We start from the raw sequence: 57,671 nt of genomic DNA on the forward strand, positions 1-57,671 counted from the left end.
GGCATTGTTGAGTTCTTCCGAGAACCAGTACTGGTAGACATGGCTCGGAGAGTCGACTCGAGCGCCGGGGTAGCGATTCCAGTACCAGGTGCCGCCCACACTGGTGCCCGCATCGATGGCAATGACCTTGAGCCCGGCTTCGCGCAGTTTGTACAGTTGGTACAGGCCACCAATCCCGGCACCGATGATCACGGTGTCATAAATTTGTACGTCTTGAGCGGCCACAGAAGAAGCGCTATGCGCATTGGTGGTATCCATACATCCTCCAGCTATTGTTTTTATAATCGGCGAAATGTCGATGACAACCGGCTCAGGGAAAGTGACTGATGACCGGTTGATCGAAGCCTACAAAGGGCCAGAGGTGAGGTATTGAAGCGAAGGGTGGGGTTTTTTGAATATTCAGGTGATTCGATCTGCAGCCACAGGCTTTAAAGCGCTTCGTTGCAACTGTCCGGGTGTGACACCGAGTTTGGCCTTGAGCAGTCGTGACATGTGGGCCTGGTCCGAGAAACCGCATTGCAGGGCGATTTCCTTTAATGGCAAGGCTACGCTGCCCAGCAGTGCCTGCGCTCGCTTGACTCGTTCGTTTAAAACGTACAAGTGAGGAGGGCAGCCTGTGGCCTCCTTGAACGCACGCGAAAATGCCCATACGCCCATGTTGACCTGGTCGGCAAGGTTCGCGATGGAAAGGGGACTCTCCAGATGTGCCTCGATGTAGGCGTGAAGTTTACGCATTCGCGCACCGTCAAGCTTGAGCGAGGAACGGTCCGCCTGGTACTCAAGGCTTGAATAGTGCCTGAGCAAGTGCACGGACATCTGAGTCGCGAGGGCCTCGGCATACATGGCCCCCCCTGCTGCCGGATTTTGCGCCTCGGTCGTTATTGCCAAGGCAATCGAGGTGAGGACAGGATCACGGATCGCCAACAAATCGTGTAATCGGACTTCACTGACGTTACGCCCCGTCACCTCCCGCGAGACGTTCAACAACAGTTCCCGGCTCAAGTAAATATGGGACACGTCCAGGCTTTCCTGCCATCGCCAATGGGCAGGCTGAGCGATCGACAAGAGCGAGATATCGCCCGGGGAGAAGGTGTTTCGCTGCCATTCTCCAGCACATCGACGCTGCAGGGCTGCGGGTGTGTTCGAGCGTTGCAGCATGATGGCGTAATGATCGATCGCCGGTGCCGCCACCTCCCAGGCCTCCAGTTGATAGGACCGCTGGATGACCCCATGCCACCCCTGAGCGTCGCTGCTGCCCAGCATCGTGCCCTGAACCCACTCGGGCACCTGATATGGCGTGATCAACGTCGTCATGTCGAAACCCTCCTGCTCAATTTTCCGGGCTGCCGAGCTCTTGGAGTAAAGCTGCACAACGATCAGAAATTTGAAGGGCTGAATATGGCATCACCTCCCAACGGTAAACAGGTGCGATTCGGTCAATCAAACAGTCGGGGTCTCATTGCCCGCTCTACGGTTATACAGGCTGAAACCTAATGCCCGGGTCTTGGTCTTGATCAGCACTTTGGATGGGCGGTTCCGGGTTGCCTGTTGGTCACCACCTTGTCCCTTGCGCACCTGTTAATCAGAAGCCAGCTACTCGCACACTTAGTGGACGACAATGGTCACCCTAGAAGCGTTGGGCTAACAGGATCAAGACCATTGAGTGAAAAGCTGTTCTAACTTATGGAGTGGGACTCGATGATAAAAGTCAGTGTGCTGTACCCGTACCAGGAAAATGCCCGTTTTGACCATGACTACTATCGCGATATACACCTGCCACTGGTGAAGTCGCTCATGGGGGAGGGTTTGAGAAAGTACACGATAGACAAGGGCGTTTCAGGAGGGCTGCCAGGCTCCGAGCCAATCTATATTGGTATGTGCCACCTTTTCTGCGAATCATTTGAAACCTTTCAACAATGCTTCGCGCCGCACGCAGAAAAGATATACCAGGACATCGTAAATTATACTGATATCGCGCCGGTGATACAGTTCAGCGAGGTTGTAGAGGTCAACTGATCCAGGAAACCGGGTCAGGTTTTTCCCAGGTCACCGCGACCCGTAGCCAGCCATGATCCAGAGAGTTGATCAATACAAGCTACCTGGCTGGTTTCTCTGGAAGCGCCACACCGATCATCACAAACAGTGCCCGGGCAATCCAGTCGCTTTTTTTCGCTAGGCGTGACGTGTGCCGTTCTGAATTACGCTGCCGCCCGCCATGACGAGGCGGCATTGACCGTTATCCAGCTACAGCCATACCTCACCTTCCAGATGATTCTGCAATCGATGGTGGCGTTGGTGTGTATGCCCGGTTTTTCCGGTTCAAAGCTGACTGGGATCGCGCTGGACATTGCCATCTTCACTTGGGGTTGTCGCCGAGTTACCGATTTTAGCCGATTGTATTCGATAGTCATTCCGATATTAGAATCAAATACTGTATAAAGAATGTTGTTGGATGAACAGCCTGCTCGCGCACGCCCCATAAAAACAAAAACGGTAACCGCCATGTCATTTCTCAAAGGCCTCTCCATCGGCGCCAAGCTCCTCGTGCTGCCCGCAATATTTGTGCTCGCGCTCATGATCGTCTCGGGTCTGGCCTATCACGGGCTCGCCAGGCAACAAGCGGTGATCGAGGAAATCGACCAATTGCGTTTCCAGCAGTATCGCCAGGTACTGGAAACCGCGGCTGCCTCGCAGGCGGCGATGGTCGGGGCTTATGCCATAGGGGTGCGCATCCTTGAATCCAATGGCCAGGCTTCTGCCGAGGAGCTGGAGTCCTATCTGGAAGACATGCAGGCCAGTGTCGACGACATGCGAGTGGGGCTGGACAAGGTGGCCCGCGAGACGCGTCTGGGTGAGGAGGAGAAAGAACTCTACAGCGCCGTGCAGGAGCAGGCCGCCGTGGTCGGCGAAGGCCTTGCCGATTTAAAGCGCACGGCCTTGAGCGATCAGATACAGGCGGCTTCGCTGCTGGGAAGGGTGCGTGCCGACAACAATGGTTTGCAAGGTCAATTCAACCGCCTGCTGGGGTTGCAGGCGCAGCTGACCTCCGGCGCCTTTGCCAAAGCCGGCGCCATGCAACGCCAGGTGTCCCGGATGCTGGTCGCGGTATTACTCGGCGCCAGCGTGCTGGCCGTCATTGTCAGTCTTTTGTTGCGTGCCCAGATCATCCGGCCCATCCGGGAAATCGAGCAGGCGTCGATCGAGTTGCGCGATGGCGACCTGACCCGACGTGTGCGGGTCATGGGGCGAGACGAGGTTGCCCACACGGCGCAGGCATTCAACGAACTCATTGATAGCTTCCAGCAGGCCATGCGCCAGGTTGCCGGTGTCGCGGCATCGGTCGGTGCCTCGGCAGAGGAACTGGTGGGCGCCTCGGCGCGTGTGGCGCAAAGCTCCACCGCGCAGGCCGGTGCGGTGGGCGCGGTGTCGATGACCATCGAGCAGATGAGCGACGGCATTGCGGCAATCTCCAGTCATGCTCAAAGCCTGCGCAGCTGCGCCGAAGCCAGTTTGCGCGGTGCGCAGGATGGACACTTGGCCTTGTCGCGATTGCTCGAGAAAATCGACAGCGTGCGCCATGCCTTCTCCGCCATCCGCGGCTCGGTGGGCGATTTTGTCGAAAGCACGACAGCGATCACCGCCAGCATTGGTCAGGTCAAGGACCTCTCCGCGCAGACCGGCATGCTGGCGCTCAATGCAGCCATCGAGGCGGCGCGTGCCGGAGAGAGCGGGCGGGGCTTCAGCGTGGTAGCGGACGAAGTGCGTAACCTGGCACAACGCTCTGCGCTGGCAGCCAACTCGATCAACCAGTTGACGTTGAAGCTGGAGAACCAGTCCGGGATCGTCGACCAGGCATTGAGCGCGGGCACTGTGGCACTGGAAGACAGTGGCCGGCTGCTGAGTGAGTTGGAAAGCACCCTGCAACAGGCAACGGAACTGGTGGGTGACTCTACGCGCGGGGTGGACCGGATTGCCGATGCGGTGAGCGTGCAGAGCGAGGGTGGGCGGGGCATCGTGGCCAACGTCGAGCACATCGCACGCATGGCCGGCGAGGGTGATGCGATCACCCATCAGGTATCCGGAGCCGTGGTGTCTTTGCGCGAACTGTCCGATGAGCTGAATGTGGCGGTGGGACGCTTTCGTTACGAGGCCTGATTCGCCTGAGACTTCGCCGTCCTGAATATCAGCAGCAGCGGTATGACGCCAATGGATAACCACATCAGCAGCTTGAAGTCATCCAGGTAAGCCACCCAGCTGGCTTGCACAGTGATCAAGCCATCCAGTGCCGCACGCCCGCTGGCGGTCAATGGATTGAGCTGATGGTTGACAGGCCAGGCATCGAACAGGCGGTTGAAAGGCGTCACGTATGCACCGATTTCGGCATGGTTGATCTGGGTGTTTTGCGCCAGCAGCACCGTAACGATCGAGATGCCAACGCTCGAACCGACGTTGCGTGACAGGTTGTACAGGCCGGTGGCTTCGCCTCGCAAATGCGGGGGCAGGGTGGTAAAGGCGATGGTGGTCAGCGGGACGAACAACAGGCCCAGGCTCGCGCCCTGGATAAAGCCGACGTAGACGATGGTGTCGATGGACACGGCGGGCGTCCAGCCGGTCATCATGTTCATCGACCAGGCGGACAAAACCAGGCCGCAAAACAGTATCCAGCGGATATCGACCTTGCCGATGATCCTCCCCGCAAGGAACATGCTGAGCATCGTCCCCAGGCCGCGTGGCCCCATGACCATGCCAGCGGTCAGCACCGGGTAGCCCATCAGGGTTTGCAGGTAGGGTGTCATCAGTGCCAGCGAGGCCAGGTAGGTGATGCCTATGATGAAGATAAACACCACCGCCACCGAGTAGTTGCGATCCTTGAACAGCTTCAGGCTTATAAAGGGCTTGTCGTGGGTGAAGGTGTGGACAATGAAGATGTACGAAGCGACGGCGGCCACCAGCGCTTCCAGGATGATTTCCCCGGAGTCGAACCAGCCCAGTTGTTCGCCGCGGTCGAGGAACAGTTGAATCGACATGATCGCCACGCTGAGCGAGCCAAAGCCCAGCCAGTCCAGGCGTGCGGTCTTGTCGGCCGGGGTTTCCCGGATGAAGCGGGTCATGCCGATGAAGGCCAGCAACCCGATAGGCAGGTTGATGAAGAACACCCAGCGCCAGCTGAGGTGTTCCGTCAGCCAGCCGCCGAGCATCGGACCCAATACCGGACCGACCATGACCGATACCCCGAACAGGGCGACTGCCGACCCTCGGTCTTTCTGCGGGTAAATATCCAGCAGGATGCCTTGCGATAATGGCACCAATGCCGCCCCGGCCACCCCTTGCAGCAGGCGGAACAGGATGATTTCTTCCAGGGAGCGGGCGATGCCACAGAGCACCGAGGCCAATACAAAGCCGAAGATCGACCACAGCAACACGCGCTTGCGACCGAAGCGCCGGGCAAGAAATGCCGAGGGCGGCGTCATGATGGCAGTGGCGACGATGTACGAGGTCAGCACCCAGTTAATCTGATCGGCGCTGGCCGATACGCTGCCCTGCATATAGGGCAGGGCGACGTTGGCGATGGTGGTGTCCAGCGCCTGCATGACCACCGCCAGCACCACGCACAGTGTGATCAGTACCCGCAGCGGCGAGGGCGGTAGCGGTCCGGACACTTCATTCATGATGGCGTGCGAGCAGGTTTGCCAGTGGCTTGGGCAGGCCTCGTGCGGTGCCGGTGTCGATATCTACCACGGCGCTCATGCCATGGCGCAGCGCCGGTTTGCCGACAGCATCGTCGATATGGATGCGTACCGGAATGCGCTGCACGACCTTCACCCAGTTGCCCGTGGTGTTCTGGGCCGGCAGCAGGGAGAAGCTCGAACTGGACGCCGGGCTGATGCTTTCCACGGTGCCATGCCAGGTGACACCCGGATAAGTGTCTACCTCGATGGTGACGCCCTGGCCGATCCGGGCGTTGGTCAGCTCGGTTTCTTTCGGCGACGCCGCGACCCACAGTTGCTCGCTGGAGACCAGGCTGAAGCCCGATTGGGGTGGTTGCAGATACGCGCCCACTTGCAGCGAGTCAACGTTGGTGACGACGCCGTCGAACGGCGCGATAACCACTGAATTTCGCAGGTTGCGTTCGGCTTCATTCAGTGCCGCCAGCGCTTGCAAATAGGAAGGATGCTGCTGAAGAGGTCTGTCGAGGCGTCCACCCAGTTGGGCCAGCGCGGCGGCGGCCTGGGCCTTGGCGACCGACACTTGCTGACGGGTATTGTCGAGGTCCTGGTGGGCGTCGTCGTAGATAGTCCTGGAGACGGCGGCAACGCTGACCAGCTTTTCCAGCCGTTGCAGATTGGTCTGGTAAAACGGCAATCTGGCTTCAGCCTGGGCGATCTCGGCCAGCGATTGGTTGTAGCTGGCCTTGAGGTAGAGGATCTGGTTGCGCGCTTTTTCCAGCTGCGCCCTGGCGCTGGCCACGGTGATTTCGAAGGGCTCGGGTTTGAGGCGGAACAACACCTGGCCTTTGCTCACGGTCTGGTTGTCACTGACTTCAATGGCCGCGACGATCCCGGCGACATCGGTGGAAACCCCCACCCGCTCGGCCTGGATGTAAGCGTTGTCGGTACTCACGACCTGGCCACCCAACACATACCAGGCGGCGCAGGCCACGACACTGATCGGCGCCAGCAAAAACAGGCCGATGCGCCAGCGTTGGCGCGCCGTGCCAAGCGGTTCTTGAGCATCGCCATCAAGGGCGGAAGCCTCGGGCGCCTGCATCCGGGTTTTTTCCACGGGCTCGAGCGGTCGGGCTTCGGCGTGCACGGCAGGGCGCTGCAATGTCGGCTCAGCCATGTTTCACCTCGCGCGCAACGTCTTGGAGGACAAAGCCGAGGGTGGATTGGGTCATCGTCAGCGCACCTTGGAGTTAATGAGCAAGCTAATGGTAATCAGGCTTATGGATTGCTCGCTAGTTATTTTCATTAAAACATGATCACTTAAAGAAAAAATGTCCATTTTTAGGTGGTTTATAAGGCTGGAATATGCTTCTGGATCCGAGGTTTTTCGGCGTTGTGGCTGATTATTGCCGATTTGGCTGGCTATGGATAATTTAGACATAAAACTAAAAACTGTTGAAACATTGTTGCTCTATCTTCCACTAAGCACTACCGTTAGCGCTGACTGCGTTCAACGCAATTGCCCAAGACCAATAACAAAGAGGCTGCCCGATGATGACCCCAGGCTGGTGGGCCATGGCGCTTTGCGAGGCCGTGAATGATCAAGTGCCATTGGCCGTGGCCTTTGCCGGCGAGGAACTGGTCCTGTTCCGAAACGCAGCCGGCCAGGCCTTTGCCCTGGAAGACCGTTGCCCACATCGGCGGGTGCCGCTGGCTTTGGGGCGAGTCGTCGAGTCCGGTCTGCAGTGCGGTTATCACGGCTGGACCTTTGATGGCGCCAGTGGTGGCTGTACGCAGATCCCCAACCTGCATACCGATGAGCGTGTGCCTGCACGTTATGCCGCGCGTGCCTTTGCGGTCAGCGAGGCGAATGGTTTTGTCCATGTGTGGTTGGGTGAAGGGGCACCGCAAGGGCAATTGCCCAGCAGCGACTACCAACCGGGCGGACGCGAATTTACCGGTTCAACCATCGTCAATATGAGTCATGACCAATACCTGGATGCGATGCTCGACGGCCCGGAATGCTTGCTCGGGTTTGCCCATGTGCGCCTCACCGATTTTTTCCTTGGTGATCTGCGCAGCGAGCAGGGGCGGGTGGTTCTGGAGCGAGGTGCGGTATGGACCACACAAATCCTGCCTTCGCAGTTTGTGGTGGATTACCCCTTGATTGTGCGCACCGCCGTCCCCTTGAACGGCGGTACCGTTCGGGTGGATCTGCTGAGCGAAGATGAATTGCCGCTGGTGACGCTGATGATCGCGACCGGTGCCAACCGTCGTGGCACAACCAGTTTGTGCTGGCGTGGTTTCGTGCATGAGCAGGTACACCTCAGGGCACCCCTGCGGTGGCGTCTGGCCCGTCTGCGCAAACTGGCGCCGTTCCAGGTGAAAAGCCTGATCGACGGCGCAGCCGTCGCGGCCTTGTTGCAAACCTCATCCCGCGAACTGCGTGAGTTGCGCCAACCGCGCCTGATTCCCGTCAGCGCCGTCGTCTGAGCACAGGAGTTCCCACCATGCATGCCGTGCCTTCCTCCACCGATACGATCCCTGGCAAAGTGCGGGGTGACTGGACGCCGATCAACTACGACCTGCGTGACACCTGGTTCCCGGTGTCCCACAGCCGCGACCTGAGTGCGCGGCCCATTCGCCGGATCATTCATGCCCAGCCCTATTACCTGTGGCGCGACAACGGGCGTGCGGTGGCGGCCGAGTTTAACCCTCGTTTCCCCCATAAAGAGCTGACACTCACAGCGTTTACCGGTGGGCGGGGCTTTTATCCGCTGGTCGAGCGCTACGGCTACATCTGGGTCTGGTACGGCAACCCGGACGCTGCCGACATGCAGTTGCTCCCGCATATTCCGTTTCTACCTGAGGACGGCAGTCTTCCCGGTTACACCCAGCGTACCGTGCGGTTTGACGCGACCTCGGCGCTGTCGGTGGAAAACCTGATTGACCTGACCCATGCCGATTTCCTGCATGCCAATACCATTGGCGACGGTATAAGCGAGTCGGACGTGGTGGAGGTGCAATGGACCTCCGAAACCGTGACCCGCACCCGTACCGTGGCGCAAAAGTCAGTGGCGCCCATCATGCGCTGGGTCGGCGGCGTGCGCGCCAGGTACCAGGATTTTCGCGCCGTGCTGCACATTCATCTGCGCAGCAACGTATGCATCTCCTATCCGCGCTTTCGCCCCGGTTACGACGTGCCCAACCTTCAACCCTTCCTGCCGGTGGGCAAGCATCGCTCGCGGTGTGACGTGACCTTCAACACCACTGCTGCACCCGCACCTTTTCGTTATGTGATGCCGCGCATCAACTACATCATCCAGCCCCAGGACAACTCGGTGGTGCGCCCGCAAAACCAACGTTATTTCGAGGTCGACCCACGTCGCGACCTGCACTCGCGCTTTGATACGCCGGGTACCCGTTATCGCTACCAGATGGAGCAGTTGGTCGAACGCCAGCGCGCCGGCCAATTCGCCTACGGCAGCGATGCTGAGCCCGGGCGCGACATCACGGCCTTGCTCGGCATGAACGACTGACGCCAATGCACGAGGAGTGCTGCAATGGATTTGGGTATCGGCGGGCGTATTGCGGTGGTGTGCGCATCTTCTCGAGGACTTGGCAAAGCCTGTGCGCTGGCATTGGCGCAGGAGGGCTGCGAAGTGCTGATCAATGGCCGCGACGCCGAGAGCCTGGCACACACTGCGCAGGACATCTTGCGCAGCACTGGTCGGCTGCCGCGCACCGTGGTGGCCGACCTGTCCACTGCAGCCGGGCGACAGACGCTGCTGGCCGCGAGTCCGGTGGTGGATATTCTGGTGACCAACAACGGCGGGCCAGAGCCGGGTCGTCTTGAAGACTGGGACCACACAGCCTGGCTGGCGGCCATTGAGGCCAATATGCTTTCAGGCATTCTGCTGATTCAGGCGCTGGTCGGCGGGATGCGCGAGCGGGGGTTTGGCCGCATCGTCAATATCACTTCGGCGATGGTCAAGTCACCACGCCTGCCACTGGGATTGTCCACGGCGGCGCGTGCAGGGCTCACGGCTTTCTGCAAAGCCCTGTCCGTCGAGGTCGCCCGGGATAACGTGACCATCAATAACCTGCTGCCCGAGCGTATTGAAACTGACCGCCTGCGTTTCATGACCGAGCAGTTGGCCAAGCATCGCCATCTCAGTGTGGAGCAGGCGCGGTTGGAAATGCTCAAGCCGATAGCAGCGCGCCGATTTGGTCAGCCGAGTGAATTTGCAGCGGCCTGCGCATTTCTTTGTTCGGCCCAGGCCGGCTACATCACCGGGCAAAACCTGCAGATCGACGGCGGCAGTTACTCCGGGTTGATCTAGCAGAGCCGATGATTTTTCCAGTCGGCCGGCGGCTCTTCGCTGGCGTCAAAGTCGAGTTCGACTTCAACGCCGTTGGGGTCCTGCATGAACAGCTGCCAGGTGCGTTCAGAGCCTGGAGCGCGAATGATCCTGAAGCTCACGCCATGCTCGCCCAGGTGCTTGCACATCGTCTGCAAGCCGCTTGCATGAAAAGCCATATGGTCGAGAACGCCCCGTCGCGGCTGCGGCATTTTCGTTACACCCACCACATGCAGCACTGGCTGGTTTCCGGCGTAAAGCCAGAACCCGGGAACCGGGAAGGGCGGACGTGGCCCCTCGAGCAAACCCAGTACCTCGACATAAAAATCCCGTGTTGCCTGCAGGTGGTCAGAGACGATAGTGAAGTGGTCCATGCGCAGGATCATAGCGAGGCCCTTGATCGGCTTATTGGGTGTGTTTGAACGTATTATTAATTAGTGTTCATATTAAGACTTATTATTCTATATTCGGAATACTAATCTATCTATGGAATTTTGTTGTGATGGCTTAGGGTGACGCCATGGATTCGTTCTGCAGCTTTGCTGCAGAACGCTTTGAGCAGAACTCGCCACTGAAAGGTGCTATATGAGCCAGGCAATCCTTGAAGGTATTCGCGTCATCAGCCTGTGTTCAGGCATTGCCGGTTCAGCCGCCGGCCTGCAACTGTGTGAAGCGGGTGCCGAAGTGGTTATGGTTGAATCACCTGGCAACCCGGCCAGAGATCACCAGGCGCTCTTTGCGGTGCTCAATCGCGGCAAGCGCAGTGTCACCCTTGAACTGCAAAACCCTGCCGACCACCAGCAGTTGCGGTTACTGCTGGCCAGCGCCGATGTGCTGCTGCACGACTTCACCCCGGCAGTGGCGCAGACCCATGGCCTGGCAGACGCACTGCTCGCCGCAGACTTCCCGCGATTGGTTGTCTCTGCGATCAGCGGCTGGCCCCAACGGCATGCGCTGGCGAATGCCATTCCACGGGAGACACTGATCCTGGCGCGCCTGGGCCTGCTGGATGAGCAGCCCGCGCATCGCCCCGGCCCGGTGTTTGTGCGCATGCCGTTCGCCAACTGGCTGGCCTGCTGGCTGTGCGTGGTCGGGGTGATGGCGCGGTTGCTGGCGCGCGACCGTGACGGCTGTGGCGGCATCGCTCATACGAGCCTGGCCCAGGCGGCCCTGGTGCCAATGACCATGCATTGGAACCGGGCGCAAACGCCGACCGCGGCCTTTGCCAAGGGCCTGGATAAACACATTCCGATTCCATTGCACCAGTGCGCCGATGGTCGCTGGCTGCATGTGCACTACTCGCCAGACCAATCTCCGTGGATGGCCGAAGCGCTCAGCGAACTGGGCGAAACCGAAGTGGCTCGCCTGAATTCGCTTTGGCCACCCAGCCATGTGGCGCCCAACTTCGGCGCCAACAAGGCCATTATCGCCACACGACCGGCCCAGGACTGGGTCGAACATTTCTGGCAGCACGACGTGGCCGCGCAAATTGCCGGCGCCTTTGGCGATATCTACTTCGACGAGCAGGCGCGCCTCAATGGCTATGTGGTTGAAGTTGACGATGTACAACTGGGCAAGACCCTGCAACCGGGCCCGGCCTGGCAGGTGCAGCCACCGGCGCGAGTCGGCGCCAGTGCACCACTGGCGGGTGAGTGGAACGCAGAACTGCCAGACGCTGATGCATTGCTCGCAGTGCAAGGCCGCGAGCCGGGTCCCGCGCCATTGCCACCGCTGCATGGCTTGAAAGTCCTGGATCTGGGCGCCTACCTGGCCGGGCCGTTTGCCTGCATGCTGCTGGCGGACCTCGGCGCCGAAGTCATTAAGATCGAAGCACCCAAGGGCGATGCCATGCGCCGCCTGGAGCGGATTTTCAGTGGTACCCAGCGGGGCAAGCTGGGGGTTGCGCTGCAATTGGGTGATCCGCAAACCGAGCCCGTCGTCGAGGCGCTGGCACGTTGGGCCGATGTGGTGCACCACAACATGCGGCTGCCGGCCGCACGCAAACTCAAGGTTGACTACGAGCACCTCAAGGCGCTTAACCCGCAGTTGGTCTATTGCCATGTCAGCGCCTACGGGGCGACCGGTCCGCGTGCGGATTGGCCAGGCTTCGACCAACTGATGCAGGCCTCCTGCGGCTGGGAGGTCGAGCAGGGCGGGGAAGGGCAAGCGCCGATGTGGCTGCGCTTTGGCGTGGGGGATTTTTTTGCCGGATTATCCTCGCTGTATGCCTTGCTCCTGGGGTTGTACGAGCGCAACCGTAGCGGCGCCGGGCAAATGGTCAGCTCTTCATTGTTGGGCGCCACGTTGCTGTCGATGAGCGAAGCGGTGGTGCTGGAGGACGGCAGTCTCACGCCTGTCGCCCATATGGATGCGCAACAGACGGGGTTGAATGACGCACACCGCCTCTATCAGTGCAGCGATGCCTGGCTGGTGGTGGCAGCGCTGCAGCCTGATGAAATTCAGCGTTTCACCGCACTGGTGGGCAGTCGGCCCGAGGATTATTTCGCAGATCTGACCCGGCAAGCGGCACTCGCAGCACTGGCTGGCGTGCAGGTTCCTGCGCAGGCCGTGCTGGAGGCGCAGATGGATGTGTTTCTCGACAGCCCCGAACACGCTGCCGCGGGCCTGCACGCCCATTATTCCCATGCGGTGTACGGCGACCTGCAACAGATTGGCGCGTTCTGGGATTTCGGCAATTTGCCGTTGTCGCTGAATCGCCCACCACCGGCCCTGGGCCAACACACCCGGCAAGTCCTGGAACGACTCGGCTTTACCAACAGCGAACTGCAGCACTTGGCCTCGGCGGGTTTGGCTGCGCTGTAACGGCGGGCCTGTTGCTCGGCGGCATTCATCGACAAGCACAAGGAACACCTATGTACGAGTTGGACTTCAGCGGCAAAACCGTGCTGGTGATCGGCGGTTCCAGTGGCATCGGCAATGGCATTGCGCAGAACTTCCGCCAGCGCGGTGCCGAGGTGCACGTCTGGGGCACACGAGCCTCGGCAGCGGCTTATCAGGATTCACCTGACTCTGATCTCGAAGGCCTGCACTACACCCAGGTCGATGTCGCGGACGCGGCGTTGATTGAAGCCGCCAGCGTACCCTTCACCCGCCTGGATGTGCTGGTGCAGGCACAAGGCACGGTGCTCTACGACCGTCAGGAATTTCTCACCGAAGGCTTCAAGCGCGTACTCGACGTCAACCTCACCAGCCTGATGGTGTGCGCGCAGAAGTTTCACCCGCTGTTGATGCAGGCCAAGGGTTCGATGATCACCGTCAGTTCCGCTGCCGCCTTCCACTCCACGCGTGGCAATCCGGCCTACAACGCCTCGAAAACCGGTGCTTTTGGACTGACTCGCACCCTGGCCGAAGCCTGGGCGCGTGACGGCATCCGGGTCAACGGCATTGCCCCCGGGTTGGTGGAAACCAAGCTGACACGGGTGACCACCAGCAACCCCAAGCGCCTCGAAGGCGCGTTGCGGGCCATTCCTCAAGGGCGCCTGGGCACGCCCCAGGACATGGCCAACGTGGCCCTGTTTCTTGCCTCGCCGCTGGCCAGCTATGTGCTTGGCCAAACCCTGTTGGTCGACGGCGGCATGCTGCTGGCCTGATCGCTATTTGCTAGGAGACACACCATGGCCTGGGACTTTCAAACCGACCCCGAGATACAGGCGGAACTGGATTGGATCGAGCAGTTTGTACGTGAGGAAGTCGAGCCCCTCGATCATGTGCTGGGCAGCCCGTGGAATATCCACGATCCGTTGTTCAAGCTACTGGTCAAACCGCTGCAAGCGCAGGTGAAGGCACGCAAGTTGTGGGCGTGTCACCTGGGCCCGGAGCTTGGGGGAGCCGGGTATGGCCAGGTGCGCCTGGCATTGATCAATGAGATTCTCGGCCGTTCGCTGTTTGGCCCGATTGTGTTTGGTTGCCAGGCCCCCGATTCAGGCAACGGGGAAATCCTCGCCCATTACGGCACCCCGGCGCAGAAGCAGCGCTACCTGCAACCGTTGCTCGATGGCGATATCGTGTCCTGCTTCGCCATGACCGAGCCGCAAGGTGGCGCGGATCCCGCCGTGTTCACTACCGAAGCGGTGCGCGATGGCGATGACTGGCTGCTGAGCGGCGAAAAATGGTTCGCCTCCAATGCCCGATACGCAGCGTTCTATATCGTGATGGCGGTCACCGATAAAAGCGTATCGGTGTATGAAGGCATGTCGATGTTCATCGTCGCCGCTGACGCGCCCGGGGTGAGCATTATCCGTAACGTCGGTATCGCCGATGACCCCGCCGCCACCCATGCTTACCTGTCATTCGACAAGGTGCGAGTGCCTGCGGGCGACATGCTCGGTGCGCCCGGCCAGGCATTTGTCGTGGCTCAGGTGAGGCTCGGTGGTGGTCGCGTGCACCACGCCATGCGGGTGATCGGTCAGGCGCAAAAAGCCCTTGATGCACTCTGTGAGCGGTCCCTGTCGCGCAGTACCCAGGGCAGCCGCCTGGCGGACAAGCAAATGATCCAGGAAAAAATTGCCGATTCGTGGATCGAACTGGAGCAGTTTCGCTTGCTGGTGATGCGTACGGCGTGGCGCATCGATCAGTACCAGGACTACAAGCGGGTGCGCAAGGACATCGCCGCGGTGAAGGCTGTCATGCCCAAGGTGTTGCATGACATCGCCGCACGAGCCCTGCATGTTCATGGCTCGTTAGGCGTCAGCGAAGAAATGCCCTTTACCGGCTACATCGTACGCTCCTTCCAGATGGGACTGGCCGATGGGCCTACCGAGGTGCACAAAGTCACGGTGGCCAAACAGCTGCTGCGCGACTATCAGCCCTGCGACGAGTTGTTCCCCGATTACCATCGGCCCACCGCCGCGGCCCGCGCCCGGGAAAAATACGCCGAGGTGCTGGCCGGGCTCGGCGAGCGCCACCCATGAACGACTGGGAGGGTCTGGTCGACCTCAAGCGCCTGGCCGACTGGATGGATAGTCAGAACCTGCAGCGCGGCCCTATCGAGGTCCCGATACGCTTGACCGGAGGCACGCAGAATCTGTTGCTGCGCTTTCGGCGCGGTACGCGTGAGTTCGTGCTGCGTCGGCCTTCCCGGGAATTGCGCGAAGTCGGCGGCAAGACTATTGCCCGTGAAGCACGTTTGCTCAAGGCATTGTCGGGGTCGCAAGTGCCCCATGCCGGTTTGATTGCCAACTGTGCTGACCCAGGCGTTCTGGGCGCCAGTTTCTACTTGATGGAGCCGGTACAGGGTTTCAATCCCAATTGCGCGGCCGGTTTGCCGGCGCCTCATGCTCAACGGCCTGATATGCGCCGGCGCATGGGGCTAGCCATGGTCGATGCACTATTGCGCCTGGGGGAAATTGATTACCAGGCGGTAGGTCTGGCGGATTTTGGCCGGCCTGAGGGTTTTCACCAGCGTCAGGTCTCACGCTGGCTGGCGCAGCTGGACAGTGTCAAAGACTATCCCGGTTGGCCCGGGGCCAAGGGGCTGCCAGGGCTCGATCGCTTGGCCAAGTGGTTGAGCGAGCATTGTCCGCAGCAGTTCCAGGCCGGTGTCCAGCACGGTGACTTTCACCTGTCCAATGTCATGTTCCGGCACGACTGTGGGGAGCTGGCCGCGGTAGTCGATTGGGAGCTGGCAACTATCGGTGATCCGTTGCTCGATCTCGCCTGGTTGGTGGTGACCTGGCCCGGTGTCGATGGTCGTGGCGCCGGCACCATCGAAGTGCATCCCTGGGACGGCTTCTGCAGCAGCGATGAGTTGGTCGCCCATTACCGTGCCGGCAGCTCACGTTCTTTGGCTGACTTCACCTGGTACCTGGTGTTAGCGGGTTTCAAGCTCGGCATCTTTCTCGAGGTCAGTCATGCACGCGCCTGTGCAGGTAAAGCCTGCAGGGTTACCGGTGAAAAACACCACGCCTCGGCGCTGCGCCTGTTCGCTACGGCGCTGCAACGCATCGAGCAACTATCCTGATAAATCCACACAAGAGGAACAGCCCATGCAACTGGCCGGTAAGCGGATCATCGTCACGGGAGGCGCCCGCGGTATTGGCGCGGCAGTGGTCAAGGCGTTTGTAGAGGAGGGTGCCCATGTCATCAGTCTCGACCTGGGCGCGGTCGCCTCGATAACGGGTGACGGTGGTGGTTGGGCGCACTCGCGAGTCTGCGACATCGCTGACAGCCATTCGGTGGACGCGGCCTTTGCCTGGGCCAGCGAACAGCTCAACGGATTGGACGTGCTGGTACACGCGGCGGGCATTGCGCCCAATGCCAGCGCCGAGAGCATCACGTTGGACGAGTGGGAAAGGGTTTTTGCGGTCAATACCCGTGGCACTTTCCTGACCAACCGAGCGGCCTATGAACGGCTCAAGGGCAGCGGTGGGCGGATCATCAATTTCGCCTCTGCCGCAGGCGTGCTCGGTCAGCCCGGCAAGGCCCATTACGCCGCGAGCAAGGGCGCCGTGCTGGCCTGGACGCGCACGGTAGCGCGGGAATGGGGCCCATTGGGCATTACCGTCAACGCGATCGCGCCGGCGATGTGGACGCCGATGTACGACGCCACCCGCGGGAGTATGAGTGCCGAGCAATTGCAGCAACACGATGCGTACATGGCCGGCCAAGTGCCAATCGGCGGAAAGCTGGGCGAACCGGCCCGGGACCTGGCCCCTGTGCTGGTGTTTCTTGCCGGCGATGGTTCGCGGTTTGTCACCGGTCAGACGCTGGTGATTGACGGCGGGATGATGATGCTCAGTTGAGTGGCAGGGGGTGTGCCTGGGCAACCCGGGCACAGGTGCCTAGCGACCGCGGATCAACTGCAAAAACTCCTGGCGGGTATTGTACGACTCGCGGAACGCGCCGAGCATTACCGAGGTGCTCATCACCGAGTTCTGCTTCTCCACACCGCGCATCATCATGCACATGTGTTTTGCCTCGATCACCACCGCCACCCCGGCGGCATCGGTCACTTGGGCAATGGCGTCGGCAATCTGGCGAGTCAGGTTTTCCTGGATCTGCAAACGGCGGGCGAACATATCGACAATCCGCGCGATTTTCGACAGCCCCAGCACTTTGCCCGTCGGTATATAGGCGACATGGGCCTTGCCAATGAACGGCAGCAAATGGTGTTCGCACAGGGAGTAGAGTTCGATGTCCCGGACGATGACCATCTCATCGTTGTCCGATTCGAACAATGCGCCATTGACGATCTGTTCGAGGCTTTGCTGGTAGCCATGGCAGAGGTACTGCATGGCTTTTGCCGCGCGCTTTGGCGTGTCCAGCAGACCTTCGCGCTCTGGATCTTCACCTACGCCGTGGAGGATCTCACGGTAATTTCTGGCCAGTTCTTCGTTCATGGTTTGACCTTGCTGAATTAACCAACATCCCGGGCTGTACAAGGTGTAGCCCGGGCAAGGCTTACAGTTGAGTGACGGCGATTTTGCCGTTGCCCTGGCTGGCGTCATGGAATTGTCCGCTCGATCCATTACGCCACTGCACCAGCAACTGCGCCTGACGCTGTTGCGCGTGGTCGAGGAACCGCTCCTTCACCGGACCATAGCCACGAACGCTTTCAGGCAGCTCTACCAATTCTTGGGCCAGGGCCTGTTTTTCGGCAGTCAAACCCGTCAGCACCAGGTCGAGGATGCGTTCGTAGTTGGCCAACCAGTTGCGTTCCACCTTGCGTTCATGGGTACGACCGAACGGATCAAGCCAGGTATTACGCAGGAACTTGAGCTTGGCCAGCAGCTTGAAGCCTTGCAGCATCCACGGACCGAAACTGCGTTTTTTCGGTTCGCGGCCGGAGCCGTTATCGTTCAGCAGCGGCGGGGCCAGGTGGAAGCGCAAGCGATAATCGCCTTCGAAGCCGGCCTGGATTTTTTCCAGGAATTGGCCATCGGTAAACAGGCGCGCCACTTCGTATTCATCCTTGATCGCCAGCACTTTGAAGTAGTAACGGGCAACACTCGCCGACAGCTTGCCGGGTTGTCCAAACAGTGCGGTTTCCGCCTTGATGAATTGCTCGACACGATGCCGATAGCGTTGGGCATAGGCGTAGTTCTGGTACGCAGTGAGAAACTCCATGCGCCGTGCCAGCGTTTCTTCCAGGCTTTGCGACAGTAAGCGGTCCGGGCTTTGCACCTTGCCGGCTTGCAGTTTGCGTAAAACCCGTGGCAAGTCATGGGCGCTGCACCGGCCCCAGTCAAAGGCCGAGAGGTTGAAGGGCACCGCCGTCCCATTCAGTTCGATGGCCTGTAGTAGCGCCGCTTTACCCACCGGCAACCAGCCTTTCTGGTAGGCATAGCCGAGCATGAAGGTGTTGGTGGCAATCGAATCACCCAACAACGCCGTGGCAATTTTGCTGGCGTCGATAAAGTCCGCCTGGTCGGAGCCCACTGCTTCGACAATTTGTGCCGACATGCTCTGGGTCTGGAACTTCGGGTCCGGGTGCTTGAGCAAATCACCACTTTCCGCTTGCTGGGCGAAGGTGCGCACAAAAGCGCTGGTAATGCTTTCCTCGCTGTTGACCACGGCATGGGTGACGCCGTGACGCAGCTTGGACAGGGTTTCGGTGTTGGCGCTGACCACCAGGTCGCAACCGAGCAGCAGGGCGGCTTCACCTTCGGCAATCCGGGGTGCGAACAGCTGTTCCTGGTGCGCGGCGATGCGGATGTGCGACCACACCGCGCCACCTTTTTGCGCCATGCCGGCCATGTCCAGATTGAGCGTGCCTTTACCTTCGATGAACGCCGCCATCCCCAGCAGTGCGCCGATGGTCACCACGCCCGTACCGCCCACGCCAGTGATCAGGATGCTGTAAGGCTCATCCAGCGCGACGGTCGCGGGCGTCGGCAGGTCCCACACGTCATCCTTCGCGGCCCCCAGGGCCTTGGGTTTGCGCAAGGTGCCACCTTCGACCGTGACAAAACTCGGGCAAAAACCGTTGAGGCACGTGAAGTCTTTGTTGCAAGAGGACTGGTCGATTTCCCGCTTGCGGCCGTACTCGGTGTCCACCGCCACCACCGACATGCAGTTGGACTTGCTGCTGCAATCGCCACAGCCTTCACACACCGCTTCGTTGATCACCACCCGACGTGCCGGGTCCGGGAACTTGCCGCGTTTACGCCGCCGGCGTTTTTCCGCGGCACAGGTCTGGTCGTAGATGATTGCCGACACGCCCTGGAACTGGCGCAGCTGGTCCTGCACTTCGTCCATCTTGTCGCGCCGCAGCACCGGCACGCCGTCTGCCAGATCACGGATGTGCTGGTATTTCTCGACATCGTCGCTGACGACCACAATCCGCTGCACACCTTCGGCCGCGAGTTGCCGGCTGATCTGCGCGACGCTTAGGCTGCCGTCCACGGGTTGTCCGCCGGTCATGGCGACGGCATCGTTGTAGAGAATCTTGTAGGTAATCTGCACCTTCGCCGCGATGGCAGCCCGAATCGCGAGGATACCCGAGTGGAAATAGGTGCCGTCGCCCAGGTTGGCGAAGACGTGTTGGGTCTTGGTGAAAGGCGCCTGGCCGATCCACGCCACGCCTTCGCCGCCCATCTGGCTGAAGGTCTGGGTCTGCGGATAGATCCAGGCCGCCATGTAGTGGCAGCCGATGCCGGCCAGCGCCCGGCTGCCCTGCGGGACCTTGGTCGAGGTGTTGTGCGGGCAGCCGGAGCAGTAGTGGGGTACGCGTTCCATCAGGTTGCTGAATTGGCCTTTGCTGGCCAATTGCGCGTCCAGCACCGCCAGGCGCACTTGCAGCGGGCCATTTTGATGCACATGCAAAATACGCTTGGCCAACGCGCGGGCAATCATCGCCGGCGTCAGGTCGTTGATGGCGGGCAGCAACCAACCGGTGTGCGGCAGGCTCCATTCACCCTTGTCGTCAAACTTGCCGACGATGCGCGGGCGTACGTCTTCGCGCCAGTTGTAGAGTTCTTCCTTGAGCTGGTACTCGATCATGTGGCGTTTTTCTTCGACCACCACGATTTCTTCCAGGCCCTCGGCAAACTGGCGCACGCCTTCGGCTTCCAGCGGCCAGACCATACCGACCTTGTACACGCGCAGGCCGATCTGCTGTGCGAGAGTTTCATCGATACCAAGGATTTTCAGCGCCTGGCACACGTCGAGGTACGACTTTCCGGAAGTGATGATGCCGATGCGCGCTTTTGGTGAGTCCATCACGATACGGTCGAGACGGTTGACCCGGGCGTAGGCGAGGGCGGCATACAGTTTGTGTTCCAGCAGGCGTTGTTCTTGCGCCAGGGGTGGGTCAGGCCAGCGGATATTCAAGCCGCCTTCGGGCAACGGGATATCAGGAATAATGGGTTGTACTCGGTGAATGTCGATGTCGACCACGGCCGCGCTTTCCACGGTATCGGCCACCGCCTTGAGCGCAACCCAGCAACCGGAGTAGCGCGACATGGCCCAGCCGTGCATGCCGTAGTCGAGGTATTCCTGTACGCCCGATGGCGCCAGTACCGGCATCATCACCGCTTTGAAAATGTGCTCGGTCTGATGCGGCAGCGAGGAGGAACGGGCGCCATGGTCATCACCGGCAATCGCCAGTACACCGCCGAACTGTGAGGTGCCAGCAGCGTTGGCGTGACGGAACACGTCGCCACAACGGTCGACGCCCGGCCCCTTGCCGTACCACATGCCGAACACGCCGTCGTAGGTCGCGCCTTCAAAGAGATTGACCTGCTGCGTACCCCAGATCGAGGTGGCGGCAAGATCTTCGTTCATGCCCGGATGGAACACCGTGTGGTGCTCCTTGAGATAGTCGCGGGCCTTCCACAGGGCCTGGTCGAAACCACCCAGCGGCGAGCCGCGGTAGCCGGAAATGAACCCGGCGGTATTCAAACCATTGGCCAGGTCGCGCTGGCGCTGCATTAGCGGCAGACGCACCAGCGCCTGAATCCCGGTGAGTAAAACTTTTCCGCTGTGCTGGATGTATTTGTCATCCAGGGACGGGGACGCACTCATGCTCATCCTCCAGGCTTTATTGTCATGGCGGCGCCACGAGAGCGGCGTTGCCTAGTTATTGGCCGAGTCTAGGGAGGGGGGGGTGGATCGTAAAATCACAAAAACAGCGGGGTGGTATTGGATATGTGAATACCGCAATGCGAGGTGTTTTTAACGGCTATGGGTATCGCTCACGCAGCGGCCAATAGCGTTGGAGCATTTGACCAATATCAAATGCATTTCAGCAATGCTCCCAATCGTTGTGCCTGAACCTCCCTGTCCCGTTTACTTCAGCCATACCGAATGCCCTAAGGCCAGCGCTCATCGGCACGGTTGAAAAGGCGCGATTGATACGGCCCGGCGCTTCGGCTGCCAATAACAAAAAGAATGGGAAGGGAGTGCTGATGATCGACGCAAAACCAAAGCCGTTAAGCCTGGCCATCTGGCTCAGTGTGATCGGGTGTGCCTTGTCCGTTGGCAACAGTCAGGCTGCCGAGTTCGATACCGGTAATCCGGACCTGACCGCGCGTTGGGACAACACCGTTCGCTACAACCTCGGCCTGCGGGCCGAAGGCCGCGACAATGCCTTGGCCAACAACGCCACCTACGACGAGTCCGATGCCAAGTTTCGAGACAAGGGCGATTTAGTGACCAACCGTGTCGACCTGATGAGCGAAGTAGAGGTGGCCTACAAGAAATACAACGGCTTTCGCATCAGTGGCGCTGCCTGGTACGACCAGGCGTACGAAGACACAGATGTCGAGACCAGCCCTGGCAATGTCTTCTACCCCGGCGCATTTCCAGGTACCAGTACGCCGAGCTATACCAACGGCCACTACTCCAGCTTTACCAAGCGCTACCACCGCGGACCCAGCGGCGAATTGCTGGACGCCTTCGCGTTTACCCGCTTCGACCTCGGCGACATTCCGGTCAGCGTGCGTGCCGGCCGGCACACCGTGTATTGGGGCAATGGCCTGCTGATTGCCGGGCATGCCATTTCCTACTCACAGGCTCCCTTGGATGGGCGCAAGGCGGTGAGCAATCCCGGCACCGAGACGCGCGAAATCTTCCTGCCATTGACGCAAATTTCCACCCAGGCACAGGTCACTGACCAGTTGTCGCTGGCGGCGCAATATTTCTTCGAATGGGACACTACGCGTGCGCCTGAGGGCGGCACTTATCTGGCCTCCGCCGACATCGCACTGGAAGGTCCGGACCGCTTTCCGTTGTTCAGTGGTTTCACCCGGCCATTGATCGATCCGCTCAAACCCAAGGACTCGGGCAACTGGGGCGTGATGGGTACCTACAGCTTCGACTATCTGCACTCCGAGGTCAGCCTGTACTACCGAGAGTTCGATGACTACAACCCGTGGGGCTTGCAAGTGGCGCCGACCTTCGCCCGTTATGTCTACGCCGAGAACGTCAAGCTCTATGGCCTGGGTTACTCCGCAGGGCCGGTACTGGGGGGCGGCTCCGTGGGGGTAGACCTGTCGTATCGCCAGAACACTTCCCTGATCTCCAGCAATATCAGCACCGCCGACAACCAGGGCGCCCGTGGCGACACGTGGCACATGGTGGTTAACAGCCTTTGGTTGCTGCCGCGTACCCAGTACTTCGACACCGGCAGCCTGATTACCGAAATGGCGTTCAGTCATGTGGAGCGGGTGAAAAAGCATGAGGAGTTGTTCAAGGGCGAAGGTTATGGCGGCTGCCCGTCTGGACAGGACAAGCACTTCGGCTGCGCCACCGACAACTATGTAGGTCTCGCCGTCAGCTTTGCACCGCAGTGGCTGGGAGTGTTCCCCGGCTGGAATATTTCCACCCCGATGAGCGTGGATTACGGCGTCAGCGGCGTTGCCGCCACTGGCGGCGGCAACGAAGGCAAATACACCTGGAAGGCCGGAGTCAAGGGTACCTACGACGAGCGCCTGGACGTGACTCTGTCTTATATCGGCTACGGCAGCGAACGCCATTACGCAGACGTCGCCGGCGTCGGCAAAACCGTTATCGGTGGCTCCGGTGACGTCGGCCTGACCGACCGCAACTGGGTCTCACTCACCGTCAGCACAGCGTTCTGAACCGCCCCTGAAATGCACTGCAGTGATAGTCGGACTCGGCGATCACCCATCTGAATGGAGATTGGTCATGAAGATTGATTTTTGTGCGATAGGCCTCGTGGCCATCGCTTTGGCAGGGTCGGCTGTGGCCGAGGAGAGCTTCACCCCAGCCGACCTGGGCGGCAAGCTCACGGCGTTCGGTTCGATTGTCGCCGGCAACGCGGCAGGCACCATTCCTGCGTACGACGGTGGTCTGAAAGTCCCTGCCGGCCTGGTCCCTGGCGATGGGACCTGGCCGAACCCGTTTGCCAATGAAAAGCCACGCTTGCGCATTACGGCAAGCAACGCGGATCAGTACGCTGACCAGTTGACGGCCGGGCAGATGAATCTGCTCAAAAAGTACCCGGACACCTATTACCTTGAGGTGTACCCCACTCACCGGACGGCGACCTTTCCGGCAAACTTCCTGGCAGCTACCCAGCGCAACGCCACCCGCAAGGACTGCAAGACCGAGAACGATGGTCTGTCGATCAGCGAAGCGTGCCGTGGCGGCCTGCCATTCCCGCTGCCGCGCGATGGTCGCGAGGTGATGTGGAACTACATCCTCAACTATCAGGGCGTCAATGGCTGGGACTGGAACCACAGTGCCTATGTGGTCAATGAGGGCCACATCACGCTGACCAACACCAACCGCTCCACCGGCGAAAAGCCTTTCTATCAAATTGATGTGCCAGGGCGTGATCCGAAGATCGCCCAGCGTATCTGGTCGCACGTCGTCGCGCCGGCCCGTACGGCCGGGCAGGCATCCGGGTATTGGGACTATCTCGATCCGGTCACCGACTCCCGTTACGCCTGGAGCTACAGCACCGGCCAGCGGCGCGTGCGCAAGGCCCCGGAGTTCAACTACGACACCCCCAACTCGGCGTTCGGCGGGGTGGCGTTCTATGACGAAATCTTCCTGTTCTCCGGAAAGATGGACCGCTTTGACTGGAAGCTGGTGGGCAAGAAGGAAATGTTGATTCCCTACAGCAACTACAAGTTGAAATGGGGGTGTGACATGGACACCAAGCTCATGCCCAAACACATCAACCCCGCTTGTGAGCGCTGGGAGTTGCACCGTGTCTGGGTAGTGGAAGCGACCCGCAAGGACGGCGTGCGCCACGCGCAGAAAAAACGCCGCTATTACATCGACGAAGACACCTTCGGGGCTGCTGTCTACGACGCGTGGGACGACAGCGGCGCGCTGTTCCGTACTGGCTCGCAGTACAACATCGAGGCCTACGGCATTCCCAACAATCCGCAACAGGACTCCTACTCGTTGTACGACTTCACCCGTGACCAGTACGGCATGTTCGGCAACGGCCCTACACGCTATCGCCAGGAGCCGGTCGCCGAACGTGAAGCCAATCCGCAGACCATCGCTGGTGGTCAAACCCGCTGACATCGTGCGCCTTTTCGGCGTTCGTCACGGACGCCGATTTTTTTCTTCGTACCCGAGACCCCTTTATGAGCGAGATCCTGAAACGTCTGGACGGCAAAGTCTGCGTGATCACTGGCGCGGGCAGCGGCATTGGCCGCGCTTCGGCACTGCGTTTTGCCAGGGAGGGCGCCACAGTGGTGGTCACCGATCTTTTCGCCGAATCGGCGCAGGCCGTGGCGGCTGAAATCGGCGCCAATGCCCTGGCATTGCAAGTGGATGTCGGCCAGGAAGACGCCCTGCGGGAGATGGTTGAACAGACCGTGCGGACCTTCGGCCGTATCGACGTACTGTTCAATAACGCGGTGTACCGCAACCCGGCCACCACCCGCGATATCGACTTCATCAACTTCAACACCGAGCTGTTCCACAACTGCATGCGAGTCAATGTGCTGGGTGGTGTCCTGGCGTGCAAATACGCCTTGCCGCACATGCTCGCCCAGGGCAGCGGTTCGATTCTGTTCACCTCGTCCACCAGCTCGATTGCCGGCGAAATCTCCCAGTTCAGCTACGGCGCCTCCAAGGCCGCGCTCAATTGGTACGTGCAAACCATTGCCGCCACCTTTGGTAAACGCGGCATTCGTTGCAACGGCATCTTGCCCGGGGTCATTCGCACGCCGGCCATGGAAAGCTGGGCCAACGAGGCCATGAAGAGCGCTTTTCTCGACCTGCAAAACGTTCCGCAACTGGGCGAGCCAGAAGACATCGCCGCCATGGCCGCGTTTCTTGCCAGCGACGACGCCGCCTACGTCAACGGTACTTTGATGCGCGTAGACGGCGGCATGAGCTGCGGCACGCCGATGGTCCCGGTGGTGCGCAACTTCCTGCTGCCCCAAGCCTCGATCTGATCCCGATCAATTCACTGCACTGGAGCCCGTTTCATGGCACTCGAACAGGAACGCTTCATCCTCGACATGCTGGCCGCCTGGGGCGATGGCAGCGACGGCAGCCGCCCGGATATCGAACGAATCATGGCCACTTTCGCCGCCGACGCGGTCTGGCAACTGTGGGTGCCCGGTGGTCCGGTGATCCGTGGTCGCGACGCGCTGCGCAAGGAGATTGAGCGGCAGATGAGTTATGTCACGCATAACCGCTGCAACACGCGCCACATCGTCTCTTCCGAGCGCGTGGTAATGACCGAACGCGACGATTACTGCGTAAACAACGGTGTGCCCATGCCGCACTCGATGGTGGCGGTCTATGAGCTGGACGAGCACGGCCTTATCTGTGCCTGGCGCGAATATCTGGACACCGCTGACCTGGCGAAGAAAAAGGGCGTGCCGCTGGAGCACGTGGGCGGGCCGAACGCTGGTGTTGCCAGCAGCCATTGATAGCGGCGCTGGTCATCAGCGCCTGGAGGAGACACCTATGCCAACAACAAGTGCGACCTGTGATCCGGTCGAAGAAAAACTGCGGGCCTTTGTCGAAGGACTACTGGGTGGGAAGGTCACGACCATACAGCGCCTGCTGCGCTGGCGCCCGGCCTGGAACCTTGAGCTGCAACGCGATGGCGAAACCCTTCAGTTGCATATTCGTGGCGAGCGCGGCGGGGATGTCAGTCCCTTCCCGGATTTGCGCCGGGAGGCGGACATTCTCTCCTTGCTCGGTCAGCAAGGCGTGCCCGTGCCGCATATCTACGGCTTTTGCGAAGAGCCGCAAGCCATCTTGATGCAACTGCTGCCAGGTAGCCGTGACGTCAGCACAGCGAAGAGCGATGCCGAACGCCATGGCGTTGCACGCCAGTGGGTCGATGCCATGGCGCGCATGCATCAACTGCCGTTGCAACCCTTTATCGATCAGGGAATCAGCCTGCCCAAAAGTGCCGAGGACATTACCCTGGCGGGTCTGGAAGCCTATTACCCGCTGTATGCGCGCAATAAAACCAGGCCTCAGCCTTTGGCCGAGTTCGCCCTCGGTTGGCTGCGGCGCAATGTGCCACAGCACCGAACCCGGCCGGCTTTCGTTCAGTACGACTCGGGGCAGTTTCTGTTCGAGAACGGACAGGTGCATGGCCTCTACGATTTTGAGTTCGCCATGATCGGTGATCCCCTGGCCGACCTCGCTTCGGCGCGCATGCGCGACAACTACGAACCGCTCGGGGACAGTTTTGCCGCCTTGTATCGCTACTATCAGCAAGTGACCGGCGAACCGGCGGAGCCTGATGTGGTGCGCTACCACACCGCGCTCTTCGCCACCGTCAGCACTCTGCAGTTCTCGGCGTCGGTGGCCACGCCACAACCGGGTGATCCGCATGATACCTACACCGAGTTTGATATCGCCCTGCGCCGGGTGGTGGTGCATGCGTTGGCCGAGGCCATGGGTGTTGCCCTGCAAAAACCCAATCTGGACATTGTCGGCACAGGCCCCAATGCACAGCTGCTGACCATGCTCACCGATGCCTTGGCGCAAGTTGAGGTTGCCAGCGATTTCCAGAAAACCAAACTGCGCGCAGTGGGCAAGCTGGTGGAATACCTGGGCCGTGGCGATGCCATGGAGTTGCACTTGCGCAAGCTGGAGCAACAGGACGTGCAAGCGCTGCTGGATCGCACCTTCAGTGACTACAGCGAGATCGATGCGGCGCTGGAAACCTTTGTCAAAAGCGCCGGGCCGGAATACGACGAACCCTTGCTGCACCTGTTCATGGCGCAAATCGAGCGGCGCGTGCTGGTCTATGGCAGCACCGCCATTGGCGCCTCCGCCAGCCACATCGACCTGCCGCCAGTCGCCTGACCCGGTGCAGCCTTCCTCGCCCGGTGGCTGGCCGCCGGGCCTTTGTTTTCGGAGTGTTTATGTCTATTGCTGATAACGCCTTCAAGCATCGGTATGGCCCCTGGGCGGTGATCGCCGGTGCCTCCCATGGCGTGGGCGCCGCATTTGCCCATGCACTCGCCGAGCGTGGCCTCAACTGTGTGCTGGTGGCGCGCCGTGGCGAGGCCCTGGCGCAGTTGAAAAATGATCTGGAGCAACGGTACGACGTTGAGGTGTTGGTGCTCATCCAGGACCTGTCCCATGCAGATGCCTGTGAGCAATTGCTGGCGGCAGTTGGCAGGCGGCAAGTCGGCCTGTTTATCTACAACGCGGGTGGCGACCCCTACATCACGCGTTTTCTCGATACATCGGCCGGTGACTGGGGCGCCTTGCTGCGCCTTAACTGCCTGACGGTGATGCAATGCAGCCATGCCTTCGGTGCCGCCATGCTGGAACGGGGGCGAGGGGGATTGTTGTTGGTAGGTTCCCAGGCCGCGTTGGGCGGGATTCGAAAGCTGGCGATGTACACCGCCACCAAAGGGTTTGCGCTGAACCTCGGCGAGTCGTTATGGGCTGAGTGGAAAGATCGTGGTGTGGATGTGCTCAACCTGCTCATCGGCACTGTGGACACCCCTACCATGCGCGACGCCATGGTCAAGCTGAACATTCCCGACGCCCTCACCATGTCATTGCCCAAGGCTGAAGACCTGGCGCTTCTGGCGCTTCAGGAACTGGGCAATGGCCCGACGCTAGTACACCCCGAAGACACCCTCGAACAGCTCGCCAATGCACCTGGCCCTGCACGCCGTGTACAGGTGCTGAGCCAGAGCGCGCAAGCGGCCGTGTTTATCGGCAACGACTGAGGACATACAGCATGAAAGGCTTTGATAACGCGGAATTCAAACGCGGTTGGAGGGTGCTGATCCTGGCCCTGGTGGGTGTCGCCACCAGTTCCAGTTCGTTGCTGCTGTACAGCTTCAGCTCCCTGGTGATTCCCCTGGAACAGGCCATGGGCTGGGGTAGGGCGGAGTTGCAGGCGGCGATCACCGCGCTGTCGCTGGGCACCATTGTCGCGTCGCAATTGGCCGGCTGGCTCAATTTGCGATTTGGCCTGCGCCTCATCACGTTGCTGTCACTCTTGGCGTTATCCCTGAGCGTCTTCCTCCTGAGCTGTATCGGTGGCTCGATCTGGACCCTCTACCTGGGTTTTTTCCTGGTGCCACTGGCCGGATTGGGTACGTTGCAGGTGACCTGGTCGCACCTGGTCAACCTGTGGTTCGAGGAAAACCGGGGCTTGGCGTTGGCGATCATCCTCAGTGGCTCGGGGCTCGCGGCCATCATGCTGCCGCCGATCACCGCCTGGGCGATCGGCCGCTGGAATTGGCAGGCGGGTTTTATCGCATTGGGCGTGTTGCCGGTGCTGCTGGCATTGCCTTTGGCATTGCGCTGGTTAATGCCGACCGCAGTTGTCAGCCACAGCACAGCACAACTTCCAGTCGCCAGCGAACGTTCCGGCGGGTTGCTGGTGCGCGAGGCGCTGGGTTCGTGGCGGTTCTGGGTGTGCAACCTGTCGATGACGTTGGTGGTGTCCTGCGTGGTGGGCATGGTCACCAATATCGTGCCATTGCTGCAGGATCGAGGCCTGAGTGCCCTGCAGGCCAGCCAGGTTTTCAGCAGCTTTGGCGTGTCGCTGATTCTCGGCCGGTTGCTGGTGGGTTACCTGATTGACCGGTTGTGGGCTCCCGGTGTCGCCTCCCTGGCGCTGCTGATGCCGGCATTTGCCTGTGGCATTTTTGCCTATGGCGACTCCAGCATTACCCTGTACATCCTCGCCACATTGCTGGTGGGTGTCGGTGCGGGGGCCGAGTTCGATATCGCGGCATTCCTGATCGCACGCTACTTCGGCATGCGCGACTACGGTCGCTTGTTCGGAGCCCATCTGGGCCTGATTACTGCCGGTGCCGCGATCTCTCCATTGCTGTTTGCGGGGCTGTTCAAACTGACCGGCGGTTACTCGGCCATGCTGTTGTTCAGTTTCATCTGCTTTGTCGTCGGCCCCTTGCTTCTCCTGACGCTGGGCGGGTATCCGCGTTATCAGGCCGAGTCATTGGCGAGCCGCTAGGGGAATTTCCAGCTAAACATATGGACAAATAATTGAATTGTGTTCAACTACTGCTCTAAGTGCAGCCTTAAAATAAAACAGACAAGGAGAATGCCATGCGTGCAGCAATTATTTCCGAGCGCAATGCGCTGCCGGTCGTCGACGAGTTTCGTGAGCCGAAGCCGCAAGACGGCGCGGTGCTGATCGATGTCGATACCGCAGGCCTGGGGGGCTGGGATGTACTCGGCGCCTACCGTCTCGGCGTGGAATACCCCTGTGTTATTCGCGGCGAAGGCGTAGGCCGTGCGCCGGATGGCCGTCGGGTATATTTCGGGGAACGCTCGGTGTTGCCCTTTGGTGCCTGGGCAGAGCGCACCCTGGTGCCGCAAGCTGAAGTGTGGAATGTGCCTGACGACGTCGACGATAAAACCGCAATCAGCATGGGCATTGCGGCTACCGGCGCCATCGTTCCACTGGAGAAAGCCGAGATCCAGAAGGGTGAAAAAGTCCTGATTCTGGGCGCGACCGGTACGCTCGGCCAGATCGCCTTGCAACTGGCGCGCGGGATGGGCGCGGGTAAGGTGGTCGGTGCTGCGCGCTCGGGCGAAGCGCTGGGCCGCCTGAAGTCGCGGGGTCTTGCCGATGAGGTGGTAACGCTGGGCGGTAGCGATGATGTCGCAGCGCTCAAGGACGCGGCCGATGGTGGCTTTGACGTGGTGCTGGACCTGGTGTGCGGTCAACCCATGTTGACGTCCCTGAAAGCCACCAACTGGGGCGCCCGTATCGTGACCATTGGCACGGGGGCCGGTCGCCAGCTCAATCTGGACATTGCCGATCTGTTGTTCCGCAACCTGTCGTGCATCGGCACCGGCCAGCGTCCGCCAGCAGACCGTGAGCAAATCTGGCTGCGCCTGCTGAAGATCGCCAAAGAGCAGCAGATCCAGGTGGATTACCTTGACTTCACCCTGGATCAGGCGGCGCAAGCCTGGGCTGCGCAGGTCAATGGGCCACACGCAAAAATCACTGCGACGATTCGTCGTTGAAACCCTTCGCTAAAAGGTGCCCTTGTTCGGGTGCCTTCTAGCGCTGGCGCTGATGGCGAAATTCTTCGGGAGTAACGCCGAGTTCTTTGCGGAAGGCGGCACTGAAGGCTGCGGCATTGTTGAAGCCGGCCTGATAGGCAACCTGCTTGATCAGTAACCGTGGGTCGGCCAACAGCGCCATGGCTTTTTGCAGGCGATGTTGCGCTGCGTATTGGCGCAAGGTCATGCCAGTGGTGTTTTTGCAGCGACTGGACAGCGTTCGCAACGGCAGCTCGCAAGCCTGCGCCAAGTGGCGCAGGGAGTGGCCTTCGTCGCTCGTGGTATCGAGCAGTTCACGCAGGATGTTGAATTGCCGAGGGCTGAGTTTTTCAGTGTCGGATGTGGCAACGGCGGCATCGACAGGAGCGTCGAGGAACTCGCGACGCAGGTCCAGGGCAATGCTGGTGAGCAGGCACTCGGTTTGCAGTTCGCTGGCGAAACCGGGATTGCTCACCTCTTCGGCCAGCCGTTGCAGTGACGCGTGCAGGTAACCGCTCTGTAGGTCAAGCATGGCTTCGCTGACGTTCTCCTTCCAGTTCCAGCGATAACTGCCCAGGGCGCCGAGGGTGGAGGGATCAAACAGGCACACCAGGGCCTTTTGCATGCAGGCATCGTGGCGTAGATGGAATTGGGTGCCATGGGGAATGAACAGCAGTTTGCCCAAGGGCTGGAATTGCTGCGCGCCGTGGCTGGGGAAACTGCCGCAGTTAGGCTTGCTCTGGGCAGTGGCAGGCAGCATCAGGCGTATCAGGCAACTGTTGCCGGTTTCAATCAGGGCCGTTCCGGAGCAGGACCATTGCGCCTGTTCAACGCGCAGATCGAAGCCTTGTTTGGCCAGTGAAGCTTCGGTCAGGAAATTACCTGACGCTTCACAGTCGTACTCGCTGTAGTGGATCGCGTTCATTTTTCAACCTTCAGCCATTTTTATTGTTGGTGCTGAAATTCGAAGGGTGGCGATACGGCAAGGCAGCTACCCGGTCTCGAGTGTAGCGAGGCTGAGGACCGAGCTGTTTCATATATTCAGACGGTAGGTATCAGAAAATCAGATGACAAAGGGCAGAGATATTTCAATGCGTCAGCTGCGCTATTTTGTCGCCGCCGCCGACGCCGGACAGTTTTCCCAGGCGGCGCTGAAGGCACATGTGTCGCAGTCGGCGATTACGGCGGCCGTGTTGCATCTGGAACAGTCCATGGGCGTCAGCCTGTTCGACCGCTTGCCCCATGGCGTGTCACTGACCGCTGAAGGCAACAAGTTCTCCCAGCATGCGCGGCACATCCTCGACACCCTGCAGGACGCTCTCAGTGAACCGCTGTTTCACGGTCACGCCATGCAAGGCACCGTACGTGTGGGCGCCTCTTACACGGTTCTGGGCTATTTTCTGCCCGCGCTGCTGGCGCGATTCAAACGTAGCTACCCCCAGGTGGAAATCGACCTGATCGACATGGACCGTCACAGCATTCAAGAAGCCCTGGTCAATGGCGATCTCGACCTGGGCCTGACGATTGTCTCCAACACCCCAAACCTGTTGGGATTCGTGCACCATGTGCTGATTCGTTCTCGCCGCCAACTCTGGTTGTCCAGTCAGCATCCGTTGATATCCGCCACCTCGATCAATCTCGAAGACGTCGCCGAGCACGCCTATATCCTTGCTACGGTCGATGAGGGGGAGGCGTCGACGTCGCGCTATTGGGAGTCCCGTGGACTGGCGCCCAAGGTGGCTTTTCGCACCTCATCCATGGAGGCATTGCGCGGGCTGGTGGGGCATGGTTTCGGCGTGACCATTCTGTCGGACATGGTCTACCGGGCCTGGTCCCTGGAGGGCAAGAAAATCGAGATCCGCCCGCTGGTAGACGTGATTCCACCCATGGAGCTCGGACTGATCTGGCTGCCGGATACCCGATTGTCAGCCGCGGCCCAGGCATTCCGGCAGTTCATGATCATGGCCTGCGCCTCGTAGCTTTGATGCTGGCGCGCAGCGTCGACGGGTTAATAGCCGGAATCGAAGGAGGAGGGGATCGTAAATCGCGAAAACTGTGCAGTGGTATTGGATATTCAGATACTGGAAAACAGGTTGGTTTTATAGCGTCTTCGCAGAGGGCAGTATCAGGTTTGGTATTTCAATTTCAGTTCGCCGCTTGCTTGATATCTCCGCAGAAAATATCGACGTTGCCATCGGCCGGCGTGGTTGTCACAACCACGGAGTAGCTATTGGAAAACAGTTCTGACATGGCGACTGGCGCGCTTCGTGAGTAGGTCCAGCCACCGATGGCGGAAATACGGCTGGTGTTGATCCGGTCATTCATTGTGTAGGCAACGGGCCTGGGTTGTTTGCAGCTGCCTTTGTGTATTGACGTATAGAGGTTCAGGGGACTGAGGGTTCCGCTTGGAACCCCACCGATGATGAAGGTAAAGGCGGTCTCATTGCCTTGGCTGGCCAATGTCGTATTGGCAATCTCGCCGGTGTTCTGTGGCGTAGCCAGCAGAGGAATGGTCACTGTCTGGCTTGATGAATGCGTACAGCCGAGCATCATCACCGTGACCATCAGAGCCGTCGATTGGTTTCTCACATGCATGATAAAACTCCTGTGCCCCGAAAAAGTGGTACGGGAGATTTTGGTATAGCTCATTGAGCACTGCCCTAAGAAGGATGCAGACAGGGGGCAGGGCAATACTGCCGGTCCTGAAGACTGGAACGGGGCCGACCAGATCTGTCGGCCGAGTCACGCCTTGCGCATCGTGACACCGCTACAGACAAGCGTTATTGGCCGGCGGCCAGGTACCATTGTTCATCAGGCTGTCGAAGGTCTCGGTCATCTCTTGCGCCGAGTTCGGATAGTCGTGGCGTACCCACCACAGCCACAGCCCGATCAGGGCCCCCACGAAACAGCGTACCGCTGCTTCGCCACGCATCTGTTCGAGCTGATACAGGCCCTGTTTTCGGTAGTGTTCCCGTACCTGGATGATCAGGATATTTTCCAGGTGGGCGAGAATCACGCTCTGGCCGGGACCGCTGAAAAATGACGTCGTCAGCGCCGCATGACGTTCGGTGGCGCTGAACAGCCAGGCCGACACATCCAGCAGGACACGACGGTCGCCACCGACTTCGGTGACCTTGGTCGAGGGCATGCCGATGGCTTCGTATCCGGCGACGATCAGGTCTTCCTTGTCGCGAAAGTGTGCGTAGAAAGTGGAGCGGGCCACCCCCGTACTGTCCAGCAATTGCTGCACGGTGACCCCGTCATAGCCCTTTTCCAGCGCCAGGCGATACATGTGGTCCAGCAGCAACTCCCGGGTGCGTTGAGAGCGCAACGCGTGGCGTTGTCCGGAGTGGCTTTTATCGGCTATTTGCACGCAAGCGAAATGAGACATTCTGTACCTCGGCAGCGCTTTTTTTATTAGTGTCTTGGCGCCGGGCGTGGGGTTGCCCGGCGGTGATCGGTCAACAGTGACAGAGGTTTTTTCATACCGGCAAGATAACTTTTAGAACATTTTCACCGAAAGTGTTAATGAATTCTCCGTATGCCGAACAGATTCGCGGTTCTGTTCGTTGTGGCTTTGCCCCTGCGGCCTTACCGTTTCTCCAGTCCGTCAGAGACCCTGGAGAACAATAATGAACCACCCCGCTGAAGCGTCCGCTCCGGTTCCCGCGCATATCCCCATGCACCTGGTACGTGACTTTGATCTGTGGGCGGAGCTCACCGCCCAGGGCGAACACGCCATCGTCAACATGCGCCGCACGATCACCTGCGACGTGCAGATCGGCGATGTCCTCCCACTCGATGACAACGGCTACATCGCCAGCACCGGCTTCAGCGTGCCGGCAAGGCAGGAGAGTCTCGCTCGGCGAGGTGCCCGGGCTTGTCCGGAACGGGTCATCGAGATTCGCGATACGCCCGCCGAACCCCGGTAAAGGCTGCCTTGGGGCGGGAAGGTTTACAGCAACCAGCAAAAGAAGAACAACAATGAGCAAAACCTACGACTACATCATCATTGGTGCGGGGTCATCGGGCTGTGTGTTGGCCAATCGACTGTCAGCAGACTCGACCGTTTCAGTCCTGCTGATCGAGAGCGGCCCGGATCACACCAGCCCATTGATCGCCATGCCCCGTGGCATTGGCAAACTGCTCAACCCCGGTAACGCCCATGTGTGGAGCTACAAGGCTGCGCGTGGAGAGGGCATGAGTGATGAGCAGTGGCTCAAGGGCAAGACGATTGGCGGCTCCAGCTCCGTCAACGGCATGGTCTATGTGCGTGGCGCACCAGCCGACTACGACAACTGGGAAGCACAAGGCTGCACGGGTTGGGGTTGGAAAGACATGGGCCGGCAATTCGTCGCCCTGGAAGACCACCAATTGGGTAAAAGCCAATGGCGCGGTGTAGGTGGCCCACTCAAGGTCACCGTGCACCCGTCTGGCGATGCGCTGTGCGATGCGGTCATCAGCGCTGCCGGCGAGCTTGGCGTGGCACGCACCGAGGACACCAATCATGTCGACTCGGTCAGCCAGGGGGGCTTTGGCTACCAACCGCAAACCACCTGGAAGGGCCAGCGATTCAGTGCAGCCAAAGCCTTCCTCGACCCGGTGCGCAAACGACCGAACCTGACGGTAATGACCGGCACCGACGTGCAACGCATCGAGTTCAGCAAGCGCCGCGCCTGTGCCGTGCACGTAAGCGGCAGTGCCGGCCTGGCACGGTTCGAGGTGCGTCGCGAGGTGTTGTTGTGCGCCGGAGCCATCGAGTCGCCCAAGCTGCTGCAACTGTCCGGTATCGGTCCGGCCAGGTTGCTGAACTCGTTGGGCATCACGGTAGTGCAAGACGCGCCCGAGGTGGGTCGCAACCTGCGTGAGCACGTGTACATGGCCATGCAGTACCGGGTCACCCGTGGCAGCTTCAACCATTGCTTCCATGGGGTGGGTTTGCTGGGGGCGGTGGCGCAGTACTTTCTGCGCAAGAAAGGGCCGATGACCCATGCCGCCCACGAGGCCGGTGGGTTTATCAAGACCCGCCCGGAGCTTGCGCGTCCGGATGCGCAAATCGGCGTCAGCCTTTACTCCATGGACGGCGACGGCAATAAGGTCGAAATCGACAAGCAACCCGGCCTGACCATCGGCGGCTATTTCCTGCGCCCGCAGAGCCAGGGAGAGGTGCGTATTCAATCGACGGATGCGTCGGTACCGCCGCGGATCAATGCCAACTACCTGAGTGCCGAGATCGATCGCACCTCGGCGATCGCCTTGTTTCGCTGGTTCCGCCGCCTGGCCGCGCAACCGGTCCTCAAGCCGTTCATCGTCGGCGAACTGACACCTGGGCCGCAGGTGGAAAGCGACGAGCAGATTCTTGCCGCGTTCCGCCGCTTCGGCCAGACCGCCTTCCACGTCTCCGGCACCTGTCGCATGGGCAGCGACAGCGCCTCGGTGCTCGATCCCCAATTGCGCGTACGGGGTGTCGAGGGCCTACGGGTGGTCGACACCTCGGTGATGCCGTGCCTGGTTTCCGGCAACACCAACGCCCCGGCCATGGCCATAGCCATGCGCGCCGCGGAACTTATCACCGGCAAAATCCCAGGAGCTTTTGCATCATGAACCAGAGCACCACGACTGTTCCCTTTACCCAACTGGACAAGCTCTACATCGATGGCGCGTGGGTAAGTGTCGACGGCCCTCGCGAAGCCGTGCTCAACCCGGCCACTGAAACGGTGATCGGTCATGCCCCGACGGGTGATCTGCACAGCGCCGATGCGGCGATTGCCGCTGCACGTAACGCTTTTGACAGCGGCCCCTGGCCGTGGCTGAGCATGGCCGAGCGTGCCGGTTATCTACGGCGCATGCATGCCGCGCTGGTGGCAAAGCGTGAGCAGATCGCTGCGCTGATCATCGCTGAGGTCGGTTGCTCGCAAGGCGTGACCTACGCCATGCAGGTGGATATGCCACTCGGGCACGTGCTGACGGCTATCGAGCAGTCGCTGCACAGCGACAGCGTGCAGATTCCGGTGCAGGCCAATCCGAATCCGTTCAACCCGACGGGGCCGATGATTCTTGGCAGCGGCACGGTGGAGCGCGAGGCCATTGGCGTGGTGGCCGGCATCACGGGCTACAACTTTCCGTTTTTGCTCAACCTGGCCAAGGTGTTCCCGGCCTTGCTGGCCGGCAACACCCTGGTGCTCAAGCCTTCGCCATTTACCCCGTACTCGGCGTTGCTGTTCGGTCAGATTGCCGAAGAGGTCGGCTTGCCCAAGGGTGTGCTCAACATTGTCACCGGCGGCATCGATGTCGGCAGTCTGTTGAGCAGCGATCCACGGGTGGACATGGTGTCGTTCACAGGTTCCGAGACGGTAGGGGTCAGCATCATGAGCCAGGCCGCACCGACCCTCAAGCGCGTGCATCTGGAACTGGGTGGCAAATCGGCCTTGATCGTGCGTGCCGATGCCGACATCCAGGCCACTGCCCTGGGTGCGGTCGCCGGGTTGGCGGTCAACGCGGGGCAAGGCTGCGCGTTGCTGACTCGTTTTGTGGTGCACCACTCGGTACGCGAGCAATTCGTGCAATGCGCCAAGGCGATTGCCGGGCAATGGAAAGTCGGCAACCCGGCAGACCCCAGCGTGATGATGGGACCGCTGATTCGCGAGTCGCAGCGCGCCAAGGTCGAGCATTTCGTTGCCAGTGGCCGCGATGCCGGGGCCACGCTGGTGTGTGGTGGCGGTCGCCCTGCGCATCTGCGCCAGGGTTTCTTCAGCGACATCACCCTGTTCGATGACGTGCGCAACGACATGCTCATTGCCCAGGAAGAAATCTTCGGCCCGGTGGGGGTGGTGATCGGCTTCGACAGCGACGACGAGGCCGTGGCCATCGCCAACGATTCGCGCTTTGGCCTCAATGGCGCCGTGGCCTCGGCAGATGCCGCAACGGCGTACGCCCTGGCGCGGCGCATTCGTGCTGGCAGCGTGTACCTCAATGGCGGCAGCGGCAGCCTGCCTTATGCGCCGATCGGCGGCTTCAAGCGTTCAGGGCTGGGCCGCGAGTTCGGGCCCAACTGGCTCAAGGAGTTCACCCAGGAAAAATCCATCATCTACCCCATCGGGCGCTAGCCAGGATGCCGTTCAACCCGGGTGCAGAAAACGCGACTGACAATAAAAACAAAAGGTGGTTTGCATGAAACAAATGAGCAAAAAGGGGCGCATGCGGGCCGGGCGGACGGTGGTCCTGCTGGCAGTGGGGAAACTGACGTTTGGCTACGGCGGTGCGGCGATGGCGGCGCCCATCGAACTGACCAACCCGGACTATCACCTGCGTTGGGACAATACTTTGCGCTACACCCTGGGCATGCGCACGGAGGAGCAGGACCGGCGCATCATGAACAACCCCAACTACGACGAGTCCGACGGCAAGTTCGACAAGGACGACATCGTCACGAACCGCCTCGACCTGCTCACCGAACTCGACTTTTCCTACCGCAAGGATTGGGGCGCGCGGCTCAGCGCCGCCGGCTGGTATGACCAGGCGTATCACAACGATGATGTGCACAGTAACGTCCCCGGCTTCCAGACCAGTTACTACAACGACCGCTATAGCTCGGATGTAAAACGCTACGTCGAAGGCCCGTCGGGGGAAATCCTCGATGCTTTTGTCTGGAAGAACCTGCGCCTGGGCGACGCCACGGTTAACGTCAAGGTCGGCCGCCATACCAACTATTGGGGCGAGGGCCTGCTGTTTGGTGCCCATGCCATTTCCTACTCGCAAGCGCCGCTCGATGGAGCCAAGGCGGTGACCAGTCCTGGCATTGAAACCAAGGAAGTGTTCCTGCCTATCGGGCAGATTTCCGCGAAGGCCCAGGCTTCCGACAACCTGACCCTGGCTGCGCAGTATTTCTATGAGTGGGACTACACCCGCATTCCCTACGGCGGTACCTACTTCGGCGCGGCAGACCCGTTTTTCGAGGGACCGGATCGCTTGCCGGTAGCACCCGGTTTTTCCCTGAACCGCGAGCGATCCAAGTACGGCCGTGACTCGGCCAACTGGGGCGTGATGGCCAAGTACGATGTCGAGGCGATTCAGTCGACCTTGGGTGCGTACTACCGCCAGTTCGATGACTACCAACCCTGGCTGGCCCCGCAAGTTTCGGCTGCCACTGGCAGTTACCGCCTGGTGTACCCACGGAGCGTCAAACTCGTCGGCCTGAGTCTTTCCACGGTCCTCGACACCGTGTCGGTTGGCAGCGAGATCTCCTATCGCAAGGGCGGTGCGTTGAACGCAGTGGGCGTCGACCCTACTGACAACGAAGGGCCACGGGGCGATACCTACCACTTTGTGGTCAACGCCGTGTACGGCGTGCCGCGCAACTTTATCGCCAAGAACGCCACGCTGGTGGGCGAATTCGCCTATAGCCATCTGCGCAAAGTAACCGAGCACGAAGAGCTTTACCTGGGTGAGAACAACAACAATTGCGTTGACCCACGTGTTGGCACCCCCGGTTCAGGGGACAAGGAAGACGGTTGTTCGACCCGCGACTATGCAGCCATTGCCGTCAACTACACACCGCAATACCTGTCGGTATTCCCTTCCTGGGACATGACCGTGCCGCTGACCGTCAATTATGGCCTGTCGGGCAATGCCGCAAGCGCCGGCGGTGGCAACGAAGGCGCACTGACCTGGTCTGCCGGTGTGCAGATGACCTACGCCCAGCGTTACGAATTCGGCCTGCGTTACTCCGACACCGACGCCCAGTCGAAGAACATTCCTGGCGACACCGTCGGTGGCAATGGCGCCGTGGGCGGAACCGACCGTGGCTGGCTGGCCTTCACTTTCAAAACCTCCATCTGAATACGCCAAGAAACGGAGTACCTGTTTATGAAAGGACAATTTGCATGGGCGGTGGCGCTGTTGGGCATCGCCACCTGCAGCCAGGCTGCGGCTCCGGCCGACCAGGTTGCACAAATCGGTAAAACCCTGACGCCCTTCGGCGCGATCATCGCGGGCAATGCCGATGGCAGCATTCCTCCCTACACGGGAGGCCTGAGGCAAAGCCCGCCAGGCTTCAAGCCAGACAGTGGATTCTGGGCCGACCCGTTCAAGGATGAAAAACCCCTGCTGCGCATCAACTCGAAAAACATGGACCAATACGCCGACCGCCTGAGCGGCGGACAAAAAATGCTGCTCAGTAAATTCCCTGACTACTACCTGGATATCTACCCGAGTCACCGCACCGCGGCGTACCCGCAAGACATGCTTGATGCCTCCACGCGCAACGCCAGCAACTGCCGCACTACCAAGGACAATCTGGCAGTCGATCCGACGTGCCGTGGAGGGCTACCGTTTCCGCTGCCGCAAAACGGCAACGAGGTCATCTGGAACCAGCAATTGCGTTACAAAGGTTCGGGGTACACCACCACGGCATCGTCCAACAGTTGGGTGGTGGATTCCCGGGGCTCGGTGACCAAGACCGCCGAGTCGGCCACCATGGAGGAGGCCCCGTATTACCAGGTCAAACAGTCCGATCGAGACCCGCAGTTGTACTACCGCGCCTGGGCGCTGGACAGCTACCCGGCCCGCAGCGCTGGGCAACTGATCATCCTCGCCGACTTCCTCGACCCGCAAAGCCAGCCACGCCGTGCGTGGAGCTACACCCCGGGAATGCGCCGCATCAAGCTGGCGCCGGAATTCGCCTACGACACGCCGGTACCCAACCAGGGTGGGGTGAACCTGTTCGACGAGTTGCAAATGTTCTCCGGCAGCCAGGACCGCTTCGACTACAAGCTGATCGGCCGCAAGGAAATGTACATTCCCTATAACGCCTATAAGTTCTATTTCAGCTGCGGTCAGGAGGAGCAATTCCAGGCGCATCACGCCAACCCTGCCTGCGAACGTTGGGAGCTGCACCGGGTGTGGGTGGTGGAGGCGACGCTCAAGCCTGGCAAGCGCCACGTCTACAGCAAGCGCACCTATTACCTCGATGAAGACACCTTCGGCGCGGGCCTGTATGACGCCTGGGACCAGGGCGGGGTGCTGTACCGCGCGCTATTCCAGAGTGGCGTGCAGCTATATGACAAGACCCTGCCGTATACGGTGAAAAACGTCAGTTATGACTTTAACAAAGGCATGTGGTCGTTGCTCAACGATGGCCTCAAGGGCGGCTACCGGGTGCACGACGCGCCGCTGTCCGAGCGCGATATGAAACCCGAGTCGATTGTTTCTCAGGAAACACAACGCTGATTGCATCGAATGGACACGCATTTGCGGCCTGAGAGGGCCGCTTTTTTTTGGTGCTGCGCGCAAGCCTGGGGGACACAGATAACGCAATCCCTGTAGGAGCGAGCTTGCTCGCGAAAAAACCTGAGAGCACCGCAGGGTGTCAGGCTCCCCGAGTCGTCGTTGACCTCCATCGCGAGCAAGCTTGCTCCTACAAGGGCTGAACCCCGCAAAAGTTGATCCGGGTTGACTCTTGTCCAATAAAAATATGAACAGATATCTTAACTGTGTTTATATTATTGGCGATGCATTTTATCCCTCGAATCGACCTGAACGTCCTGCCATGGGGCGCTGGGTCTGCTGGCTGATTACAACAAGGAGAACGCCATGCTGATTGATGTCCACGCCCACTTGCTGACTGAGGGCATGCTTAACCGTCACGAGTTCTGGGGGCCGTTCATGAAGGTGCAGGGGCTGACCGTGGGGCATTTTTCCCTCGGCACCAAGCAACCGGCCAAAGCCGTTACGGATGCCGAAGCGCAGGCGAACCTCCTCGCGCGCATGACCCACGCCAGCCGCCGCAAACTGATGGCCGAGCGGGGTGTCGACAAACTGGTGATGTCCACGCCGTCCCACTGCTTCATGTATTGGGCCGGTGATTTCGCCAATGAATACGCGCGTCTGTGCAACGACGAGCTGTCGGCATTTTGCCGGGCCGATCCCGACCACTTCGATTTCTGGTGTCACGCCAACCTGGCGGACCCGCAGAACGCGGCCAAAGAAATCGAGCGCGCCGTGACTCAATTAGGGGCCAAGGGCGTGTGCGTCGGCGGGGCCAATTTCAATGGTCTGGAAGCTCACGATGAACGCCTGTTCCCCGTCTGGGAAAAACTCACCCAGCTGGATGTGCCGATCATGGTGCACGGCTTCAACCAGTCGATCTACTGGGGTGAAAAACACACTGACGACAAGTTCGAAACCACCTCGATCGTGGGCGATTGCGTCGATGAAACGCTGTTCTTCTGGTACCTGATCTGCGGCGGCGCGCTGGATGTTTTCCCGACCCTGAAAACCTACATCACCCATGCCGGTGGCATGGCGGTGTTCCAGTTGGGGCGCCTGAGCGAGCTCAATCGGGCGATGGCACCGGACTCGCGCAACCAGCGCCCGTTAATGGATTACATGCAGAACTTCTACTTCGACCTCGACGTGCATGCCCCTGGCCTACGCCGTGGCGTCGCCGAAGTGGTCGGCGCGGAGCGTCTGTTGTACGGCACCAACTTTGGTGGCGCCTATGACCATGGCGACCTGACCGAAGGGCTGGGATTGTCTGCCCAAGACCGTGAACGGATCCGCAGCGGCAACGCGATCGAACTGCTCAAGCTGAAGGTTCCGGCCAACGCTGGCCGGGTGCTGACGCCGTGACGGACAGCCTGCTGGACATGGCCGTCGGGCGGCCATACCCGCAGCGCACCGGGCGATTTCCTCGGCAACTGAGTGAGATCTCCGCAGCCTGGCTCACGCAGCTATTGCAGCCGCGTTATCCAGGCATCGAGGTCCTGGCGTTGACGGCGGTGGAGGTCCGCAACGGGCACACCACCAAATTGCGCGCCAGGCTTGAGTTGAACGAGGTCGGACAGCGCACGGGTATTGCTGCGCATGTGTGCCTGAAGTCGAACTGGTCCGAGGGGTTCGAGAGCGGCGATATCTGTGAGCTGGAGGCGCGCCTGTATCATCTGGCGCGCGACTGGTCCGACGCGCCATTGCCCGCCACCTTTTTCACCGACTGGGACGCCGATGGTGGCGGGCGCGGCGTGGTGATGATGGAAGACCTCGGCCTGGCTGCCGGACAATTTGGCCATAGCACCGATCACCTTGGCGTGGACGGCGTCGCTCGAGGGTTGGAATCACTGGCGACCTTGCATGCTGCTACCTGGAACAGTCCGCTGTTGCAGGAACAGCGCTGGCTGCCGGTGTCGATGGCCAATCCGGTGGACAGTGATGGCCTGTTGCGCATGTACAACTACATCAAGGTCAATCTGCGCAAACCCGAGTATCAGCGACTGTTGCCGAAATGGATGTATGAGACGCCGGAGTTGTTCAGCCATGCCTTCGATGAATTGGCGGCGTTCGAGCTGGAGCAGACTTCACCCAGCTGCTTGATTCATGGCGATTCGCACCAGGGTAATAGTTTCGTGCGCAGTGACGGGCAGCGTATCTGGCTGGATTGGCAACTGGCCCGGCGGGGCCGACCATGGCGCGATGTCGCGTATTTCATGCTCGGCGCGCTGACCGTGACGCAGCGCCGCGACGATGCGCAGCGTTTGCTGCAGGTGTACCGGGAAAAGTTGATCAGCCTGGGGGCCGAAGGCGTGCTCGGCCAGGACGCTGCCTGGGAACAGTTGCGTCGTTGGCCCGTGTGGGGGATGCAGACCTGGATGTCGAACATGGATGACTGGGGGCAGGCCGGGCTGCCCATGGTGGAACGCTTTTTCGCCGCCGCCGAAGATTTTGATACTGTGCGCCTGCTGACCCACGGCCGTAAGCCGCGCCGGATGCCGATTCTGGGGCAGGGCGCACGGCCGTTGACCCAAGCGTATCAACACTTGCAGGAGAGTTGAGCATGACCGTTCAGGAAGATTTGCGCTTACAAGGCGCGGATAACTTTCGCAGCTTGAAAGGCATTCCCTCCCATTGTGGTCGCCGCATTGGCGGCGACGTTCTCTTGCGGGCAGACCAGTTGCATGGCCTGACCGCTGAAGACTGGCAGGCACTGCAGCGCCTGGGATTGAAAACCGTTTGCGATTTACGCAGCACGGGCGAGCGTGAACGTTACCCGAACCGCATGCCCGATAGCGCCATCCATGAACTGCACCTGGAGGTCATCGGCGATGTCCGGGCCGATCCACGCCTTGCCCTCATGCTGGCAGCTAACCCGGTGGAGGAGGGTGCTCGGGGCATGATGCTGGAAGTTTACCGGCTGCTACCGGGAATGTTGGCGCCCCGGTTGCCGGCACTGTTCGAGTTGTTTTTGGCAGGCAAGGGCTCGGTGTTGATTCACTGCACGGCGGGCAAGGACCGCACTGGCATCGCGGTCATGTTGCTGTTGCACGCCCTTGGCGTCGAGCCTGAACACATCATGACCGACTATTTGCGTTCGGCACGGCGTTTCAATCAGCTGAGTGCAGAGCGCCAGCAGGCAATGAGTCATGCGGTGAGCCGGATGGTGGGCCAGCCGGTCAGCGAAGCGGCGTTCGACGCGGTAGTGGATGCCCGGCCTGAATACCTGAATGCCGCTTATGCGGTGATCGAGGCGCAATACGGTGGCCTGGATCGCTATCTGCAGCGCTTCAGTGGGTTGAGCAACGCGGGCTTGCAGGCATTGCGAGATACCTTGCTGGTCGCCTAGGTCGCGGCGCGGGTCATGAGCCGCGCCGGCTTCCATTGCGCCAATCCGATCCCCAGCAAGATCAGGCCGCCACCCACCGCGTGGTACAGGTGTAAAGTTTCCCCGAGCAGCACGATCGCCAATACGGCGGTAAACAGCGGCACCAGGTTCATCAATACGGCAGTTTTTTCTGCACCGAGGGTTTGCAGGCCGCGCATCCATAATCCTGGTGCCAGCGCTGAGGCGAACAGGCCAGCGAACAGCACCAGCGGAATATTCTCCGCCGTCAGGGCTATCGAGGGGGCCAGCACGAAAGGCGGCACCAGCAGCAGGGTGCCGCAGATAATTTGCACGTACAAGGCTTCCCAGGTCGGCAGGGGAATCTGCCAACGCTTCACCAGCACGCAATACAGCGCGTACGACAGCGACGCCGCCAACATCATCAGCTCACCTTGCCCAACCCCGTGCTGCCAGAGTGACGACAAGTCGCCTGCTGCCAGCAACCAGGCCAGTCCGGCAAACGAAACCACAGCGCCGACCAGCAATGTCGCGGTGGGCCGGGTATTGAGCACCGGGAAGGCCAGGAGCACGGTGAGCAGCGGCATGGTCGCCAGAATCAGGCCCATGGAGGTGGCGCTGACGGTGTGTGCCGCGAAATACGCCAGCGACTGGTACAGCGACATGCCGAGCAATCCCAGCAGCCACAGCTTGGCCAGATGAGGGCGAATCTGGCGGCGCAAGCGCCATACCCTGGGCAACAACACCGGTGACAACACCAGCAATGCCGTCAGCCAGCGATAGAAGGAAATGGCTGCGGGGTCGATCACCTCGACCGACAGGCGGTTGACCACCGTACTGGCGGCCCAGATCAGCGTGGCAAGGACGGGTAGCAGCAGATTCATCAGGGTGCGCCAAGGTTGAGGGTGCTCTGGGCGCACCGGGACCCAGGCCGCTTTCGCGGCCATCGGTGAATGCCGGACTGCGTGTGCGCGTTATTCGCTGGCAGCGTTACGCGCGGCAATGGCAGCGGCAAAGTCGCGCTTGAGCGTCGGGAAGTAAGCAATCTGCCCACCCATGCCACCGGCTATGTCGATCGAGGCAGCGCTGATAAAGCTTGCATATTCACTGGCCAGGAACAGCGCCATGCCAGCAACGTCTTCAGGCTTGCCGTAGCGTCCGAGCGGCACCACTTTCATCACCATGGCGTCGAACTCCTCGCGACTCACGCCCGGCCCCATCTCTTTGTAATGGCGGTCCCACTGGCCGGTATCGATCCAGCCCATGTTCAGGCTGTTGACCAGGATATTGTCCTTGGGCAGGGACATGCCCAGCGAGCGGGAGAGGGCGATGCATGATGCGCGGTTGATCACTGAGGGAATGCCATCTGGCGTCGGAATCGCGCCGGCAAGGGCGTTGATTTCGATGATTCGCCCCCAGCGTTGTTCACGCATGAACGGCACCACGGCCTGGACGAAACGAAAATGTCCCATCTGCAGGATGTTGGCATGTTCGAGGATGGCCTCCGGGGTCAGGGTATCGAGATTGCCGCCGCGTCCTTGACCCGCATTGTTGACCAGCACATCGACACCGCCCCAGGCGTGTGCAACTTCTGCGACAAAAGCCTTGACTCCCTCACTGTCGGTCACGTCAACCGCACGGGCAATCACCGCCTGGGCGTGTTCCTCGAGCTGCACACCGACTTCGCGGACGGCTGCCTCACTGCGGGCGCAAATCGCTACCCGGGCCCCTTCAGCCGCGAAAGCCCGGGCTATTGCCAGGCCAATGCCCCGGGAAGCGCCCGTGATGATCACGCGTTTTGCACTCAAATCAATGTTCATGCTGGCTCCTGTTGTTTTTTTTCTGCCGGTTCACTTGCGGGTTTTCCTGGCGAACGCCCGGATTCAGGGGGGTGCCCGGGCTATTGAAAGCCCAAAGAGGTCAATCGTCAAAGATTATTTGAACGTTTATGTGTTTTGTGTGCAGTATTGTCCCTGGCGACACCGTTGGCTGAAACAGGTAGCCAAGGAATCGTGGCTAAAATTCTTAATAGAGAACTGCAATCTTTATGTGGAATTTTACTTTGCGATCCGTTACGGTGGCTTTCAGCTGAGGAGGAAAGTGGTCCTGGATGCGTGCCAGACCTCTTGAGCGGACTGTCCAGGCGGGACTTGCAACGATCCTGTGAGGTTTCGCAGATCGCTGGAATGACTGTTTGAATGCACTTAACGACTGAAAATAAAAATAAAAGGTAGTGTGTATGAAAGAGAAGACCAAACAGGGTCGGCGGGTGCTGACTCAAGGTGCTCTGACACTGTTGATGGTTGGCAGTGCACAGGGTTTGATGGCGGCCTCGTTCGACATGTCGAACCCAGACTACCGCGTGCGTTGGGACAACACGGTCCGTTACAACCTGGGGATGCGGACCGACAGTCAAGACAGCCACATCATGAACACGCCGAACTACGACGAGTCGGACGGCAAGTTCGATAAAAACGAAATTGTGACAAATCGTCTTGATGTGTTAAGTGAATTCGATTTTTCCTATCTCAACGAGTGGGGCGCCCGTCTCAGTGCAGCCGGCTGGTACGACCAGGCCTACGATGACGACGAAGTCCACAGCAACATCCCGGGCTATGCGACCAGCTACCACAACAACAAGTACAGCGGTGAAGTGGACCGCTACATGAACGGTCCTTCGGGTGAAATCCTCGATGCGTTCCTTTGGCGTAACTTCAACATCGGTGAAATACCGGTCAACGTGAAAGCCGGTCGCCACACCAACTACTGGGGTGAGGGCCTGCTCATCGGCGCGCACGCCGTGTCTTATTCCCAGGCGCCAAGCGATGGCGTGAAAGCTTCGACCAGTCCTGGTATCGAAACCAAGGAAGTGTTCCTGCCAGTCGGGCAAGTGTCGGCCAAGGCGCAGATCACCGACCACCTTTCCGTTGCCGCTCAGTACTTCTATGAGTGGGATCCAACCCGCATCCCTTACGGTGGCACTTATTTCGGTGGCGCCGACCCCTTGTTCGAAGGCCCGGACCAACTGCCGCTGGCCGCCAACGGCGCGACCTTTCAGCGCCAGGATTCGAAGTTCGGCCGCGATGGAAAGAACTGGGGCGTGATGGGCAAGCTTAACGTCGAGGAAATCGAATCGACTTTCGGCGCCTACTATCGTCAATTCGACGACTACCAGCCTTGGTTGGCACCACAGATCAAGGCCGCGGCGGGTTCCTACCGAGTGGTCTACCCACGCGGCGTCAAGCTCGCAGGCCTGAGCTTCGCCCGGGTCTTCAATACCGTGGCTGTGGGTACCGAGCTGTCCTATCGCATGAACGGCGCGTTGAATGCCACCGGCGTCAGTGCCCTGGATGATGAAGGTCCACGTGGCGACACGATCCACTTTATCGCCAACGCTGTTTACGGCGTACCGCGTAACTTCATTTCGAACAACGGCACGTTGGTCGGTGAGTTCGCCTACAGCCACCTGGACCGGGTGACCGAGCACGAAGAGTTGTACAAAGGCGTGGGCGAGAACGCTTGCACCAACGCCCGTACGCCCACAGTCCCGGGTTCCGGCAGCGAGTCAGACGGCTGTTCCTCGAAAGATTATTACGCCATTGCTGTGAACTACACGCCACAGTACATTTCGATCCTGCCGTCCTGGGACCTGGATGTTCCATTGACTGTCAACTATGGCCTGCATGGCAACGCACCGACTGCGGGTGGCGGGAACGAAGGTGCGCTGTCTTATTCGGTCGGCCTGAAGGCCACTTATGCGCAACTCTATGAGTTCGGGTTGCGTTACGCCGATACCAAGGCTCAACCCAAGCATTTGGCCAACGGCACCGTAGCCGGTAACGGTCCAGTCGGTGGTACCGACCGGGGCTGGCTGGCGTTTACCTTCAAGACCTCCTTCTGATAAATCCAACAAGAATCGGAGAATGTGTTCATGAAACGACAACTTGCCTTATCCATTGCCCTGATGAGCATGGCGACCTACACCCTGGCGGCAGGCGGTGACGCTTCCGAGCTGGGCAAAAGCCTCACCCCGTTCGGAGCGGTCAAGGCGGGTAACGCCGAGGGCACCATCCCTGCCTATGAAGGTGGCCTGACCAAGGCGCCTGCTGGCTTCGTACCCGACAGCGGGTTCTGGGTCGATCCGTTCAAGGATGAAAAGCCACTGTTTCGCATCGATGCCAAAAACGTCGACAAGTACGCGGACAAGCTCAGTGAAGGGCAAAAGACCCTGATCAAGAAGTACCCGACCTATTACATCGACATTTATCCAAGCCACCGCACGACTGCCTATCCCCAGGCCGTGCTCGATGCCACTGTGCGCAACGCCAGCAGTTGCACGATTCAGAAAGACGGCCTGGCGGTCGATCCGGCCTGCCGTGGCGGCTTGCCGTTCCCGATTCCAAAGACCGGCAACGAAGTGATGTGGAACCAGCAGGTGCGCTACAAGATCGGCACCGGCTACTCGACCACGTCCTCTTCGAACAGCTGGGTGGTGGATGCCAATGGCTCGATCACCAAGACCGCCGAGCAAGCGACCTTCGAAGAGACGCCGTACTACCAGGTCTCCCAGGCCGATCGTGATACGCTGATGTATGCCCGGGTGTTCTCGCGCAACGACTATCCGGCGCGTCGCTCCGGTGAAGTCGTGGTGCTGACCGACTTCCTCGATCCACTGGCCAAGGCCCGTCGTTCCTTCAGCTACTCCCCGGGTCAGCGTCGGGTCAAGCTGGCGCCAGAGTTCGCCTTCGATACCCCGGTAGCCAGCCAGGGCGGCGTGACGCTGTTCGATGAGCTGCAAATGTTCTCCGGCAGCCAGGACCGCTTCGACTACAAGCTGGTCGGTAAAAAAGAGATGTACATCCCGTACAACGCCTACAAGTTCTACTTCGGTATCAAGCAGGAAGATCAGTTCATGCCGCACCACGCCAACCCGGCCAACGAGCGTTGGGAGCTGCATCGGGTGTGGGTCGTGGAGGCGACGTTGAAGCCGGGCATGCGCCACGTCTACAGCAAGCGCACCTATTACCTGGATGAAGACACCTTCGGCGTCGGCCTGTATGACGCCTGGGACAAGAGCGGGGCGTTGTATCGCTCGATTTTCCTCAGCGGTGTCCAGCTGTATGACAAGAACATTCCCTACAACGTGAAGAACGTCGTGTATGACTTCAACAAAGGCATGTACGCGCTGCTCAACGATGGGCTCAAAGGTGGTTACAAGTTCTATGACAAACCACTTTCCGAGCGGGACATGAACCCTGAAGCCATCGTAGCCCGGGTCACCCAACGCTGATGTGAGTCGCCTGTCCTGCCCGCCGGTTTGCGCATCAAGCCTGGCGGGTAGAAGAGGTGGGTTCTGCCATGCGGGATGGTTAAGGAATAAAAATAATGATTAGCCCTTGCCCTGCTTCTTTTGTTTTTTCCAGGTCGCGCCTGTTGCTTGCGATTGCGTTGACCCTGGGAGTCAGCTCGTTACTGGCGATGCCTGCTTATAGCGCAGCCACGCCTTCCACCGATTCGCTGGACGTGCCGGCGCAACGGGTGGACGAGCGTCTGCCAGCGCCCTTGTTGTCCGTCGCCAGGGCTGGCGATGCGTTGATCAGCGTCGGCCTCCACGGATTGATCCAGCGCTCCACCGACGCGGGACGTACCTGGCAGCAGGTCGACAGTCCGGTGTCCGGCGATCTGGTGCAGGTCCGGTTTCGCGATGAGCGCAATGGCTGGATCGTCGGCCACGATGCCCTGGTTCTGCACACCACGGATGGCGGTCACAGCTGGCAAGTGCAACTCGACGGGCGCCGCCTGTTGACTTTGCTCAATGCCTACTACGGTCCGCGGGCGGAAAAAGGCGACGAGTCCGCAGCCCTGGTGGTCAGGGAAGTGGCAATGGCCGCCGGTACCTCGGCGACCCCAGGCGTATTGGCCGCACCCTTTCTCGATGTGATGTTCGATGAGCAAGGCAACGGCTTTGCCGTGGGTGCCTTCGGGCTGTTGTTGCACAGCACTGACGACGGCCAGAACTGGGAGCCGTGGATCGAGCGCAGTGACAATGAGCGGCGCATGCACTTGTATGGCCTTGCTCAGCACGCGGGCGCAGTCTATATCAGCGGCGAACAGGGGCTGTTGATGCGCCTGGACCCTCAGCAACAACGCTTCGTGAAAATCGACACGCCCTACGCCGGCACCTACTTCGGCGTCCGTGCCTACGATCATCTGCTGCTGGCCTACGGGCTGCGCGGCAATCTGTTCGCCAGCCGCGATGACGGACAGCAATGGCAGGTCGTGGAAACCAACCTCAATAGCAGCCTGGTCAGCATCGTCGAGCAGGGCAACGCCTTGATCGTCGTGAGCCAGGGCGGGCAACTGGTCAGCGTTGATCGACACAATTTGCAAGTCACCCCGCTGGCGGATGCACGACTGGGTGAGGTGTATGCAGCCAGTGCCACCAATCAGGCTGGGAGCCTGGTTGTCACGCGCTTTAGCGGCGCCAAGGTCATCGATATCGCCCAGGCCAACTGAAGCCGTCGGCACGATTCCCCTACGAGAAAGAAAAAATGGTCGAGCAAAAATTCAACAGCGGGATGCCAGTGATTGCCAACCTGGAGGACTTTGACAAGAACTCCGGAGGCTGGTTTGAACAGGTGATTTTCCGGCATCGCATGTTGGTCATCGTTGCCTGCTTGCTCGCCACCGTGGTGTTGGGCTTCTTTGCTACTCGGCTGCAGGTGAATGCCAGCTTCGAGAAAATGATCCCCAGCTCCAGCCCCTACATCAAGAATTACCTGGCCTATAAAGACCAGCTTCCGGGGCTGGGTAACAGCATTCGCGTGGTGGTGGAAAACAAGACCGGCGATATCTATGACGCCGACTACTTGCTGGCACTGCAGAAAGTCAACGACACCCTGTACCTGATCCCGGGCATCGACCGCTCCTGGATGAAATCGCTGTGGATGCCCATCGTTCGCTGGAAAGAAGTGACGGAGGAGGGCATCGATGGCGGTGCGGTGATGCCTTCCGATTACGACGGCAGCGACAAGTCGATCAAGGCCCTGCGCCGCAACATCATGCGAGCCGGCATTGTCGGCAACCTGGTGGCTAACGACAGCCGGTCGAGCATGATCGTCGCGCCGTTGCTCGATACCAATCCGCAGACCGGCAAACCACTGGACTACGGGGATTTCTCCAAGCAACTGGAAGCACAGATTCGCTCCCTGGAAAATGACAAGGTCGGCATCCACATCGTCGGCTTCAGCAAGCTGGTCGGCGACCTGATCGACGGCCTGTATTCGGTGATGCTGTTCTTTGGCGCCTCCGTGGTGATCGCCGGACTGTTCGTCTATTTCTACACCCGTTGCCTGCGCAGCACCTTGTTGCTGGTGAGCGTCGCGGTGGCGGGCGTGGTGTGGCTGCTGGGCTTGATGCAAATCCTCGGCTACGAGCTAGATCCGTACTCGATCCTGGTGCCGTTCCTGATTTTTGCCATCGGCATTTCCCATGGCACACAGAAGATGAACGGCATCCTTCAGGACATTGGCCGTGGCACCCATAAATACATTGCCGCGCGCTATACCTTCCGCCGTTTGTTCCTCACGGGTCTGACCGCACTGTTGACCAATATCGTTGGGTTTGCCGTGCTGGTGATCATCGATATCCCGGTGATCCGCGACCTGGCCCTGACCACCAGCATCGGCGTCGCCGTGCTGATTTTCACCAAGTTGCTACTGATTCCGGTAGCGCTGTCGTACCTCGGTGTCAGTAAAAAAGCCGCGCGAATCGCCATCGCCAAAGACCAGGCCGGCGCAGAAAACAAGGGTTTCCTGGGGCGTCTGTGGAGCGGCCTCGACCGCTTCACCGAACGGCCGATGGCCACCGCGGTGATCGCCGTATCGCTGCTGGTGACCCTGGCGGGCAGTGTGGTGATGATGCATCTGAAGGTGGGCGATCTAGACCCCGGTGCACCGGAGTTGCGTGCGGATTCGCGCTACAACCGCGATAACGCCTACATCACCAGTCATTACGGGCTGTCCAGCGACCAGTTCGTGGTCATCATGAAGACCAATGAAGACAGCTGCCGCCTGTACCAGTCGCTGCAAAGCATGGACAAACTGGCCTGGCGCCTGCGTCAGACGCCAGGCGTTCAAACCACCCAGTCGTTGGCTGAAACCGTACGAATGATCAGCTCCGGCATGGCCGAAGGCAGCCCGAAATGGCTGAGCATCAGCCGTGACCAGGCGATCACCAACTCGGCGGTGGATGCGGCGATGATTTCCGCCCCGGGGATCACCAACCAGCAGTGCTCGGTCACCCCGATGATTGCCTATCTTGCTGACCACAAGGCCGACACCCTGAGCCGCGTATTGCAGGTCTCCGAAGCGTTCGCCAAGGAAAACAACAGCGCTGCCGGCGCAGAACAACCTGTGGAATTCCTCCTGGCCGCGGGCAATGCCGGCATTGAAGCCGCCACCAACATCGAGGTCGAGAAGGGCATCATCACCATGTACCTGGCGGTGTATGGCGCCACGGCCTTGCTCTGTCTGCTGACCTTCCGCAGCTGGCGTGCAACCCTGGTGGCGCTAATTCCGTTGCTGATGACCACGATCATCTGCAAGGCGCTGATGGTGTGGTTGGGCATCGGCCTCAAAGTGGCCACCTTGCCGGTGATCGCCGTCGGGGTCGGTGTCGGTGTCGACTACGCGCTGTATCTGCTCAGTGTGCAACTGGCGGTACAGGAGCGTGGCGGCAGCCTGGCGGTGGCTTATCGCCGCTCGCTGGACTTCACCGGTCGTGTCGTTGCACTGGTGGGCCTGACCATGGCCGCCGGCGTGATTACCTGGGCCTGGTCGCCGATCAAGTTCCAGGCGGACATGGGCATCCTGCTGACCTTCATGTTCCTCTGGAACATGCTCGGTGCACTGGTGTTGATCCCGGCCCTGTCGCATTACCTGCTCAATCCCAAGGGCAACTCCAAGGCCGGAGTGACCCTCGATCTCGAAGACGCCCGCGCGCAGCAGGAACCGCGTAAGCCCGCAGCCGGCGCACCTACCCCCTCATTGACTGAGCTCGCCTTACCCCGGCGTGCCCGCTGACTAATAGCCGGGCACAGGCCCAGGCTGGCAATTGCAAGGAGAGAAGTATGTTCGAGTTACTGATGAGTGCCGACATGATGGTTCCGGACCCGGACGGCATGACGGAAATGCTGGTCGACAAGCTCGGGATCTACAAGCACGAGCGCTGGCGCCAAGCGTTCGATAATCACCCGTATATCGCGCACTTCCTGCGGGTACACAAATCCCTGGCGGTGTCGCCAACGCGCATCGAACCGCAGTGGCACCTGGATCGGCCGAACCCCGGCGACCCGTTGTTCCATGACTTTCTCGAAAGCCTTAAAGATTTCCAGGGCCACCATCGGCCGATGATCACCCACTCCATCGTGCTGGCCCTGCACGGGGACAAGTTCGACGCGCTGGTGGACAAACTGATGCGCCGCCGCTTGCCGTTCCGCATGGCACAGCGCACCCCGGAAATGCCATTCGACCGCCTGTGGCTGGGCGCGACCCCGGAGAAGCCGTACTACCAACCTGACGTGGATGGCGGCCTGTGCATTGAAATCATGCCGACCGAGCCGTTGCAGATGCCGCCGGAAACCTACCAGCTGCCACCGGTGCAACCACGCGATCTCAAGCCCGGCGACATGGTGCGCGTCACGGCCCGTGGCTTCCTGGTCCGCGACCTCGACGAAACCCTGCGCAAGGTGTCAACCAATCTCGACTGGGAACCGAGCGGTCCGGTGGAGAACATCCGCAGCGAAGGTTACCGCCGTGCGCGCATGGGGTTCACCGTGTCCAACAGTGCAACCCTCGATGTACTCGAAGCGACCTACTGGAACACCGACGCCGGCCATTACGTCAACAACTGGGGCCCGGGCCCGTACTACATCCGTATCGGAGTCAACGACCTGGCTGCCAAAGCGGAAGATTTGCGTGCACGCGGCACGCGGTTCCAGTGGATCGAATCCTCGGAGGCCGTTGGCGGTCGTCCATTGATCAAGATCGATCCACAGGAACTCAATGGCCAGGTCTTCGAGTTCGAGGAGTGCCCTGCATGAGTACAGCGCAAAACCGGCAGCCTCCCGAGCTGATCAACGACGCGGTGCGCCTGGAGCGCGATGCCATGGTGGGCTGGGTGGTACTGACCCGCCCCGGACAGATCAACGCCATCAACGATGAAATTCGCCAGGGCGTACCGCAGGCACTGGCGCTGCTGCAGAAAGATCCCGGGATTCGCGTGATCGTGATTCGCGGGGAAGGCGAGCGGGGCTTTTGTGCCGGCGCCGATATCAAGGAGCGTCGCGGCCCGGAGTCCAGCTTGCAGGTTCGCCAGCGTATGGAAAACGTGCGCTGGATCGAAACCCTGGACGGCATCACCAAACCGGTAATCGCCGCCATTCATGGCTACTGCATGGGTGGCGGGCTGGAGTTGGTCCTGGCGTGTGACATCCGTTTCGCCGCCCCCGATGCCGTGTTCGCCCTGCCGGAAACCGGGCTTGGGCTGATCCCCGGTGGCGGCGGCACGCAACGACTCTCCCGAGTGGTGGCACCGGGTCAGGCACTGGACATGTTGCTCACTGGTGACCGGGTGGGCGCCGAGCAAGCGCAGCGCATTGGCCTGGTCAGTCGACTGGCCAACGACAGTGCCAACCTGGTGGAAGAAGTGCGGGCTTTTGCCCAGCGCATCGCCAGCAAACCACCCACCGCGTCGGCCTTTGTCAAACAGGCCGCGCGGGCGGCGCTGGAAATGGATCTCAAGCGTGGCCTGGACCTGGAGCTTGATCTGTTCGCCTTGCTGGCCCCGACCAAGGACGCCCGCGAAGCGGCCCTGGCCTTCAGCGAGCGGCGCGAACCGCGATTTACCGGTGAGTAAAGCGTCATCCCCAAAACAAAAAGGATAAGGGCATGAGTACAGGAAAACTGGCAGGACGAGTGGCCATTATCACCGGCTCCGGTGGCGGTCTGGGCGCCGAGTGCGCACGGGTATTGGCGTCCCATGGCGCGAGCATCGCCGTGGTCGATATCAATTTCGAGGGCGCCACGGCTGTGGCCCAATCGTTGCTCGCCGAGGGCCATCAGGCCTTGGCGATCGCCACCGATGTGTCCTCGGAAGACGACGTGCGGGCAATGGTTGCCCAAGTGAAAGAGCGTTTTGGTCGTATCGACATCCTGCACAACAACGCGGCGATCTTGAATGCCGAGCAACGCCAGCTGGACCGGGATTTCGTCAACCTCGACATGCAGGCCTGGGACCGCGCCATCGCCGTCAACCTGCGTGGCGCAGTGCTGTGCACCAAGCATGTGATTCCGGTCATGCTGGAGAACGGCAAGGGCTCGATCATCTTCGCCACCTCGGGCCTGGGGATGCAGGGCGATATGTCCCTGACTGGCTACGCCACCTCCAAGGCGGGGCTGATGATGCTGCCGCGCATGGTGGCCTCCCAGTACGGCAAACAAGGTATTCGTGGCAATGCCGTGCAGATCGGGCTGGCGCCTTCGGAACACGCCATGCCTGAACCCTTGCTCGACATTCTGCGCGACAACCACTGCACCGCCGAGCTGGGTACGCCTCGGCAGATCGCCGATGTGGTGGCGTTCCTGGCCAGTGACGAATCCTCCTTCGTCACCGGCACCACCCTGGTCGCCGATGGTGGTTTCAGCAGCCACACGCCATCTTTGGTAGCGATGCGCGCGTTGTTCGCGCAGATGGGTCGCACCGGCATGTAACGGTTGCCTCGGTGCGCCGTCCGGTGCGCTGGGGTTGTACTTCGCCACCACAGCCGCCGCGCGCCGCCGTGGTTGAATGACGTCATGGAAGCAAGTGATGAACCAGAACCACAAAGCGGGAAACACCGACTTCGATGTGATCGTCGTCGGCGGTGGCACCAATGGCCTTTCGGCTGGCTGTTACCTGGGCATGGAAGGCAAGAAAGTGCTCGTGCTCGAAGCGCTGGACAAGGTGGGCGGCATGGCGTCCTCGGGCTACCTGATACCGGAGGCGCCGCAGCACCTGGTTCACCCCTGTGCCCTGGACATGATGTCGATGCGGGTGCATTCCCACGTACCGGCGGAACTTGGGCTGGAGCGACACGGTTTCAAATCGGTGGAGCTGGCGCCGGGGTATGTGTATCTGCACCCGGATGGACAGTCGCTGATTTTCTGGCGTGATCGCGAGAAAACCGCCGCCGAGATTCGCCGCTTCAGCAGCAAGGACGCCGAGGCGTTCCTTGAATTCATGAAGATCATCGACATGTTCCTCGACATTGCGCTGCCGATGATGCGTGTCGACCCGGCGAAAACGAATCTGGGCGTGAAGCTGAAAATGCTCGGTACGGCGATCAAACACAAAGCCTTGAAGCCCGAGCTGATGGCACTGATGACGGGGTCCGCGCTGCAGGCCGCACGTGAGCGCTTCGAGCATCCGGTGACGATTTCGGCGATGTGCGCCCTCACGGGTCTGGCGGGCGATATCAGCGCCGATGGCGGTGGCATTTATTACGCCTTGCTCGGTTTCCTCCATCGTTTTGGTGTGGGTCGGGTCCTGGGTGGCATGCAGCAGTTGAGCAACGCCATGCAGGCGCGTCTGGAGGAGCTGGGCGGTCAGGTGCTGGTGTCGGCCAGCGTCAGTGAAATCGTGGCCAAGGATGGCCAGGTCAAAGGTGTGAAACTGGCGGATGGCCGTCAGTTCATGGCCCGTGCGGTGATTGCCGGCTGCCATCCCAAGCCCGCACTGGATATGGTCACCCGCGGCGAAATCCCCCAACACCTGCTCACCCGCATCGCCATGGCGCCGGCCAACGGCAAGGGCTCGGGACCACTGAAGGTGGATCTTGCCTTGCGTGGGCAGATTTCCGTGCCACGTTTTGCTGCCATTCGCGGCGACGGTGTGGACCTGCGTAAAACGGTGATGTTGATCGGCACCGAAGAGGCCGTGCTGGAGAACTTCGCGGCCTGTGCCCGAGGCGAGGTACCGAAGTTGCCCTACATCACCGTGGCCGCACCGAGCGCCGCCGATCCTTCACAAGCGCCGGCCGGCCAGGATGTGCTGTACATCTATCCGCCGGTCATGCCGGTGAACCCCAATGAGGGTTGGGACGCATTGCGTGAGCGGGTAGCCGACCAGGTACAGGAACAGCTGTATGACTACATTGAAGGGATCGAAGGGCAGGTGATTGGCCGTCACATCGAGGCCGCCCCGGACTTTACCGCGCGCTTGAACACGGTGAATGGTTGCGTGGTGCATATCGACACCACCTCGATGCGTTCGAGCACCATGCGCCCGGCGTACGGTTTGGGAGGCGATACCTTGCCGGTGGCCGGTCTGTATTTTGGTAGCGCCGGCATCCATCCGGGCGGTGGCGTCAACGGCATGGCCGGACGATTGGCGGCCAAGCGGGTGAGCAAGTACTTGAGTAAAAAAGGCAACTGACCAGTCGGCGATAAAACCTGTGTGCGAGCCTGCTCGCGAAGGCGCAGTGACAGTCGGCGCTGATGCTGGAAGTGCCTGCCCCTTCGCGAGCAGGCTCGCTCCCACAAATAGATCGTGTTTATGTAACGCGGCGCCAGCGGTCAAACGCTGTCGGCG

49 protein-coding genes and 1 pseudogene (2 of these 50 cut by a window edge) are annotated in these 57,671 nt (G+C 60.3%); 36 read left to right on the top strand and 14 right to left on the bottom strand.

Annotated features, from left to right (window positions below; genetic code table 11):
• Positions 1-258, bottom strand: the 5' portion of a protein-coding gene (locus DKB71_RS13415) for a flavin-containing monooxygenase (protein ID WP_408600685.1). The gene continues 1,389 nt to the left of window position 1, outside the view; 258 of the gene's 1,647 nt are visible here — the first part of the coding sequence; the start codon lies at positions 256-258; its stop codon lies beyond the left edge, outside the window.
• A 141-nt stretch (positions 259-399) separates the two neighbouring features.
• Positions 400-1,314 carry a helix-turn-helix domain-containing protein gene (locus DKB71_RS13420; protein ID WP_406590901.1) on the bottom strand — a complete coding sequence of 305 codons (915 nt, stop codon included), beginning with the start codon at positions 1,312-1,314 and terminating at the stop codon, positions 400-402.
• Positions 1,315-1,698: 384 nt separating this feature from the next.
• Here DKB71_RS13420 and DKB71_RS13425 point away from each other — a divergent pair, with 384 nt between their 5' ends.
• Positions 1,699-2,016: an EthD family reductase gene (locus tag DKB71_RS13425; protein WP_406590902.1), complete on the top strand. Its 318-nt coding sequence runs from the start codon at positions 1,699-1,701 to the stop codon at positions 2,014-2,016.
• A 182-nt stretch (positions 2,017-2,198) separates the two neighbouring features.
• Here the strand turns inward: DKB71_RS13425 and DKB71_RS13430 are convergent, their stop codons facing one another.
• A complete protein-coding gene (locus DKB71_RS13430) occupies positions 2,199-2,504 on the bottom strand; it encodes a hypothetical protein (protein WP_408600686.1) in 306 nt (101 codons plus the stop codon).
• Between the two features lie 589 nt (positions 2,505-3,093).
• Between DKB71_RS13430 and DKB71_RS13435 the strand changes: the two are divergent.
• Together DKB71_RS13435 and DKB71_RS13440 are read left to right on the top strand one after the other, a co-directional pair.
• A pseudogene (locus DKB71_RS13435) lies at positions 3,094-3,291 on the top strand (HAMP domain-containing protein); the annotation flags it as partial.
• A 138-nt stretch (positions 3,292-3,429) separates the two neighbouring features.
• Complete coding sequence (locus DKB71_RS13440) at positions 3,430-4,155, top strand: methyl-accepting chemotaxis protein (RefSeq protein ID WP_408601096.1); 726 nt, start codon at positions 3,430-3,432, stop codon at positions 4,153-4,155.
• On the opposite strand, the gene DKB71_RS13445 is transcribed toward DKB71_RS13440, so the two are convergent.
• On the bottom strand, positions 4,143-5,669 hold the full coding sequence (locus tag DKB71_RS13445) for a DHA2 family efflux MFS transporter permease subunit (RefSeq protein ID WP_408600687.1): 1,527 nt from the start codon (positions 5,667-5,669) through the stop codon (positions 4,143-4,145). The two genes, DKB71_RS13440 and DKB71_RS13445, sit on opposite strands and share 13 nt — an antisense overlap.
• Positions 5,662-6,843, bottom strand: a complete 1,182-nt coding sequence (locus DKB71_RS13450; RefSeq protein WP_408600688.1) for an HlyD family secretion protein — start codon at positions 6,841-6,843, stop codon at positions 5,662-5,664. Before DKB71_RS13450 ends, DKB71_RS13445 begins: the two co-directional genes overlap by 8 nt.
• Positions 6,844-7,217: 374 nt before the next feature.
• Between DKB71_RS13450 and DKB71_RS13455 the strand changes: the two genes are divergently transcribed.
• The 3 genes from DKB71_RS13455 to DKB71_RS13465 are packed head-to-tail and all read left to right on the top strand — an operon-like array spanning position 7,218 to position 10,009.
• On the top strand, positions 7,218-8,159 hold the full coding sequence (locus DKB71_RS13455) for a Rieske 2Fe-2S domain-containing protein (RefSeq protein WP_408600689.1): 942 nt from the start codon (positions 7,218-7,220) through the stop codon (positions 8,157-8,159).
• A 17-nt stretch (positions 8,160-8,176) separates the two neighbouring features.
• Entirely contained in the window at positions 8,177-9,205 is a 1,029-nt protein-coding gene (locus DKB71_RS13460; RefSeq protein ID WP_408600690.1) for an aromatic ring-hydroxylating dioxygenase subunit alpha, read from the top strand.
• A gap of 24 nt (positions 9,206-9,229) precedes the next feature.
• On the top strand, positions 9,230-10,009 hold the full coding sequence (locus tag DKB71_RS13465; RefSeq protein ID WP_408600691.1) for an SDR family oxidoreductase: 780 nt from the start codon (positions 9,230-9,232) through the stop codon (positions 10,007-10,009).
• Here DKB71_RS13465 and DKB71_RS13470 read toward each other — a convergent pair.
• Entirely contained in the window at positions 10,006-10,401 is a 396-nt protein-coding gene (locus DKB71_RS13470; RefSeq protein ID WP_408600692.1) for a VOC family protein, read from the bottom strand. The genes DKB71_RS13465 and DKB71_RS13470 overlap by 4 nt on opposite strands.
• Positions 10,402-10,612: 211 nt before the next feature.
• Between DKB71_RS13470 and DKB71_RS13475 the strand changes: the two genes are divergently transcribed.
• The 5 genes from DKB71_RS13475 to DKB71_RS13495 are packed head-to-tail and all read left to right on the top strand — an operon-like array spanning position 10,613 to position 16,788.
• Positions 10,613-12,850, top strand: coding sequence for a CoA transferase (locus tag DKB71_RS13475; RefSeq protein WP_408600693.1), 2,238 nt, complete (start codon positions 10,613-10,615; stop codon positions 12,848-12,850).
• Between the two features lie 50 nt (positions 12,851-12,900).
• On the top strand, positions 12,901-13,638 hold the full coding sequence (locus DKB71_RS13480) for an SDR family NAD(P)-dependent oxidoreductase (RefSeq protein WP_408600694.1): 738 nt from the start codon (positions 12,901-12,903) through the stop codon (positions 13,636-13,638).
• Positions 13,639-13,662: 24 nt separating this feature from the next.
• The gene (locus DKB71_RS13485) at positions 13,663-14,958 is read left to right on the top strand and encodes an acyl-CoA dehydrogenase family protein (RefSeq protein ID WP_408600695.1); all 1,296 of its coding nucleotides are present in this window, start codon (positions 13,663-13,665) and stop codon (positions 14,956-14,958) included.
• Positions 14,955-16,007, top strand: a complete 1,053-nt coding sequence (locus DKB71_RS13490; RefSeq protein WP_408600696.1) for a phosphotransferase family protein — start codon at positions 14,955-14,957, stop codon at positions 16,005-16,007. Before DKB71_RS13485 ends, DKB71_RS13490 begins: the two co-directional genes overlap by 4 nt.
• A 25-nt stretch (positions 16,008-16,032) precedes the next feature.
• Positions 16,033-16,788, top strand: a complete 756-nt coding sequence (locus tag DKB71_RS13495) for an SDR family NAD(P)-dependent oxidoreductase (RefSeq protein WP_408600697.1) — start codon at positions 16,033-16,035, stop codon at positions 16,786-16,788.
• A 39-nt stretch (positions 16,789-16,827) separates the two neighbouring features.
• On the opposite strand, the gene folE is transcribed toward DKB71_RS13495, so the two are convergent.
• The gene (folE, locus tag DKB71_RS13500) at positions 16,828-17,385 is read right to left on the bottom strand and encodes a GTP cyclohydrolase I FolE (RefSeq protein ID WP_408600698.1); all 558 of its coding nucleotides are present in this window, start codon (positions 17,383-17,385) and stop codon (positions 16,828-16,830) included.
• A gap of 61 nt (positions 17,386-17,446) precedes the next feature.
• On the bottom strand, positions 17,447-21,010 hold the full coding sequence (locus DKB71_RS13505) for an indolepyruvate ferredoxin oxidoreductase family protein (RefSeq protein WP_408600699.1): 3,564 nt from the start codon (positions 21,008-21,010) through the stop codon (positions 17,447-17,449).
• Between the two features lie 383 nt (positions 21,011-21,393).
• On the opposite strand from DKB71_RS13505, the gene DKB71_RS13510 reads away from it, so the two are divergent.
• From DKB71_RS13510 to DKB71_RS13545, 8 genes are all read left to right on the top strand, one after another.
• Positions 21,394-23,067: a DUF1302 domain-containing protein gene (locus DKB71_RS13510; protein WP_406590918.1), complete on the top strand. Its 1,674-nt coding sequence runs from the start codon at positions 21,394-21,396 to the stop codon at positions 23,065-23,067.
• A gap of 67 nt (positions 23,068-23,134) precedes the next feature.
• Positions 23,135-24,487, top strand: a complete 1,353-nt coding sequence (locus tag DKB71_RS13515) for a DUF1329 domain-containing protein (protein ID WP_408600700.1) — start codon at positions 23,135-23,137, stop codon at positions 24,485-24,487.
• A 65-nt stretch (positions 24,488-24,552) separates the two neighbouring features.
• Positions 24,553-25,371 carry an SDR family NAD(P)-dependent oxidoreductase gene (locus DKB71_RS13520; RefSeq protein ID WP_406590920.1) on the top strand — a complete coding sequence of 273 codons (819 nt, stop codon included), beginning with the start codon at positions 24,553-24,555 and terminating at the stop codon, positions 25,369-25,371.
• 33 nt (positions 25,372-25,404) lie between these two features.
• Entirely contained in the window at positions 25,405-25,854 is a 450-nt protein-coding gene (locus DKB71_RS13525) for a nuclear transport factor 2 family protein (RefSeq protein WP_406590921.1), read from the top strand.
• A 37-nt stretch (positions 25,855-25,891) separates the two neighbouring features.
• Complete coding sequence (locus tag DKB71_RS13530) at positions 25,892-27,253, top strand: phosphotransferase family protein (RefSeq protein WP_406590922.1); 1,362 nt, start codon at positions 25,892-25,894, stop codon at positions 27,251-27,253.
• A gap of 59 nt (positions 27,254-27,312) precedes the next feature.
• Positions 27,313-28,134 carry an SDR family NAD(P)-dependent oxidoreductase gene (locus DKB71_RS13535; RefSeq protein ID WP_408600701.1) on the top strand — a complete coding sequence of 274 codons (822 nt, stop codon included), beginning with the start codon at positions 27,313-27,315 and terminating at the stop codon, positions 28,132-28,134.
• 11 nt (positions 28,135-28,145) lie between these two features.
• The gene (locus tag DKB71_RS13540) at positions 28,146-29,393 is read left to right on the top strand and encodes an MFS transporter (protein ID WP_408600702.1); all 1,248 of its coding nucleotides are present in this window, start codon (positions 28,146-28,148) and stop codon (positions 29,391-29,393) included.
• 95 nt (positions 29,394-29,488) lie between these two features.
• On the top strand, positions 29,489-30,415 hold the full coding sequence (locus DKB71_RS13545) for a zinc-binding alcohol dehydrogenase family protein (protein ID WP_408600704.1): 927 nt from the start codon (positions 29,489-29,491) through the stop codon (positions 30,413-30,415).
• Positions 30,416-30,452: 37 nt separating this feature from the next.
• Here DKB71_RS13545 and DKB71_RS13550 read toward each other — a convergent pair whose 3' ends face one another.
• Entirely contained in the window at positions 30,453-31,358 is a 906-nt protein-coding gene (locus DKB71_RS13550) for a helix-turn-helix domain-containing protein (RefSeq protein ID WP_408600705.1), read from the bottom strand.
• A gap of 142 nt (positions 31,359-31,500) precedes the next feature.
• Between DKB71_RS13550 and DKB71_RS13555 the strand changes: the two genes are divergently transcribed.
• The gene (locus DKB71_RS13555; protein WP_408600706.1) at positions 31,501-32,412 is read left to right on the top strand and encodes a LysR family transcriptional regulator; all 912 of its coding nucleotides are present in this window, start codon (positions 31,501-31,503) and stop codon (positions 32,410-32,412) included.
• A 166-nt stretch (positions 32,413-32,578) separates the two neighbouring features.
• Here the strand turns inward: DKB71_RS13555 and DKB71_RS13560 are convergent, their stop codons facing one another.
• Positions 32,579-33,028 carry a hypothetical protein gene (locus tag DKB71_RS13560; RefSeq protein ID WP_408600707.1) on the bottom strand — a complete coding sequence of 150 codons (450 nt, stop codon included), beginning with the start codon at positions 33,026-33,028 and terminating at the stop codon, positions 32,579-32,581.
• Positions 33,029-33,200: 172 nt separating this feature from the next.
• Positions 33,201-33,824 carry a TetR/AcrR family transcriptional regulator gene (locus tag DKB71_RS13565; RefSeq protein ID WP_408600708.1) on the bottom strand — a complete coding sequence of 208 codons (624 nt, stop codon included), beginning with the start codon at positions 33,822-33,824 and terminating at the stop codon, positions 33,201-33,203.
• Positions 33,825-34,113: 289 nt separating this feature from the next.
• Here DKB71_RS13565 and DKB71_RS13570 point away from each other — a divergent pair, with 289 nt between their 5' ends.
• The 8 genes from DKB71_RS13570 (at position 34,114) to DKB71_RS13605 (ending at position 44,045) form a co-directional block, all read left to right on the top strand.
• Complete coding sequence (locus DKB71_RS13570; RefSeq protein WP_408600710.1) at positions 34,114-34,365, top strand: hypothetical protein; 252 nt, start codon at positions 34,114-34,116, stop codon at positions 34,363-34,365.
• Between the two features lie 52 nt (positions 34,366-34,417).
• On the top strand, positions 34,418-36,037 hold the full coding sequence (locus tag DKB71_RS13575; RefSeq protein WP_406590931.1) for a GMC family oxidoreductase: 1,620 nt from the start codon (positions 34,418-34,420) through the stop codon (positions 36,035-36,037).
• A complete protein-coding gene (locus DKB71_RS13580; protein WP_406590932.1) occupies positions 36,034-37,539 on the top strand; it encodes an aldehyde dehydrogenase family protein in 1,506 nt (501 codons plus the stop codon). Before DKB71_RS13575 ends, DKB71_RS13580 begins: the two co-directional genes overlap by 4 nt.
• A gap of 64 nt (positions 37,540-37,603) precedes the next feature.
• Complete coding sequence (locus DKB71_RS13585) at positions 37,604-39,271, top strand: DUF1302 domain-containing protein (RefSeq protein WP_408600711.1); 1,668 nt, start codon at positions 37,604-37,606, stop codon at positions 39,269-39,271.
• A 27-nt stretch (positions 39,272-39,298) separates the two neighbouring features.
• Complete coding sequence (locus DKB71_RS13590; RefSeq protein ID WP_406590934.1) at positions 39,299-40,660, top strand: DUF1329 domain-containing protein; 1,362 nt, start codon at positions 39,299-39,301, stop codon at positions 40,658-40,660.
• Positions 40,661-41,023: 363 nt separating this feature from the next.
• A complete protein-coding gene (locus tag DKB71_RS13595) occupies positions 41,024-42,061 on the top strand; it encodes an amidohydrolase family protein (protein ID WP_408600713.1) in 1,038 nt (345 codons plus the stop codon).
• A complete protein-coding gene (locus DKB71_RS13600; RefSeq protein ID WP_408600714.1) occupies positions 42,058-43,257 on the top strand; it encodes a phosphotransferase in 1,200 nt (399 codons plus the stop codon). Before DKB71_RS13595 ends, DKB71_RS13600 begins: the two co-directional genes overlap by 4 nt.
• Before the next feature lie 2 nt (positions 43,258-43,259).
• Positions 43,260-44,045 (top strand): tyrosine-protein phosphatase, encoded by a 786-nt coding sequence (locus tag DKB71_RS13605; RefSeq protein ID WP_408600715.1) that lies wholly within the window; start codon positions 43,260-43,262, stop codon positions 44,043-44,045.
• Here the strand turns inward: DKB71_RS13605 and DKB71_RS13610 are convergent.
• Together DKB71_RS13610 and DKB71_RS13615 are read right to left on the bottom strand one after the other, a co-directional pair.
• Positions 44,042-44,926, bottom strand: coding sequence for a DMT family transporter (locus DKB71_RS13610; protein WP_408600716.1), 885 nt, complete (start codon positions 44,924-44,926; stop codon positions 44,042-44,044). The two genes, DKB71_RS13605 and DKB71_RS13610, sit on opposite strands and share 4 nt — an antisense overlap.
• A gap of 90 nt (positions 44,927-45,016) precedes the next feature.
• Positions 45,017-45,862 carry an SDR family oxidoreductase gene (locus DKB71_RS13615; RefSeq protein WP_408600717.1) on the bottom strand — a complete coding sequence of 282 codons (846 nt, stop codon included), beginning with the start codon at positions 45,860-45,862 and terminating at the stop codon, positions 45,017-45,019.
• A 419-nt stretch (positions 45,863-46,281) separates the two neighbouring features.
• Between DKB71_RS13615 and DKB71_RS13620 the strand changes: the two genes are divergently transcribed.
• The 8 genes from DKB71_RS13620 (at position 46,282) to DKB71_RS13655 (ending at position 57,515) form a co-directional block, all read left to right on the top strand.
• Positions 46,282-47,943 (top strand): DUF1302 domain-containing protein, encoded by a 1,662-nt coding sequence (locus DKB71_RS13620; protein WP_408600718.1) that lies wholly within the window; start codon positions 46,282-46,284, stop codon positions 47,941-47,943.
• A gap of 30 nt (positions 47,944-47,973) precedes the next feature.
• Positions 47,974-49,332 carry a DUF1329 domain-containing protein gene (locus DKB71_RS13625; protein WP_408600719.1) on the top strand — a complete coding sequence of 453 codons (1,359 nt, stop codon included), beginning with the start codon at positions 47,974-47,976 and terminating at the stop codon, positions 49,330-49,332.
• A 95-nt stretch (positions 49,333-49,427) separates the two neighbouring features.
• Entirely contained in the window at positions 49,428-50,558 is a 1,131-nt protein-coding gene (locus DKB71_RS13630) for a WD40/YVTN/BNR-like repeat-containing protein (RefSeq protein ID WP_408600720.1), read from the top strand.
• Between the two features lie 35 nt (positions 50,559-50,593).
• On the top strand, positions 50,594-53,125 hold the full coding sequence (locus tag DKB71_RS13635; RefSeq protein WP_408600721.1) for an efflux RND transporter permease subunit: 2,532 nt from the start codon (positions 50,594-50,596) through the stop codon (positions 53,123-53,125).
• Between the two features lie 47 nt (positions 53,126-53,172).
• Positions 53,173-54,144, top strand: a complete 972-nt coding sequence (locus tag DKB71_RS13640; protein ID WP_408600722.1) for a lactoylglutathione lyase — start codon at positions 53,173-53,175, stop codon at positions 54,142-54,144.
• The gene (locus tag DKB71_RS13645) at positions 54,141-54,959 is read left to right on the top strand and encodes an enoyl-CoA hydratase/isomerase family protein (protein WP_408600723.1); all 819 of its coding nucleotides are present in this window, start codon (positions 54,141-54,143) and stop codon (positions 54,957-54,959) included. Before DKB71_RS13640 ends, DKB71_RS13645 begins: the two co-directional genes overlap by 4 nt.
• Positions 54,960-54,991: 32 nt before the next feature.
• Positions 54,992-55,813, top strand: a complete 822-nt coding sequence (locus tag DKB71_RS13650) for an SDR family NAD(P)-dependent oxidoreductase (RefSeq protein WP_406590946.1) — start codon at positions 54,992-54,994, stop codon at positions 55,811-55,813.
• A gap of 97 nt (positions 55,814-55,910) precedes the next feature.
• Entirely contained in the window at positions 55,911-57,515 is a 1,605-nt protein-coding gene (locus DKB71_RS13655) for a phytoene desaturase family protein (RefSeq protein ID WP_406590947.1), read from the top strand.
• Positions 57,516-57,655: 140 nt separating this feature from the next.
• On the opposite strand, the gene DKB71_RS13660 is transcribed toward DKB71_RS13655, so the two are convergent.
• Positions 57,656-57,671, bottom strand: partial view of a TetR/AcrR family transcriptional regulator gene (locus tag DKB71_RS13660; RefSeq protein WP_408600724.1) — the final stretch only. Its footprint extends 650 nt past the window's final position; only the last 16 of its 666 coding nucleotides appear in the window; its start codon lies off the right edge, out of view; its stop codon occupies positions 57,656-57,658.

This window comes from Pseudomonas sp. PLMAX (assembly GCF_046042685.1).
Lineage (GTDB): Bacteria > Pseudomonadota > Gammaproteobacteria > Pseudomonadales > Pseudomonadaceae > Aquipseudomonas > Aquipseudomonas putida_AE.

What these genes read in the sequence shown, in the direction of transcription:
- DKB71_RS13420 (WP_406590901.1), bottom strand. Translation starts at nt 1,314, where the DNA reads ATGACGACGTTGATCACGCCATATCAGGTGCCCGAGTGGGTTCAGGGC.
- DKB71_RS13425 (WP_406590902.1), top strand. Translation starts at nt 1,699, where the DNA reads ATGATAAAAGTCAGTGTGCTGTACCCGTACCAGGAAAATGCCCGTTTT.
- DKB71_RS13430 (WP_408600686.1), bottom strand. Translation starts at nt 2,504, where the DNA reads ATGGCGGTTACCGTTTTTGTTTTTATGGGGCGTGCGCGAGCAGGCTGT.
- DKB71_RS13440 (WP_408601096.1), top strand. Translation starts at nt 3,430, where the DNA reads ATGACCATCGAGCAGATGAGCGACGGCATTGCGGCAATCTCCAGTCAT.
- DKB71_RS13445 (WP_408600687.1), bottom strand. Translation starts at nt 5,669, where the DNA reads ATGAATGAAGTGTCCGGACCGCTACCGCCCTCGCCGCTGCGGGTACTG.
- DKB71_RS13450 (WP_408600688.1), bottom strand. Translation starts at nt 6,843, where the DNA reads ATGGCTGAGCCGACATTGCAGCGCCCTGCCGTGCACGCCGAAGCCCGA.
- DKB71_RS13455 (WP_408600689.1), top strand. Translation starts at nt 7,218, where the DNA reads ATGATGACCCCAGGCTGGTGGGCCATGGCGCTTTGCGAGGCCGTGAAT.
- DKB71_RS13460 (WP_408600690.1), top strand. Translation starts at nt 8,177, where the DNA reads ATGCATGCCGTGCCTTCCTCCACCGATACGATCCCTGGCAAAGTGCGG.
- DKB71_RS13465 (WP_408600691.1), top strand. Translation starts at nt 9,230, where the DNA reads ATGGATTTGGGTATCGGCGGGCGTATTGCGGTGGTGTGCGCATCTTCT.
- DKB71_RS13470 (WP_408600692.1), bottom strand. Translation starts at nt 10,401, where the DNA reads ATGGACCACTTCACTATCGTCTCTGACCACCTGCAGGCAACACGGGAT.
- DKB71_RS13475 (WP_408600693.1), top strand. Translation starts at nt 10,613, where the DNA reads ATGAGCCAGGCAATCCTTGAAGGTATTCGCGTCATCAGCCTGTGTTCA.
- DKB71_RS13480 (WP_408600694.1), top strand. Translation starts at nt 12,901, where the DNA reads ATGTACGAGTTGGACTTCAGCGGCAAAACCGTGCTGGTGATCGGCGGT.
- DKB71_RS13485 (WP_408600695.1), top strand. Translation starts at nt 13,663, where the DNA reads ATGGCCTGGGACTTTCAAACCGACCCCGAGATACAGGCGGAACTGGAT.
- DKB71_RS13490 (WP_408600696.1), top strand. Translation starts at nt 14,955, where the DNA reads ATGAACGACTGGGAGGGTCTGGTCGACCTCAAGCGCCTGGCCGACTGG.
- DKB71_RS13495 (WP_408600697.1), top strand. Translation starts at nt 16,033, where the DNA reads ATGCAACTGGCCGGTAAGCGGATCATCGTCACGGGAGGCGCCCGCGGT.
- folE (WP_408600698.1), bottom strand. Translation starts at nt 17,385, where the DNA reads ATGAACGAAGAACTGGCCAGAAATTACCGTGAGATCCTCCACGGCGTA.
- DKB71_RS13505 (WP_408600699.1), bottom strand. Translation starts at nt 21,010, where the DNA reads ATGAGTGCGTCCCCGTCCCTGGATGACAAATACATCCAGCACAGCGGA.
- DKB71_RS13510 (WP_406590918.1), top strand. Translation starts at nt 21,394, where the DNA reads ATGATCGACGCAAAACCAAAGCCGTTAAGCCTGGCCATCTGGCTCAGT.
- DKB71_RS13515 (WP_408600700.1), top strand. Translation starts at nt 23,135, where the DNA reads ATGAAGATTGATTTTTGTGCGATAGGCCTCGTGGCCATCGCTTTGGCA.
- DKB71_RS13520 (WP_406590920.1), top strand. Translation starts at nt 24,553, where the DNA reads ATGAGCGAGATCCTGAAACGTCTGGACGGCAAAGTCTGCGTGATCACT.
- DKB71_RS13525 (WP_406590921.1), top strand. Translation starts at nt 25,405, where the DNA reads ATGGCACTCGAACAGGAACGCTTCATCCTCGACATGCTGGCCGCCTGG.
- DKB71_RS13530 (WP_406590922.1), top strand. Translation starts at nt 25,892, where the DNA reads ATGCCAACAACAAGTGCGACCTGTGATCCGGTCGAAGAAAAACTGCGG.
- DKB71_RS13535 (WP_408600701.1), top strand. Translation starts at nt 27,313, where the DNA reads ATGTCTATTGCTGATAACGCCTTCAAGCATCGGTATGGCCCCTGGGCG.
- DKB71_RS13540 (WP_408600702.1), top strand. Translation starts at nt 28,146, where the DNA reads ATGAAAGGCTTTGATAACGCGGAATTCAAACGCGGTTGGAGGGTGCTG.
- DKB71_RS13545 (WP_408600704.1), top strand. Translation starts at nt 29,489, where the DNA reads ATGCGTGCAGCAATTATTTCCGAGCGCAATGCGCTGCCGGTCGTCGAC.
- DKB71_RS13550 (WP_408600705.1), bottom strand. Translation starts at nt 31,358, where the DNA reads ATGAACGCGATCCACTACAGCGAGTACGACTGTGAAGCGTCAGGTAAT.
- DKB71_RS13555 (WP_408600706.1), top strand. Translation starts at nt 31,501, where the DNA reads ATGACAAAGGGCAGAGATATTTCAATGCGTCAGCTGCGCTATTTTGTC.
- DKB71_RS13560 (WP_408600707.1), bottom strand. Translation starts at nt 33,028, where the DNA reads ATGCATGTGAGAAACCAATCGACGGCTCTGATGGTCACGGTGATGATG.
- DKB71_RS13565 (WP_408600708.1), bottom strand. Translation starts at nt 33,824, where the DNA reads ATGTCTCATTTCGCTTGCGTGCAAATAGCCGATAAAAGCCACTCCGGA.
- DKB71_RS13570 (WP_408600710.1), top strand. Translation starts at nt 34,114, where the DNA reads ATGCACCTGGTACGTGACTTTGATCTGTGGGCGGAGCTCACCGCCCAG.
- DKB71_RS13575 (WP_406590931.1), top strand. Translation starts at nt 34,418, where the DNA reads ATGAGCAAAACCTACGACTACATCATCATTGGTGCGGGGTCATCGGGC.
- DKB71_RS13580 (WP_406590932.1), top strand. Translation starts at nt 36,034, where the DNA reads ATGAACCAGAGCACCACGACTGTTCCCTTTACCCAACTGGACAAGCTC.
- DKB71_RS13585 (WP_408600711.1), top strand. Translation starts at nt 37,604, where the DNA reads ATGAAACAAATGAGCAAAAAGGGGCGCATGCGGGCCGGGCGGACGGTG.
- DKB71_RS13590 (WP_406590934.1), top strand. Translation starts at nt 39,299, where the DNA reads ATGAAAGGACAATTTGCATGGGCGGTGGCGCTGTTGGGCATCGCCACC.
- DKB71_RS13595 (WP_408600713.1), top strand. Translation starts at nt 41,024, where the DNA reads ATGCTGATTGATGTCCACGCCCACTTGCTGACTGAGGGCATGCTTAAC.
- DKB71_RS13605 (WP_408600715.1), top strand. Translation starts at nt 43,260, where the DNA reads ATGACCGTTCAGGAAGATTTGCGCTTACAAGGCGCGGATAACTTTCGC.
- DKB71_RS13610 (WP_408600716.1), bottom strand. Translation starts at nt 44,926, where the DNA reads ATGAATCTGCTGCTACCCGTCCTTGCCACGCTGATCTGGGCCGCCAGT.
- DKB71_RS13615 (WP_408600717.1), bottom strand. Translation starts at nt 45,862, where the DNA reads ATGAACATTGATTTGAGTGCAAAACGCGTGATCATCACGGGCGCTTCC.
- DKB71_RS13620 (WP_408600718.1), top strand. Translation starts at nt 46,282, where the DNA reads ATGAAAGAGAAGACCAAACAGGGTCGGCGGGTGCTGACTCAAGGTGCT.
- DKB71_RS13625 (WP_408600719.1), top strand. Translation starts at nt 47,974, where the DNA reads ATGAAACGACAACTTGCCTTATCCATTGCCCTGATGAGCATGGCGACC.
- DKB71_RS13630 (WP_408600720.1), top strand. Translation starts at nt 49,428, where the DNA reads ATGATTAGCCCTTGCCCTGCTTCTTTTGTTTTTTCCAGGTCGCGCCTG.
- DKB71_RS13635 (WP_408600721.1), top strand. Translation starts at nt 50,594, where the DNA reads ATGGTCGAGCAAAAATTCAACAGCGGGATGCCAGTGATTGCCAACCTG.
- DKB71_RS13640 (WP_408600722.1), top strand. Translation starts at nt 53,173, where the DNA reads ATGTTCGAGTTACTGATGAGTGCCGACATGATGGTTCCGGACCCGGAC.
- DKB71_RS13645 (WP_408600723.1), top strand. Translation starts at nt 54,141, where the DNA reads ATGAGTACAGCGCAAAACCGGCAGCCTCCCGAGCTGATCAACGACGCG.
- DKB71_RS13650 (WP_406590946.1), top strand. Translation starts at nt 54,992, where the DNA reads ATGAGTACAGGAAAACTGGCAGGACGAGTGGCCATTATCACCGGCTCC.
- DKB71_RS13655 (WP_406590947.1), top strand. Translation starts at nt 55,911, where the DNA reads ATGAACCAGAACCACAAAGCGGGAAACACCGACTTCGATGTGATCGTC.